General features: G+C 50.9%; 44 protein-coding genes (1 of these 44 cut by a window edge). 25 read left to right on the plus strand and 19 right to left on the minus strand.

Translation table 11 applies throughout. The features are described 5' to 3' along the window. A protein-coding gene (locus PSI9734_RS10035) for an SNF2-related protein (protein ID WP_173921009.1) crosses the window boundary here: on the plus strand, positions 1-1,783 show its 3' portion. 890 nt of this gene lie to the left of the window's left edge; 1,783 of the gene's 2,673 nt are visible here — the last part of the coding sequence; the start codon falls outside the window, past its left edge; it ends in the stop codon at positions 1,781-1,783. Between the two features lie 10 nt (positions 1,784-1,793). Next, positions 1,794-2,450: a pseudouridine synthase gene (locus tag PSI9734_RS10040; protein ID WP_173921010.1), complete on the plus strand. Its 657-nt coding sequence runs from the start codon at positions 1,794-1,796 to the stop codon at positions 2,448-2,450. Here the strand turns inward: PSI9734_RS10040 and djlA are convergent. Continuing rightward, complete coding sequence (gene djlA / locus PSI9734_RS10045) at positions 2,422-3,210, minus strand: co-chaperone DjlA (protein WP_173921011.1); 789 nt, start codon at positions 3,208-3,210, stop codon at positions 2,422-2,424. The genes PSI9734_RS10040 and djlA overlap by 29 nt on opposite strands. A gap of 15 nt (positions 3,211-3,225) precedes the next feature. Then, entirely contained in the window at positions 3,226-4,227 is a 1,002-nt protein-coding gene (locus tag PSI9734_RS10050) for an aminoglycoside phosphotransferase family protein (RefSeq protein WP_173921012.1), read from the minus strand. A gap of 90 nt (positions 4,228-4,317) precedes the next feature. Here PSI9734_RS10050 and PSI9734_RS10055 point away from each other — a divergent pair, with 90 nt between their 5' ends. The 6 genes from PSI9734_RS10055 to PSI9734_RS10080 are packed head-to-tail and all read left to right on the plus strand — an operon-like array spanning position 4,318 to position 10,924. Further along, on the plus strand, positions 4,318-6,597 hold the full coding sequence (locus PSI9734_RS10055; RefSeq protein ID WP_173921013.1) for an LPS-assembly protein LptD: 2,280 nt from the start codon (positions 4,318-4,320) through the stop codon (positions 6,595-6,597). A gap of 9 nt (positions 6,598-6,606) precedes the next feature. Continuing rightward, positions 6,607-7,899 carry a peptidylprolyl isomerase SurA gene (gene surA / locus PSI9734_RS10060; RefSeq protein ID WP_173921014.1) on the plus strand — a complete coding sequence of 431 codons (1,293 nt, stop codon included), beginning with the start codon at positions 6,607-6,609 and terminating at the stop codon, positions 7,897-7,899. After that, a complete protein-coding gene (pdxA, locus tag PSI9734_RS10065) occupies positions 7,896-8,888 on the plus strand; it encodes a 4-hydroxythreonine-4-phosphate dehydrogenase PdxA (protein WP_173921015.1) in 993 nt (330 codons plus the stop codon). Before surA ends, pdxA begins: the two co-directional genes overlap by 4 nt. After that, entirely contained in the window at positions 8,885-9,694 is an 810-nt protein-coding gene (gene rsmA, locus PSI9734_RS10070) for a 16S rRNA (adenine(1518)-N(6)/adenine(1519)-N(6))-dimethyltransferase RsmA (RefSeq protein ID WP_173921016.1), read from the plus strand. Before pdxA ends, rsmA begins: the two co-directional genes overlap by 4 nt. After that, positions 9,691-10,077, plus strand: a complete 387-nt coding sequence (gene apaG / locus PSI9734_RS10075; RefSeq protein WP_173921017.1) for a Co2+/Mg2+ efflux protein ApaG — start codon at positions 9,691-9,693, stop codon at positions 10,075-10,077. The genes rsmA and apaG overlap by 4 nt, the downstream gene beginning before the upstream one ends. Positions 10,078-10,090: 13 nt before the next feature. After that, a complete protein-coding gene (locus tag PSI9734_RS10080) occupies positions 10,091-10,924 on the plus strand; it encodes a symmetrical bis(5'-nucleosyl)-tetraphosphatase (RefSeq protein ID WP_173921018.1) in 834 nt (277 codons plus the stop codon). Here the strand turns inward: PSI9734_RS10080 and tyrS are convergent. Then, a complete protein-coding gene (gene tyrS / locus PSI9734_RS10085; protein ID WP_173921054.1) occupies positions 10,921-12,123 on the minus strand; it encodes a tyrosine--tRNA ligase in 1,203 nt (400 codons plus the stop codon). The two genes, PSI9734_RS10080 and tyrS, sit on opposite strands and share 4 nt — an antisense overlap. Before the next feature lie 190 nt (positions 12,124-12,313). On the opposite strand from tyrS, the gene PSI9734_RS10090 reads away from it, so the two are divergent. Continuing rightward, positions 12,314-13,708: a peptidoglycan DD-metalloendopeptidase family protein gene (locus PSI9734_RS10090; protein WP_246194902.1), complete on the plus strand. Its 1,395-nt coding sequence runs from the start codon at positions 12,314-12,316 to the stop codon at positions 13,706-13,708. Positions 13,709-13,710: 2 nt separating this feature from the next. After that, a complete protein-coding gene (locus PSI9734_RS10095) occupies positions 13,711-14,850 on the plus strand; it encodes an anhydro-N-acetylmuramic acid kinase (RefSeq protein WP_173921019.1) in 1,140 nt (379 codons plus the stop codon). On the opposite strand, the gene pepQ is transcribed toward PSI9734_RS10095, so the two are convergent. The 3 genes from pepQ to PSI9734_RS10110 all read right to left on the minus strand — a co-directional run bounded on the left by pepQ (position 14,847) and on the right by PSI9734_RS10110 (position 17,342). After that, positions 14,847-16,160: a Xaa-Pro dipeptidase gene (pepQ, locus tag PSI9734_RS10100; RefSeq protein WP_173921020.1), complete on the minus strand. Its 1,314-nt coding sequence runs from the start codon at positions 16,158-16,160 to the stop codon at positions 14,847-14,849. The two genes, PSI9734_RS10095 and pepQ, sit on opposite strands and share 4 nt — an antisense overlap. A gap of 92 nt (positions 16,161-16,252) precedes the next feature. Beyond that, positions 16,253-16,600 (minus strand): iron-sulfur cluster insertion protein ErpA, encoded by a 348-nt coding sequence (gene erpA, locus PSI9734_RS10105; protein ID WP_173921021.1) that lies wholly within the window; start codon positions 16,598-16,600, stop codon positions 16,253-16,255. Between the two features lie 73 nt (positions 16,601-16,673). After that, positions 16,674-17,342, minus strand: a complete 669-nt coding sequence (locus tag PSI9734_RS10110; protein WP_173921022.1) for a DUF6776 family protein — start codon at positions 17,340-17,342, stop codon at positions 16,674-16,676. 58 nt (positions 17,343-17,400) lie between these two features. On the opposite strand from PSI9734_RS10110, the gene hemJ reads away from it, so the two are divergent. The 3 genes from hemJ to hemL all read left to right on the plus strand — a co-directional run bounded on the left by hemJ (position 17,401) and on the right by hemL (position 20,261). After that, positions 17,401-17,832, plus strand: a complete 432-nt coding sequence (gene hemJ, locus PSI9734_RS10115) for a protoporphyrinogen oxidase HemJ (RefSeq protein WP_173921023.1) — start codon at positions 17,401-17,403, stop codon at positions 17,830-17,832. Positions 17,833-17,942: 110 nt separating this feature from the next. Then, positions 17,943-18,956 (plus strand): aspartate carbamoyltransferase, encoded by a 1,014-nt coding sequence (locus PSI9734_RS10120; RefSeq protein WP_173921024.1) that lies wholly within the window; start codon positions 17,943-17,945, stop codon positions 18,954-18,956. Positions 18,957-18,977: 21 nt separating this feature from the next. Next, positions 18,978-20,261: a glutamate-1-semialdehyde 2,1-aminomutase gene (gene hemL / locus PSI9734_RS10125; protein WP_173921025.1), complete on the plus strand. Its 1,284-nt coding sequence runs from the start codon at positions 18,978-18,980 to the stop codon at positions 20,259-20,261. Positions 20,262-20,284: 23 nt separating this feature from the next. Here hemL and mrcB read toward each other — a convergent pair whose 3' ends face one another. The 3 genes from mrcB to pepB form a co-directional block, all read right to left on the minus strand. Beyond that, a complete protein-coding gene (gene mrcB, locus PSI9734_RS10130) occupies positions 20,285-22,540 on the minus strand; it encodes a penicillin-binding protein 1B (protein ID WP_173921026.1) in 2,256 nt (751 codons plus the stop codon). A gap of 82 nt (positions 22,541-22,622) precedes the next feature. Beyond that, positions 22,623-25,064 carry an ATP-dependent helicase HrpB gene (gene hrpB / locus PSI9734_RS10135; protein WP_173921027.1) on the minus strand — a complete coding sequence of 814 codons (2,442 nt, stop codon included), beginning with the start codon at positions 25,062-25,064 and terminating at the stop codon, positions 22,623-22,625. Beyond that, the gene (gene pepB, locus PSI9734_RS10140) at positions 25,065-26,351 is read right to left on the minus strand and encodes an aminopeptidase PepB (RefSeq protein ID WP_173921028.1); all 1,287 of its coding nucleotides are present in this window, start codon (positions 26,349-26,351) and stop codon (positions 25,065-25,067) included. It abuts the gene before it with no gap. A 69-nt stretch (positions 26,352-26,420) separates the two neighbouring features. Between pepB and sfsA the strand changes: the two genes are divergently transcribed. The 7 genes from sfsA to panC all read left to right on the plus strand — a co-directional run bounded on the left by sfsA (position 26,421) and on the right by panC (position 32,158). Continuing rightward, the gene (gene sfsA, locus PSI9734_RS10145) at positions 26,421-27,143 is read left to right on the plus strand and encodes a DNA/RNA nuclease SfsA (protein ID WP_173921029.1); all 723 of its coding nucleotides are present in this window, start codon (positions 26,421-26,423) and stop codon (positions 27,141-27,143) included. Positions 27,144-27,216: 73 nt separating this feature from the next. After that, positions 27,217-27,669, plus strand: coding sequence for an RNA polymerase-binding protein DksA (gene dksA / locus PSI9734_RS10150; protein WP_173921030.1), 453 nt, complete (start codon positions 27,217-27,219; stop codon positions 27,667-27,669). A gap of 16 nt (positions 27,670-27,685) precedes the next feature. Next, a complete protein-coding gene (gene gluQRS, locus PSI9734_RS10155) occupies positions 27,686-28,522 on the plus strand; it encodes a tRNA glutamyl-Q(34) synthetase GluQRS (protein ID WP_173921056.1) in 837 nt (278 codons plus the stop codon). Between the two features lie 161 nt (positions 28,523-28,683). Then, positions 28,684-30,000: a polynucleotide adenylyltransferase PcnB gene (gene pcnB / locus PSI9734_RS10160; protein ID WP_173921057.1), complete on the plus strand. Its 1,317-nt coding sequence runs from the start codon at positions 28,684-28,686 to the stop codon at positions 29,998-30,000. After that, positions 29,997-30,476 carry a 2-amino-4-hydroxy-6-hydroxymethyldihydropteridine diphosphokinase gene (gene folK, locus PSI9734_RS10165; RefSeq protein WP_173921031.1) on the plus strand — a complete coding sequence of 160 codons (480 nt, stop codon included), beginning with the start codon at positions 29,997-29,999 and terminating at the stop codon, positions 30,474-30,476. Before pcnB ends, folK begins: the two co-directional genes overlap by 4 nt. 43 nt (positions 30,477-30,519) lie before the next feature. Continuing rightward, positions 30,520-31,317, plus strand: a complete 798-nt coding sequence (gene panB / locus PSI9734_RS10170) for a 3-methyl-2-oxobutanoate hydroxymethyltransferase (protein WP_173921032.1) — start codon at positions 30,520-30,522, stop codon at positions 31,315-31,317. Between the two features lie 7 nt (positions 31,318-31,324). Next, positions 31,325-32,158 (plus strand): pantoate--beta-alanine ligase, encoded by an 834-nt coding sequence (gene panC / locus PSI9734_RS10175; protein ID WP_173921033.1) that lies wholly within the window; start codon positions 31,325-31,327, stop codon positions 32,156-32,158. On the opposite strand, the gene panP is transcribed toward panC, so the two are convergent. Genes panP through mpl form a run of 6 tightly spaced genes read right to left on the minus strand, consistent with a single transcriptional unit; the run spans position 32,155 to position 38,276 of the window. After that, complete coding sequence (gene panP, locus PSI9734_RS10180; RefSeq protein WP_173921034.1) at positions 32,155-33,807, minus strand: pyridoxal-dependent aspartate 1-decarboxylase PanP; 1,653 nt, start codon at positions 33,805-33,807, stop codon at positions 32,155-32,157. The genes panC and panP overlap by 4 nt on opposite strands. Positions 33,808-33,839: 32 nt before the next feature. Further along, the gene (gene trmB, locus PSI9734_RS10185) at positions 33,840-34,538 is read right to left on the minus strand and encodes a tRNA (guanine(46)-N(7))-methyltransferase TrmB (RefSeq protein ID WP_173921058.1); all 699 of its coding nucleotides are present in this window, start codon (positions 34,536-34,538) and stop codon (positions 33,840-33,842) included. A gap of 5 nt (positions 34,539-34,543) precedes the next feature. Then, a complete protein-coding gene (locus PSI9734_RS10190; RefSeq protein WP_173921035.1) occupies positions 34,544-35,320 on the minus strand; it encodes an ABC transporter permease in 777 nt (258 codons plus the stop codon). Between the two features lies 1 nt (position 35,321). Further along, complete coding sequence (locus PSI9734_RS10195; RefSeq protein WP_173921036.1) at positions 35,322-36,266, minus strand: ABC transporter ATP-binding protein; 945 nt, start codon at positions 36,264-36,266, stop codon at positions 35,322-35,324. 6 nt (positions 36,267-36,272) lie between these two features. Then, positions 36,273-36,896, minus strand: a complete 624-nt coding sequence (locus tag PSI9734_RS10200; RefSeq protein ID WP_173921037.1) for a flavin prenyltransferase UbiX — start codon at positions 36,894-36,896, stop codon at positions 36,273-36,275. Positions 36,897-36,905: 9 nt separating this feature from the next. Then, positions 36,906-38,276 carry a UDP-N-acetylmuramate:L-alanyl-gamma-D-glutamyl-meso-diaminopimelate ligase gene (gene mpl, locus PSI9734_RS10205; protein ID WP_173921059.1) on the minus strand — a complete coding sequence of 457 codons (1,371 nt, stop codon included), beginning with the start codon at positions 38,274-38,276 and terminating at the stop codon, positions 36,906-36,908. A 155-nt stretch (positions 38,277-38,431) separates the two neighbouring features. On the opposite strand from mpl, the gene PSI9734_RS10210 reads away from it, so the two are divergent. The 5 genes from PSI9734_RS10210 to PSI9734_RS10230 are packed head-to-tail and all read left to right on the plus strand — an operon-like array spanning position 38,432 to position 42,442. After that, on the plus strand, positions 38,432-39,424 hold the full coding sequence (locus PSI9734_RS10210; protein ID WP_173921038.1) for a class 1 fructose-bisphosphatase: 993 nt from the start codon (positions 38,432-38,434) through the stop codon (positions 39,422-39,424). A 43-nt stretch (positions 39,425-39,467) separates the two neighbouring features. Next, positions 39,468-39,998 (plus strand): inorganic diphosphatase, encoded by a 531-nt coding sequence (gene ppa / locus PSI9734_RS10215; protein ID WP_173921039.1) that lies wholly within the window; start codon positions 39,468-39,470, stop codon positions 39,996-39,998. 5 nt (positions 39,999-40,003) lie between these two features. Continuing rightward, positions 40,004-40,705 (plus strand): ABC transporter ATP-binding protein, encoded by a 702-nt coding sequence (locus PSI9734_RS10220; protein ID WP_173921040.1) that lies wholly within the window; start codon positions 40,004-40,006, stop codon positions 40,703-40,705. Next, positions 40,698-41,954 carry an ABC transporter permease gene (locus PSI9734_RS10225; RefSeq protein ID WP_173921041.1) on the plus strand — a complete coding sequence of 419 codons (1,257 nt, stop codon included), beginning with the start codon at positions 40,698-40,700 and terminating at the stop codon, positions 41,952-41,954. Before PSI9734_RS10220 ends, PSI9734_RS10225 begins: the two co-directional genes overlap by 8 nt. Further along, positions 41,951-42,442, plus strand: a complete 492-nt coding sequence (locus PSI9734_RS10230; RefSeq protein ID WP_173921042.1) for a DUF3299 domain-containing protein — start codon at positions 41,951-41,953, stop codon at positions 42,440-42,442. Before PSI9734_RS10225 ends, PSI9734_RS10230 begins: the two co-directional genes overlap by 4 nt. A 2-nt stretch (positions 42,443-42,444) precedes the next feature. On the opposite strand, the gene PSI9734_RS10235 is transcribed toward PSI9734_RS10230, so the two are convergent. The 4 genes from PSI9734_RS10235 to PSI9734_RS10250 all read right to left on the minus strand — a co-directional run bounded on the left by PSI9734_RS10235 (position 42,445) and on the right by PSI9734_RS10250 (position 46,617). Next, positions 42,445-43,203 carry a TIGR04219 family outer membrane beta-barrel protein gene (locus PSI9734_RS10235; RefSeq protein WP_173921043.1) on the minus strand — a complete coding sequence of 253 codons (759 nt, stop codon included), beginning with the start codon at positions 43,201-43,203 and terminating at the stop codon, positions 42,445-42,447. A gap of 12 nt (positions 43,204-43,215) precedes the next feature. After that, entirely contained in the window at positions 43,216-43,680 is a 465-nt protein-coding gene (locus tag PSI9734_RS10240; RefSeq protein WP_173921044.1) for a copper chaperone PCu(A)C, read from the minus strand. A 37-nt stretch (positions 43,681-43,717) separates the two neighbouring features. After that, complete coding sequence (locus tag PSI9734_RS10245; protein WP_173921045.1) at positions 43,718-44,029, minus strand: hypothetical protein; 312 nt, start codon at positions 44,027-44,029, stop codon at positions 43,718-43,720. A 170-nt stretch (positions 44,030-44,199) separates the two neighbouring features. Beyond that, on the minus strand, positions 44,200-46,617 hold the full coding sequence (locus tag PSI9734_RS10250) for a TonB-dependent receptor plug domain-containing protein (protein ID WP_425500058.1): 2,418 nt from the start codon (positions 46,615-46,617) through the stop codon (positions 44,200-44,202). Positions 46,618-47,187 lie beyond the last annotated feature (570 nt).

Genomic DNA, 47,187 nt, shown 5'->3' on the forward strand with positions numbered 1-47,187 from the left:
TCAATTACAACAGCTATGTGCAGCAATACCTAGTGTGCTGCTGCTAACCGCTACACCCCAACAGGCAGGTCTTGACGGGCACTTTGCTCGACTGCAGTTGTTAGATCCCGATCGCTTCCATTCTTTTGAGGCCTTTGTTGAAGAACAACAAAGTTATCGCCAGTTAACGCCACTCGCCGAGGTGTTGGCTCGCGTTGGTGCCGATAAGCTGCTCGACCGCTTACTCGACCACTATGGTACCGGACGCTTGATGTACCGTAATAGCCGTGCTCATGTCGGTGGCTTTCCAGAGCGCCAATGCCACCCAGTAGAGCTAGATGAAGCCGCTGGCGACGATTTTTCCGCGAAGGCAACGTGGCTAAAAGACCTACTGCGGCAACATAAGCCCGAGAAGTTTATTCTTATCTGCCGCTCGGCAGCCACCGTACAGAAATTGTATGACTTTTTAAGAGTCCAGCATGGCGTTCATGCGGCGGTCTTCCATGAGGGTATGAGCCTTCTAGAGCGCGACCGCGCGGCGGAGTTTTTCGCTAGTCCAGAAGACGGTTGCCCAGTGCTGCTGTGCTCTGAAATAGGCAGCGAAGGACGTAACTTTCAGTTCGCTCATCATTTGGTGCTGTTTGATTTACCTGAACACCCGGACCTTCTTGAGCAACGAATTGGGCGCCTCGATCGGCTTGGACAAACGGACACCGTGCACATCCACGTTCCGTTTATGCCGGAAAGCCGTGACGCCTATTTGTTTGAATGGTATCAAGCAATGCAAGCATTCGCCGCACCGAATGCCGTTGGCGCGACCCTTTATGACGAATTTAGTGAGCAGCTACAACCCTATTTCACTGGCCAGTTTCACGATGAGTTCGGGTTTGCTGAGCTGATTGAGACGACCGCAGAACGTGCCGAGCAGCTTCGCGAACAAATCCGTGCTGGGCGTGATCGCTTACAAGAACTCAATGCCTACCGCCCGCAGCGCGCAAATGCCATTTTAGAGGCTATTGAAAAAGACGAGCGCAGTGCCGAGTTAGCCGCATTCATGCAAGACTTTTGGGCGCGGTTTGGGCTCGACTATGATGAGCTTAACGCCGAGAGCGGTTGGTTACGCCCCACCGAACATATGCGCACTCAGCTACCAGGGTTGCCCGATGAAGGCCTTACCGTAACCTTTTCGCGTGACTACGCGCTGGCCAATGAGCAAGTGGAATTCCTGAGCTGGGATCATCCGCAAGTTCAGCACGCCCTTGAACTGCTGACCACCGATAGTTATGGCAGTACCTGTGTCGCACTGATGCAAAACCGTGCTTTGCCAGCGGGGGCTTGGTTCGTCGAGCTAGGTTACAGTAGCCGTTTAACTGCACCGGCGGCATTGGTCGCACACGAGTTTTATCCGCAGCAAGGTATTCGTCTATTACTCGACAGCAAGGGCCGCGATTTAACCGCACGGGTGCAGGCAGGCGCCTTTGATAAACAACTCTCGTTTATCGATAAAAAACAAGCGCGAGCCATGTTGCAAGAGTTGCGACAAACCATTCAACAACATATTCAAAGTGCTTGGCGCGCTGCAGAAGTGCAACAACAGACCTTTATCGATGATGCTAAGCAGCGCCTCGAGCAAGAGATGGCAAGTGCACAACAGCGACTGCTTGAATTACAACAACGCAACCCTGCCGTACGGCAAAGCGAAGTTGATGCCCTTACTGAGCGCCAGCAGCAATTGAGTCTTGCCCTGAGCAAGCCAATGTTGCAACTCGATAGTGTTCGCATCGTCGTCAACTCACCCAAGTGAATAAACTAAAATGACGTTACTTGACTATCGACCACCCACCGACCCTTATCTCGATATTCTGTATCGCGATGAGGCCATCGTGGTGGTCAATAAGCCGGCGGGGTTGCTTAGTGTGCCAGGCAAAGACCCAGCCCATCGTGACTCGCTTTGGGCTCGGGTGCAGCGTGTGTTACCGGGGGCTCGCGTCGTGCACCGATTAGATATGGCAACCTCTGGTTTGCTTGTGCTGGCGTTGCATAAAACGGCACAGGCCTACCTACAACGGCAATTTGAACAGCGGAAGGTGCATAAATATTATCGTGCCCACGTTGCCGGACGGCTGCCTGCGGCGAACGGTGTGATCGATCTCGCCATGCGCTGCGATTGGCCAAACCGGCCACGGCAAATGGTAGATCTTATCGCCGGGCGCCAGGCACAAACGCGTTACCACGTGGTTCGCACCGAGGCCGACTTTAGTGAGGTCATGTTATTCCCGGTGACCGGCCGTTCACATCAGTTACGGGTGCATATGCAAGCACTTGAGACGCCTATATTAGGCGATAAATTTTATGCCGATGCAGCGGCTTTTGCCGCCGCAGATCGACTACTTTTACATGCTGAAGAAATTGGTTTTCTACACCCGCTAAGCGAGCAGCCGATTAATTTCCATTGCCCTGCTGACTTTTAATCACTTCATACGCGGCTTGAATTTCGCGCGCTTTTTCTTGTGCTGAGGCGCGCATCTCTTCAGGTAAACCTTGTGCTGCAAGTTTGTCTGGATGGTGCTTTGACATTAACTTGCGGTAAGCTTTTTTCACTTCGGCAAAGCTCGCCTTGCGATCCACCCCTAACACGGCATAAGCATCGTCTAACTGACTTGCCGCAGAAGCACCACTGGTGCCCGCTTGACCGCCTCTAAAGCGTTGCCCTGCCTGCGCCATTTGTAACCATAGGTCTAGTTGCGCGCGCCGGAAACCTAACGCCTCGGTAATGCGTAACAGTACATCGTATTCGGCCTGGTCTAACTGGCCATCGTGCAAGGCGACTATCAGTACTTGTTCTATAAAGAATTGTAAAATATCGCGCCGCCATGCAAGCTGGCGGCGAAATTCGCTGACCTTGGCGTCGAGTGGAAAGTCGGTGTTTTTACCTTCGCGGAAAGCTTTTTGCGCTTGTTCACGAGCCGTATCATTGAGCTTTAGGTGTTGCATCAACGCGTTTACATAATCGATGTCCTGCTCGGTCACTCGGCCTTTAGACTTCGCTAAGTGCCCCAGAACCGCAAACAACGTATCGGTAAATAACCGTTGATTGACAGCTCCCCCTTGGCGCATCGACTGCTGCAAGGCGCGATCAAACCAATGGCCAATGACCACTCCTAATAGTAGGCCTGGAAATCGCAAAAACAAATAACCAAAGAACCCTCCGAGCACTTTTCCCCAAAACATGCATACTCCTCGTGCTTAACTTGATGCCGCTAATGCGGGTAGAATACGGTTTTTTAATAATTCACGAAAATCGTCGAACTCCGGGTAAATCGACGCAATATCGTGGAGATATGCCACGTTTCTCGGAATATCTTGGATATAACCTGGGTTGCCGTCGCGTTGATAACGCCGTGCAAACAAGCCGCTCGCATAGGCATGGCGCTGTAACCCCATCAGATCAAACCAACGTTGCCAGGTGCTGTTATCGACCGCAAGATCGGCCCGTTGTTCACGTAAATAATCAAAACACTTGGTGGCGAGCTGCCGCACTTGGTCTTGCGGCCAGCGTACATAACAGTCACGTAGCAAGCTCACCACATCATAAGTGATGGGGCCTATTACTGCATCATGAAAGCCTGTGTAAGCCAATGAGTCATCGCCCTGTACCAACACGTTGCGCGCATGAAACTTACGATGTACCCCTACCTGTGGTTGCGCCTTCGCGTTTTCAATTAACTTGCGGCAAAAATCTTCCCAAACCTGTTTCTCGGCGCTGGTAAATTGAATACCGAGGTGCGCTTGCACCAACCATTCTCGCATGACATCGAGTTCCGCCTGTAGCTTATCAGCGCTGAATAACTCGAGCGGTCCATTTTGCGTCTCTTGAACGCTCATAATATCGGCTAAGTCGACGAACACTTTGCCATACCACTGCGTTAAAGTTGTTTCACTTAAATGGCTCAATAGCAGGCTTGAACCGAGATCCGTCATCAACATAAAGCCATGTTGCTCATTCACCGCAACCAACTCTGGTACGGCGACCGCGCGCTCGCTATAGGCGTCGGCAACTGCCAGGTAGTTGCTCAATGCGGTATCACTATTCATGGTGTCAACGGCGATTAAACTGCGCATACCGTCGTGGGTTCGATAATATCGCCACGGCCGCCCATCGCCGAAAACCGGTTGCAGATCTTGCTGGGGATAACCGGTTACGGCTTCACACCATGCCTGCAACTTTACTTCTCGCTTATTTTCCACGCTATTTCCTCGCTCACAAATGGCAGGCAACGTAAATTTGCTTTATCATACCTACCATAATGTTAAGGACAAAGTTGAGTCATCGCTAACATGCATTCATTCATTCGCGGCGCCTGCTGGGGTTTCAGCCTGTATCTATTCGGCACCACTGTAGCCGCCGCTCAGGCGTCGGACAATAGCCAATACCTCAGCCAGTGTCCGGTGCGGACTCCTTTATTTCCAATCGCTCAGCTAAAACCTATTGCTAACCTTAGCACTGATGCTATCGGTGTCCGAGCAGATCAAGCAGATATTGACTCGGAAACTTCAATCGCATCGTTCATTGGCAATGTTGAGGTGCAATTCAATGACCAATATTTGCTCACCGAACAAGCAACCGTCAACCAAGCATCTGGCAATATCAATGCAAGTGGCGCAACCCAATATACCGATGGTTATGTGCAAGTCGTTAGTGAAAACTTTCGCTTAAACTCAGGCGATAACCGAGCCTATTTGTCTGGCGCCGAATATCAATTAATCGACGCGGGCGCCCACGGTACCGCAACTATTTTGTCGATAGCTGAGCAGCAAGTACTGCTTGAAGGCTCAACGTTTACCACCTGTCCCACGGACGACCCAGCATGGCAATTGAGCGCCGACGAAATTAGTATTAGCGAAGACGAAGCCTGGGGCGAGGCTTGGCATGCAAAGTTTGAGTTATTTGGCGTACCCGTGCTGTACGTGCCCTATTTGAATTTCCCGATCAACGATCAGCGAAAAACCGGTTTCTTATTTCCAACGATTCGCTCATCTCAAAAGAACGGCTTTGAATTCGAGCTGCCGTACTACGTCAATATTGCGCCCAATCAGGACGCCACAATAACGCCTCGCTATATGGCCGAACGTGGGCTGCAAATGCAAGCCGAGTACCGAGTTCTTACCGAAGGTGGTTTCGGACAACTTAACCTCGCTTATTTAAACGATGATGACAGTCTTGAAAATGACGATGCTCGTTATTTGTGGCGCATTGAACATGCCCAAAACTGGAGTCAAAACTGGCGCTCATACATTAACGCTCTCGATATTAGCGATGATGACTACCTTAATGATTTTGGCAGCGACTTTGCTGGCCGTGCCGATGCACAGCTCTATCGCCATGCCCGCGTCGATTACGTCGATGACCACCTGCAAGTGATGTTGCGCGCTGAAGACTTTGAAGTGTTAGGTAACTTCCGCTCGCCCTATCGTACCGTGCCGCAAATTGTGACCACAGCGCAATGGGATGGTCCCTCACTTTTTTCCTATGAGGTGTTCTCTGAACTAACGCACTTTCGCAATCAGGCCAACAGCCAAGACTACGCCTCGCGCTTTCATCTAGAACCGCAAGTTAACCTCGCGTATGAGACGCCCGCGTACGACTGGCTCACTGAGTTGAGCTACAGCTATACCTACTACGACCAAGCTGGTTCACAGCAAGGGTTGGCTGATAACCCAACGCGTGGTTTACCGCAATTCCGCATGCGAGGTCGGCTTAATCTAGAGCGCCAGTTCAGTTGGAGCGATAGCGATTACCGTCAAACCTTACAGCCACAGATTCAGTATCTTTATGTGCCGTATCGCGACCAGTCCGAGATTGGCATTTATGACTCAACCTTAATGCAAGACGACTACCGTGGGCTGTTCCGTGCGCGTCGTTTTTCGGGGCTTGACCGTATTGCCGACGCCAATCAAGTCACCGTGGGTGCATCGACCAGCATTTATAGTGACAGTGCGCGTGAATTAATGCGCCTTAGTGTCGGTCAAATTTACTACTTCGATGATAGCCGCGTTAATTTATTCGATGAAGCTTCGCAAGTGTCTGACGACCGCTCGGATATTGCTGTTGATGCCCGTTTTCAACTTGGCCAACGCTGGTTTATTAACGGCGCGGTGCAATACGACTTAGAACAAGAAAGTACGCGCAAAAGCCAAACTGCGGTTGAGTATCGTGTCAATGAGAGTAATCTCGTGCAGCTTAGTCACCGACAGGTGACCAATATTCTTAACGATGACATCGAACAATTAGGCCTGCAGACGGTCTACCAAATGAACAACAAATGGCAATTTGCCAGTAACTGGTATTACGATCTGCAGCAGAAACGTACCAACGACGCACTTCTTGCGTTACAGTACAGCGACTGTTGTTGGGCGGTGCGTGTTAGCGCCTATCGCCGCATTAATCGCAATCTAGAATTACAACAATTTGATCCCTTACTTGGTGAACCTGAGTTCGATAATGGGGTCAGTATACAATTCATAATTAAGGGGCTGGGCTCTGACAATGGCAACTTGCTCGAACTGATCGAGCAGAGTCTGTTCGGATATCGTCACCCGTTTTATTTAAGCAACTAGGTAGTTTTCATGAACAAGATGTTGAAGTTAGTGAGCATTGCATGGCTAGCAATCGCAAGCAGTATGGTCTCAGTACAAGCCAATGAAGTGCTCGACCGAGTCGCGGTCATCGTCAATGATGGCGTGATCTTGCAAAGCGAAGTTGAAGCCATGTTGGCACAGATCAAGCGCAATGCCGCGGAACAAGATATGGAGTTACCCAGCGACGAAGTGTTACGTGTGCAAGCCGTCGATCGCTTAGTGTTGCAAGAGGTGCAATTGCAAGTTGCTCGGCGTGCGGGCGTCGAAGTAAGTGACGCGCAGCTTGAGCAAACTATTCAAGGTATCGCCCAAGAATCAAACTTAACCGTTGAACAACTGCGCAATGAAATTGAACGGCTAGGTAGTTCATGGTCGAGCTATCGCGAATCGGTTCGCAAAGAAATGATGCTCGGCGAAGTTCAACGCGGCGCTGTTCGTGAACGTGTCTATATATCGCCACAAGAAATTCAAAACCTCTCTGAAATGCTAGAAGAAGTTAACAGTCAGGAAGTTGAGTACCGTTTAAGTCATATTTTGGTTGGCCTGCGTGACAGCAGCGGTAGCGACGATGTGCAAGATGCCCGCGAGCGCGCTGATCAGTTATTAGGGATACTGCGTGATGGTGCAGACTTTGCCTCGACTGCAGTGTCTTCCTCTGCAGGCTCACGCGCACTTGAAGGCGGCGACCTAGGCTGGATGAATATCAATGCCATGCCAACACTATTTGCAGAAGCCGTGCGCGATAAGCGTAAAGGTGACTTAATCGGCCCGATTAAGAGCGGTGTTGGTTTTCATATTCTTAAGGTTACCGATACCCGAGGCTTAGAAACCGTCGAAATTGAAGAAGTAAACGCCCGTCATATTTTGCTGCAACCATCGGTGATTCTTTCGGACAAGCGTGCTGAAGAAAAACTGGCTGAGATTCGTCAACAAATCGTCTCTGGAGAAGCAACCTTTGAAGATATGGCTCGTGAGCACTCGTCTGATCCGGGCTCAGCCAGCCAAGGCGGCGATTTAGGCTGGTCTGAAACCGATGTTTACGACGCCACTTTTAAGCAGATCGTTGACAACGCAGAGATCGGCGTTATCAGTGAGCCATTCCGCTCACAATTCGGCTGGCACATTGTCGAAGTCCTGGACCGTCGGGTGCAAGACGCCACTGAGCGCAGTAAACAAAACCGCGCTTATCAATTGCTTTTCCGTCGTAAGTATCAAGAAGAGCTAGAAAACTGGCAACAAGAGATCCGTGACCAAGCCTACATTGAACAGGTTGTTGAATGAAGCTAAAGCGTATCGCCTACAGTTCAGGTGAACCGGCGGGGATTGGCCCTGATATTGCGCTCTACCTCGCCTTAGCACAGGCGTCGCAACCGTCGTCTGCAGAACTGGTGGTGTTAGGTAATAAACAACTCTTACAAGACCGAGCCCACCAGCTCGGTCTTGACGTTTCACTGGTCGAGTATGATGCCAGCCGCCCGCCTCAGCATTGGCCGTTGGGAACCTTATTGGTGGCCGAACATGCGTTGGCAGGAACCGTCACCGCGGGCGAGCTCAATCCAGCCAATAGTCGCTACGTATTAAACTTGTTGGATCATGCGTGTCGCGGATGTCTGCAAGGCGAATTCGATGCAGTTATGACTGGCCCTGTGCACAAAGGTGTTATCAACGACGCTGGGATTGCCTTTAGCGGACACACGGAGTTTTTTGCCGAACAAAGTCAAACACCACAAGTCGTCATGATGCTCGCTACGCCCGGTCTTCGCGTCGCGCTGGTAACCACTCACTTACCTTTGAGCCAGGTGCCTAGTGCTATTAACCAGCCGTTAGTTGAAAGTGTAACGGAGATTGTCGCCAGCGCACTGAAACAACAGTTCGCGTGCCCTCAGCCAAGAATTCTGATGTGCGGCCTCAACCCTCATGCGGGTGAACAGGGCCATCTCGGTGGTGAAGAAATTGAGCACATCGAACCGGCGATTCGCGACCTTAAGCAACGAGGGATAGACGTCAGTGGACCTTGGCCCGCCGATACCGTATTTCAGCCACACTATTTAGAAAATGCCGACGCTGTGATCGCGATGTATCACGATCAGGGCTTACCCGTGCTAAAATATCGAGGCTTCGGTAACGCTGTGAACATCACGCTCGGCTTACCTTTTGTTCGAACTTCGGTCGACCACGGCACGGCGCTTGATAAAGCCGGCACCGGCGCTATTGATATTGGCAGTGCAAGTTACGCCCTAGAGACCGCTTTAACCATGGTAACGGAATGACAAAAACCCATTTAGGACATCGCGCTCGTAAGCGCTTTGGACAAAACTTTTTACACGATACTTTTGTTATTGATGCCATCGTTGATGCTATCAATCCGCAAAACGACGAACAGTTAGTCGAGATTGGCCCTGGTTTAGCGGCACTCACTGAACCGGTCTGTGATCGCATTGAACAGCTTACCGTGGTCGAGCTCGACCGTGATCTGGCGGATCGGCTTGAGCAGCATCCATTTATGCAGCAAAAACTCACTGTTTATCGCGGTGATGCCCTTAAAACCGACTTTCATCAGTTCCAAAAGGATGAGCAAAAGCTCCGCGTGTTCGGTAATCTTCCGTACAACATTTCAACGCCAATTATTTTTCACTTACTTGACCAAATTGACGCTATTGGCGATATGCACTTTATGTTGCAAAAGGAAGTGGTCGATCGACTCGCTGCCCAGCCAGGCACCAAAGCCTATGGCCGTTTAACCGTTGCCGTACAGCAGGCCTGTGCAGTTGAGCCGGTATTACTGGTGCCACCAGGTGCCTTCACGCCGCCACCCAAAGTCGAGTCGGCCGTGGTTCGATTAACCCCTTATAGCGAGCCACCACATCCCGTGCATGATTTTAAAACCTTGCAAAAACTCTGCTTGGTGGCCTTCAATCAACGTCGCAAAACAATCCGTAATAACTTAAAAAAGCATATTGACGCAGAGCAGCTGGAAGCCCTTGGCATCAATCCAAACGATCGCCCAGAAACGCTTTCCGTAGAAGACTTTTGTCGCCTTGCAAATTGGTATTACGAACAACATGGTGCGTTATGACGAAGACAGTAAGCCCAAATTTAATTTCTATTGAAGTTAAAACACATTACTTAGAAGCACAGTCAGAGCCCGACAATGACCAATATGTGTTTGCCTACACTATCACGGTGACCAACACCAGCGAACAGCCCGTACAGCTACTCACTCGGGCATGGCGTATCACCGATGCCAACCATAAAATCACCCGCGTTGCTGGCGATGGCGTAGTCGGTGAACAGCCGCATATTGCCAGCGGCGAGTCGTTCAGTTACACCAGCGGAACCGTGCTGGCCACCCCAATCGGAACCATGCAAGGCCATTACGGCATGGTGACGACAGAAGGCGAAAAGTTCGAGGTGGAAATACCGTCGTTCCGACTCGCTGTGCCTAACATCCTCCACTAAAACGAGACATTTCATGGCGCGCTATTTTGTCGGTGACTTGCAAGGATGTGTTGAACAGCTCGACGAGCTACTCGCTAAAGTTTCATTCAATTCGCGTTTTGATGAGTTGTGGTGTGTCGGTGACATCGTCGCCCGCGGCCCCGACTCATTAGCCTGTTTAGAACGCCTGCGCGAATTAGGCGACGCAGCCAAGTGCGTGCTCGGCAACCATGATCTGAACTTATTGGCAGTTTTAACGGGTGCTAAAAAAGCCAAAGCTAAAGATCGCTTAGATAACATTCTTGCCCTGCCAGATGAGCAGCAGCATGAATGGATTGATTTTCTAGTGCAACAGCCATTGCTACGGCGCGCCGACGATGTGGTCATGACACATGCGGGCATTTATCCAAAGTGGTCGATTGATGAGGCTGAAAAACTCTCTGATGAGGTCAGTTTAAGCCTGCAGCGCGCTTGGCGACACCAGAAGCTGGCGCCGTGGTTGCTAAAAATGTATGGCGATGAACCTCGTCAGTGGTCCCCCGAACTTCAGGGCCCTGAGCGTATTCGCTTTATTATTAATGCACTCACGCGTATGCGTTTTTTAGATGCTCAGCAAGGTCTCAATTTGTCCGTTAAAGAAGGCCCGAGCACGGCCACCCAGGAACAGGGGCTGAGCCCTTGGTTTATACATTGGTCGCCACAGCCCACAACGCTGATATTTGGTCATTGGGCTGCGCTACAGGGGCAAACTAAACGTGATGACGTGATTGGTCTAGATACCGGTTGTGTCTGGGGTGAAACAATGACGCTTATGCGTTGGCCAGATGGCCAACGCTGGCAAGCTGAGAACCCGAACGCCGCGAGTTAAGCAACCGTGATGCGCGCAAACTTGCGCTTACCTACTTGGTATACTGCGACGCTTCCAGCGGCGACCATGTGTTTGGTATCTGTCACTTTCTCACCATCCACTTTAACCGCATTTTGTTTGATCATGCGCATGGCGTCAGACGTTGAGTTCACTAACTTCGCTTCTTTAAGCAAGTAGCAAATGCCGACTTCGCCTTCAGTGGTGGTTACGGTGACTTCTGGCATATCATCGGGAATCGCATTTTTGCTAAACCGCTGAATGAAGTCTTGCTCAGCTGCATCTGCTGCCGCCTCGTCATGAAAGCGTGTAATAATTTCTTTGGCTAATAGGACTTTATAGTCACGCGGGTTGGCCCCCTCTTGCACTGCTTGCTTGAACTGTTCGAGCTCTTCCAAAGGGCGGAAGCTTAACAGTTCGAAGTAACGCCACATTAGCTCGTCAGATACCGACATTAGCTTGCCAAACATATCGTTCGCCGGCTCGGTAATACCTACGTAGTTACCGAGTGACTTCGACATTTTTTGCACGCCATCTAAGCCTTCGAGCAGCGGTACCATAATCACTGTCTGGGGTGTCTGGCCTTCATCTTTTTGTAATTCGCGCCCCATCAACAGATTGAATCGTTGGTCGGTGCCGCCTAACTCAACATCAGATCGTAATGCCACCGAGTCCCAACCTTGCACCAGCGGGTATAAAAACTCATGAATGGCGATGGGTTGGCCTGTGGTATAACGTTTTTTAAAGTCGTCGCGCTCAAGCATGCGGGCGACGGTTTGCCGGGCCGCTAGTTTAATCATGCCCGCTGAACCTAAGTCGTTCATCCACTCAGAGTTGAAGCGGATCTGTGTTTTCGCCGGATCAAGGATCTTAAACACTTGCTCTTTATAGGTTTGCGCGTTGTTCATTACGTCTTCGCGAGTCAATGGCTTACGCGTAACGTTTTTCCCGGTGGGGTCACCAATCATGCCGGTGAAATCACCAATCAGGAACACAATGTCATGACCAAGGTCTTGAAATAAGCGCATTTTATTGATCAGCACCGTATGCCCAAGATGTAAGTCTGGGGCCGTTGGATCAAACCCGGCTTTGATGACCAACGGCTTACCTTTTGCGAGCTTATCCTTAAGTTCGTCTGCGAGCAGAATTTCTTCTGTCCCTCTAGCTATTTCTGCAAATGCATCCGCCGCTGATTTTGTCATCAATTTCATACTCCTGAGCTATTTAGCTTGACGCGAGAAAGTTCTTGAAACCACGCATTGTATGCTATTTAGCACGGTCTTTTAAGCGGAAATAAAGGTAAAGCGACTGGAAAAAGCTTGAACTTCGTATTATTCTGCTGAAAGAAGTAGGAGACATAAGTTTTTCCAGCGCGCTAACTTCAGGAAGTTTATGAAGGTACTTACTATAAGAATGGCAGGTTTGTTGAAGCAACTGCCACGACGTCACCAATTACTTTTGTCGGGTGTTTGCCTGGCAACACTTATGGTTATGTTGCTGCCCTCCGAGCCAGCGACAGCCTCACGTAATACCTCTGATCCAGAACTCGCCGATCGACAGTTGATCCTTGGCGAGCGCTTTGAGGTGCCAGTTAAATTAAAACCGCAAGTGACGACCACCGACGCGGCAGCACCTCAATTAAAGCCCGCGCTTGATTCAACTGCGGCAGCCGACACGGTCGCCGTGCAAGAGCCAGTCGAGCCTAGCGTCCACTGGAGCGGCTACGAAGTGAAACCTGGTGACAGCTTAGCTCGCATTTTTGATGTTATGGGCTTCTCGCCGCAACAATTATATCGGCTCACCCAAGACACTCGAGCCAATAAGTATCTGCGCAAAATTCATCCCGGCGACACCTTACGTTTCGCAAAAGATGCCGACGGCGAATTATTACAGGTCGCTTATCAAATTAGTCCTATTGATACTCTGATTGTCAGCCAAACCGAAAATGGTTATGTAAGCGAAATCGATACCAAAGAAGTGCAGGTACAAGAAGCGTTTGCCTACGCTGAAATAGAGTCGAGTTTTTGGAACGCAGGCATCAATGCTGGGCTTACCGATAACCAAATTATGAGTATCGCCAATATCTTCGGTTGGGACATCGATTTCGCACTCGATTTACGTAAAGGCGATGAGTTCTCGGTGATCTACGAAAAAGAATATGTTGATGGCGAATTTGCCGGTTATGGCCGTGTGCTTGCAGCCGAGTTCGTCAACCAAGATCGCAAGTTCCAAGCTATTTTACATAGCAACGGTGAATACTACGCGACAAATGGTAATGCTATGCGTAAGTCTTTTTTACGCTCGCCAGTTAAGTTCACGTATATCAGTTCGAGCTTCAACCCTCGTCGCTTGCACCCCGTGACCGGTCGTGTAAGGCCCCACAATGGCATCGACTACGCTGCTAATGTCGGCACCCCAGTGATGTCCTCTGGTAGCGGTAAAGTCATTGCTAGTGCCTATAATAACCTTAACGGCAATTATGTCTTTATTCAGCATGGCGAACGCTATGTCACCAAGTACCTGCACTTGAGCAAGCGCACTGTGAAGCGTGGTGATCGCGTAAAACAAGGCGACTTAATTGGCCGAGTCGGTGCTACAGGGCGAGTAACCGGTGCTCATCTTCATTATGAATTCTTGGTTGATGGCGTACACCGCAACCCTCGTACCGTGGAATTCCCAGAAGCTGAATCTTTAACTGCTAGCGAAATGCCAGAGTTCAATAAAATTGCTGAGCAACGACTAGCCATGCTGGCGGATAACCGACGCGTATTCTTGGCGATGCGCTAATTATGGAACGCAGTACTCAGCTCTACATTGGTTTAATGTCGGGCACGAGCATGGACGGCTTAGATGCCGTGCTCGTTGACTTCGCCAGCACTCAACCACGACTGCTCCGGCATTATTCGCACGCGCTACCCACTGATCTCAAGACCGAGCTGCAACGCTTATGCACGCCAGGCCATAACGAGTTACATCGACTGGCTACCAGCGATAGGTTATTTGCCGAGTATAGCGCCGAGGTGGTTATGAGCCTGCTGCAGCGCGCGCAAGTAGCGCCTGCCGATATTGCGGCAATAGGGAGTCATGGGCAAACCGTTCGACACATGCCCGATACCCTGACACCTTACAGTGTTCAATTGGGAGATCCTAACACTCTAGCGGCCTTGACGGGCATTCCAGTGGTCGCTGACTTTCGGCGTAAAGATATTGCGCTAGGTGGTCAAGGTGCCCCTTTGGTGCCCGCCTTCCATGACGCGCTCTTTCGCCACCAGTTACTTGCCGAAAACGACAGCGCGGCGGTGCTAAACCTAGGCGGTATTGCCAACATTACCCTACTCACCCAAGAAGCTGAGAACATCACTGGCTTCGATACGGGCCCAGCAAATACCCTGATGGATCTTTGGTATCAGTTGCAACACCCGGATAGCGGCCTCGAGTTCGATAAAAATGGTGACTATGCCGCACAAGGTACGCTAAACCACGACTTACTCGAGGCAATGTTAGCCGATCCATACATACAAGAAGCGCCACCGAAGAGTACCGGTCGTGAGTATTTTAATTACCGTTGGCTGTTGGGACACTTAGAGCATGCTGGGCAAGTTTCAGGGCCAGATGTGCAGGCAACTTTAGCAGAATTTACCGCAAGGTCGGTTGCTCTAGGATTGCGGCGTGCCAGTGCAGCTGACGTGACCAAGGTATTCGTGGCCGGCGGCGGGGCCTTTAATGATCATTTGATGCAGCGTTTAGCCACGCATTATCCCGCTGCGCAGTGGCAAAGTGTTGCAGTGTTGGGCGTTGATCCGCAGCATTTAGAGGCGATGGCGTTTGCCTGGCTGGCACGTCAATTTATGACGCGCCAACCGGGTAACCTGCCGGCAGTGACGGGCGCCAGCCGCGCCACTGTACTTGGTGGGCTTTACTTACCTTAACTTTCGAGCTTTCCAAATGCGTCACGTGTCAGATTCTCGTTGGCGCCATTGTCGCCCACAACAATACTGTCTTCGATACGTACGCCACCGTATGGACGTAACTCCGCGATGCGATCCCAGTTCATTTCTTTGGCCTCGGCATGCTCTTCCAGTAACTGGTCTACAACGTAGAGCCCTGGCTCAATAGTGAACACTTGGCCGGCTTCGACTGGACGCAGCAACCGCAAAAATGGGTGGCGTACATCACGATCAAAGCTGTCACCGCGATCGTTACGCAAGAAGCCGCCTACATCATGCACTTGTAATCCAATAAAGTGGCCTAAGCCATGTGGGAAGAAAGCACTGCTGAAGCCTTGCTCGTAAATACTTTCTGCCGAGCCTTTAACAAAGCCAAACTCACTGAGTAACTGCGACACTTTAAGGTGCATCGATACATGCAACTGATAGTAGTCGAGACCAGGCTTAATTTCACCTAACAATGCTTGCTGAGCCGCGTCCATAGCCGCCACTAAGTCGGCAAAAAAGCCGTCGTTTTTGGCATAGGTACGGGTGATATCCGCGCAGTAGCCGCGATAGGTTGCACCTGCATCAATCAAAAATGAGCGGCTTTCGGTGGGGGCTTGTGTCTCGTAAACGTCATAGTGCAAAATTGCGCCATGCTCATTCAAACCAACAATGCTGTTGTAGGGGAGCTCACTTTCACGAAAGTTAATGGCTGCCAGGTAGGCATGATGGATTTCCAGTTCACTTTTACCAGCCAGGAAGGCGTCGCGAGCCGCTAAGTGGGCTGTCACAGCGCGTTCGTTGGCAATGCGTAGGTTTTCTAGCTCCCACTCGGTTTTGATCGCCCGGTGAAAGTGTAGGTGGTCAATTAACGCCTGCGGATTTCGCGCTTTCATTTGCCAGCTTGCCACCGGCTCAGCGAAGTCCTCGCCAATGAAGGCACTCGCATAGAGTTTGTTGCCGAGTCGCTCGGTAAGCTGAGCTAAGTCGTCGATGACAACCAGCTCAAAATGTTGCTGCCATTCGGCTTCTTCAATGGTGACTGGGGCATGCCAGAAGTCGCGTGGTTGAAACAAGAAAAGAACTGGTTTCTGCCCGCGCTCATAATAGATCGCACTTTTGGGGCTATCGGTGATCGGCAGCCAGTACTTAAATAACGGATTCACTTTGAAGGGGGCCGCATTATCGTCAAGAAAAGCGACGCGCGGTTGACCCGCATATACTAATACTGAATCAAAATCTGTGGCTGCCAGTGCCGCATCAAAGCGTGCTTGCACTGTTGCTATATGGGCCGCATAAGAACTCATAAACTACCTCCCTTATAAGTGAAGGCGGTAGTTTACCGTAAAGCAGGTCGGAAGGCATCTCTAGCGTCGGCCCAAAGGCCAACGCCTAGCTGTTAAATGGCAAAGCTTGAACCACAACCACAGGTGGTAGTGGCATTTGGATTGTCGACGAAGAATCGTGCACCTTGCAAGCCCTCTTCATAGGCGACTGTTCCACCCGCCAAATATTGTAGGCTCATTGGGTCAACCACCAAGGTAACACCGTTCTTTTCAATTTCCATGTCGCCAGCATTTACTTTTTCGTCAAACGTAAAGCCATACTGAAACCCAGAACAACCGCCACCGGTAACGTACACACGCAGCTTCAACGCAGGGTTTTCTTCATCTGCGATCAGGGTTTTCACTTTATTGGCTGCCGTTTCCGTAAATTGAATTGGTATGGCTTGTGCTGCATCAGTCATTCGTTTACTACCTCCGATGATTAGACCGCTATTTTCGCTTACCTGAGTAAAAGGGTCAAGTATTGCCGGCGTTTTAACCGCTTAATTCGCTCCATAAGAAGGTCCGTTCTAACAGGGTATTGCCGCTGCCATCAACTTCGACACGTACTTCAATGCTTTCCGGTTCAACGCCTGAGGGTAAACGAAAGCTGCCGGTTTGCACTTTAAAGTAACGCATACTGAAGTTACGCTCAGTTGCTGGCAACTCTGCTAAATCAAACAGATCGAGAGCCACCTTGTCTGTTGCGGTACGACCATGGAGTTCAAGGTGAAGTGTGCCTTTAACACCGCCCCGCTGACGATCGGTTTGCACCACCGCGAGTCGGAACTGAAAGTGCCCAGGCTGGCGTAAAGAATAGAGCTCAAAGGCATCAATCACCACTCCTTGAGCTTCAAGTTCCGGAGCCATAATTTTTTGATAAAAACTAAGCTCACGTCGCAGCGCTAAAATTTCGTCTTGCCCCGCCGCCAAGTCAAGTTCTAACTGTTCACTCGCGGCCCGCTCAATGCCTAGTTCAACTTCCGCGATATGCTTCTGGTAATCGGCTGTTTCTGCCTGCTCATAGAGTAATTCGACCCGTTGTTCTAATTCATCGACGCGATCGCTTAAGTACCAATGGTGTCCGCCACCAATAAAGTAGCCCAGCAACAAAGCGCTCAGCGCAACGGCGGCGATTAAACCAAATTTTTGCTTCTCATTCATGGCTGCTCTTCTTATCATAGTCCGCACGTAATGCTACGCAGCTTAAAAGGAATAGACAATGACTTTACTTTGGGTGAAAGCTCTGCACATCATCTTTATGGTGGCTTGGTTTGCCGGTATTTTCTATTTACCAAGGTTATTCGTCTATCACGCGCAAACCGACTCGGCGGACGTCAGCGCACAACTTAAAGTGATGGAGCGCCGACTGCTGTTTTTTGTCACGCCCTTTGCCATTCTAACATTAGTGTTTGGGCTCTGGCTTATTATCGCTTACGGCAGTGCTTGGTTTGCCGCCAGTAGTTGGATGCACATTAAATTGCTGTTGGTGGTATTTCTTTACGGCTACCACGGTTACTGTTTTAAGTTGTTAGCGGACTTTAAACATGACCGCAATCGTCGCAGCCACAAGTTCTACCGCATTTTCAATGAAGTGCCGGTATTAACCCTATTTGCAATTGTCTTTCTGGCTATCTTGAAGCCACAGTTTTGAGCTTTGCGGGGTTGGGCGATTCTTTTTAACAGAGCTTTCTGCTAGAATAATCGTCCAGTGAATAAACGATTTTCCGCTTATCTTTGAGCAACTCACTGAGGCCGCAATACATGAACTTCACTGGCGCCAACATTCTTTCCGTTGACCAATTTAATCGTGACAGCATCGACGACGTTTTTGCCGTCGCTGACCGTATGTTGCCTTATGCGCGACGACAAAAACGTACCCGCGTACTCGACGGTGCGATACTCGGAAACCTGTTTTTTGAACCATCGACCCGAACGCGGGTAAGTTTTGGTACCGCATTTAACTTGCTCGGTGGCGAGGTTCGCGAAACCACAGGTATGGAAAGCTCGGCGTTAGCCAAAGGCGAGTCACTGTACGATACCGCACGTGTGCTTAGTAGTTATAGCGACGTGATCGCCATGCGCCATCCGAAGTCTGGCGCTGTCTCTGAATTTGCCAAAGGCAGCCGCGTACCCGTAATCAATGGCGGCGACGGCGCCAATGAACACCCGACCCAAGCGCTACTTGATCTTTACACCATAAAAAAAGAGCTCGCGTATCACGGCCATAATATCGATGGCATGCATATCTGTATGATGGGCGACCTTAAATTTGGTCGTACGGTACACTCCCTGTCTCGCCTACTAGCACTTTACAACAACGTCCGCTTCACGCTGATTTCCCCACGTGAATTGATGATGCCTGAAAGCGTCCTTGAGGTGCTGAGCAAAGCTGGCCACGAAGTCTATGTCACCGATCAAGTAAGCGGCAGCTCCGATGCCGATATTGTCTATCAAACACGCATTCAGCAAGAGCGTTTTACCTCGCCGCGCGAAGCCGATCAATATCGCGGTAAGTTCCGCTTGAATAGCGAGATTTACACCAAGCATTACAAACCTAACACCGTTATCATGCACCCGTTACCTCGCGACTCTCGGGCCGAAGCCAATGAACTTGATAACGATCTGAACCAAAACCCGAATTTAGCCATATTCCGTCAAGCAGACAATGGCGTACTCATACGAATGGCGTTGTTTGCGCTTACACTCGGCGTCGCCGACCAAGTTCAAAACCATGAATGTGAAGTCAATTGGTACACCGACAAACGCAACGTCTAACTCATAGAAAAGAGGATCACGATGTCTCGATCTGAAGATTTATTTGCTCAAGCTCAACTCGCTATTCCTGGCGGTGTGAATTCACCGGTACGCGCCTTCAATGGTGTCGGCGGCTCGCCGATTTTTATTGAGAAAGCCGACGGCGCTTATATGTACGACGCCGACGGTCAACGCTACATCGACTATGTCGGCTCATGGGGACCCATGGTGTTAGGTCATAATAATGCCGCCATTCGAGAAGCAACTCACGCAGCAGTGGACCGCGGCTTGAGCTTCGGCACCCCAACGTCTAGTGAAATCACCATGGCGGAAAAGATAAAATCTTTGGTTCCGTCCATCGAAAAAGTTCGCATGGTAAATTCTGGCACCGAAGCAACCATGACCGCTATCCGCTTGGCACGAGGCTACACCGGGCGCGACAAGATTCTTAAATTTGAAGGTTGTTACCATGGCCACGCTGACGCACTTCTGGTTAAAGCGGGTTCAGGGTTACTTACCCTCGGCGTACCTAATTCACCGGGTATCCCAGAAGACTTTGCCAAGCATACGTTAACTGTCACCTTCAACGATTTAGACTCCGTACGCCAGATTTTTGCCGAACATGGCGACGCTATCGCCACCATCATTGTCGAGCCAGTGGCCGGAAACATGAACTGTATTCCGCCGGCACCAGGTTTCCTCGAAGGCTTGCGCGAGATCTGTGACGAGTATGGCAGTGTGCTGATTTTTGATGAAGTCATGTCAGGCTTCCGTGTCGCCCGTGGTGGCGCACAAGAGTTTTATAATGTAACGCCTGACCTCACCACACTCGGTAAAGTTATCGGTGGTGGTATGCCGGTTGGGGCCTTTGGTGGCAAAGCCGAAATCATGGATTACATTGCACCAGTGGGGCCGGTTTACCAAGCCGGAACCCTGTCAGGAAACCCCGTTGCTATGGCAGCAGGTTTGGCGGCACTTAGCCAGCTCGATGACGCACAACTGTACCCGCAACTGACCGCCAAAGCAGAGCGCTTGGTCAAAGGCATGCAAGAGCGTGCGGATGCTGCCGGTATTCCATTTACCACCAACCAGGCCGGCTCAATGTTCGGTTTCTTTTTCAGCTCAGACGCCGAAGTCACCAGCTATGCGCAAGCGACGCAATGCAATATGGAACACTTCCGTAAGTTCTATCACAGCATGTTGCAACAAGGTGTTTATCTTGCACCTTCGGCATTTGAGGCCGGCTTTATGTCAGCGGCACACACCGATGCGGATATCGACGCCACATTAGAGGCAGCAAGTAAGGCCTTTGCCGAATTAAACTAAGCTATTCGCTCGTGGTGGCAGGCTCAGTCGAGCAGCTTTTCCCACCACGAGCGCTCATCCAATTCGCCAGCACAATTTACTTGTTCAGGTAAGTTTTGTGGATAGGCCGGAAAACGTCGTTTCTCAGCACAATCCAGCGGAATCGCCACGCCCGTTTCTGGGTGGAAGGCCGTTAGTTCTAAAGGCGCCGGTGGTTGCGTCGACAGAGGGCGGACCCCGAGTTGGCTGTACATTTCTGCCACCACTTTTAGAGCTCCAGAACTGCCCGTTAAGTTGACGGGTTGGTTGTCATCGCGCCCCAGCCAGACCGTCACTAGCTTATCTTCGTCATAAGCAACAAACCAACTGTCTCGATAGTCATTGGTGGTTCCGCTTTTACCGGCTAACGCATCATTACCAAAAAGCGGCACCAACGCTCTCCCCGTACCTTCATTCACCACGCCCCGCAAACCATAATTCACCAGCGCAGTGGTCACCTCATCAAAGACCTCTGCACCTGACGTTAGCCGTCGCTGGTAAAATGTAATGCCTTGGTGGTTGGTCAATGCTTGAATAGTACGGTAATGGCGAAACCGCCCCTGCTGCGCCCAAATACCGTAGATTTCACTGACTTGCAGTGGTGACAACTCAACGGACCCGAGTGCGAGCGACGGCACCTCTGGAATAGGTGTGTCGACGCCGGCAGCTCGAAGCTTGGCGACAATCGCGGGAACCCCGACGCTCATGCCCAAGCGCACCGCCGGGATATTGCGCGACTGCGCTAGCGCGTCATAAAGCATTAAACTGCCACGGAATTCACCATCATAATTCTCAGGGCGCCAAATTGTGCCATTCGCTTGCTCTAGCTCAATCGGCCGGTCTTCCACGATAGTACCAAGGTGGTAGCTGTTCTTTTGCTCAAGAGCGAGTCCATAAATCACCGGCTTCACTAAGGACCCGACTTGACGCATGGCACCAGATGCGCGATTAAAACCTAGATTTTGCGGCTGCCTATCCCCCACCACTGCCAGCAAACTGGCCTGACTGGGATCGGCAACCACCACCGCTGCTTGCAGTTCCTTTGATTCACTTAAACGCGGTAACTGATTCGCAACACTGGACTCCGCCGCTTGTTGCGCCAGCGGATCGAAGTAAGTGAACACTCGCAAACCTTGTTGCGCCCAGTTTTCAGGAACTTGCAGTTGTGCTAACTCCTGTTTTACCTGCGCTAAGTAATGCGGGGCCCATGTTTGCCCGGTGCGCGGTCCCTTTTCAGCGACTAGTTTGGCATCAAGCGCGGCCAAATAAGTCGGCTGAGAAATCAAATCCTGCGTAAACATCAGCTGCAGTATCATGTCACGGCGCTGTTGCACCCGCTCGGGATATCGATGAGGATTGTAATACGACGGTCCTTTGACAATGGCCACCAGCATCGCCATTTCTGCCGGTTGTAGTTCTTCCACTGGCTTACCAAAGTAATAACGACTGGCAAGCCCAATACCATGTATCGCGCGGCCACCATCTTGGCCAAAGTAGATCTCGTTAAAGTAGGTCTCGAGAATTTCATTCTTACTAAAACGAAAATCGATGACCAAGGCCATCAGCGCTTCATTTGCTTTGCGCCATAAGGTTTGGGCGCGGGTTAAGTACAGGTTTTTAACTAATTGCTGAGTTAAAGTACTACCACCTTGTACGGTTTCCATCGCGGCTAAATTGGCCAACGCCGCCCGCCCTATCGAGCTTAAGGACACACCCGCATGGTGATAAAAGTCACGATCTTCTATCAGTAAGAGTGTCTCTATCAGTAAGTTTGGCACCCGTTCAAGGCCAACTAACAAACGATCTTCACCATTACTGCCAGTAATTTGACCTAGTAACAGAGGGTCTAATTGAAAGCGATTGAGCGAACGCCCGTCGGGCAAACTCAGAATGTGGCGTACTCTGCCATTGGCAAAGCTAATGCGCACTCGTTCCGCCATAGCAGCGCCATTGGCAAAATCGAAGGGGCGGCGGTGAATTTCGAGTTGGTTTCCCTGCCGTGAATAGCTGCCACTGTCGGCTAGCTCGGCACTTTCGCGATAACGCAACTGCTGCAGCTCGGCAACAACCTGTGACATTCGTAACGGCGCCGTCGGCTGCAGCGTTAACGGGCGTGCATAGACCATCGCCGACGCTTCATAACGTTCACTAGCGAAGCGTTGCGTGAGCGAGCTATCAAGGTAAATAAGGTAAAAACTTAGCGTTACGAGGCCTGCCAGCGCAAGCTTAGCCAAGGTCACGAACAAAAACCGCATCGGCATCCAAATATCCTAAGTTAGAGAGCCAATAGGATACTTTGCTTTCAGCAAATTTGTACCCTTTTGCAGTTAATTTTCAAAAACTTTAAAGGAAACGTTTAGTCTTGCGCGTAGCCTGTGCCTGCAACGGGTCGTCGGGCCACGGATGCTTCGGATATCTGCCCTTCATTTCTTTTTTCACTTCTTGATAGGCATTTTGCCAAAAACTGGCAAGATCACTGGTGCGCTGCAAAGGTCGACCGGCCGGTGACAGCAACTCTAGTGTCAAGGTCACCGCGCCGCGACAAATTTGCGGCGACACCGGTGCGCCGAAGACTTCTTGCAGCTTTAGTGCGACATAAGGTGTCGCACTGCAATAATCGATGCGGTGTTGATGCTGACTCGGAGCTGTCCAATATTTAGGGCAAAGCTCATCAAGTTGTTGTTGCTGGGAATAAGACAGCCGCGCTAATAGCGCTGCGGTAGGTGACCACGCGCGTAATTCTTCTAAACTTTTCAGCCCTTGCCAAAAGGGTGCAGCCCATTGCTCAAGCTCACTCGCTAAGGCTGCATCGCTCGAATCAGGCCAGTCTTCTAACTCCGCGGCACTAAGATGTTGCTGCGCTAGGCGCAAGCGCGCCAGCAAAGGCTTGGCTTTTGCCCAATTAACAGCATCGGCAAAATGACGTCGCACGTAATCGACCAGTAGCTGCACTCGTTCGGCTTGGCTGGGCTGCTGTTGTGCTACGCGTTGTGCAACCAACAAGGCGCCTAAGCGCTGCACTTCCACCACGCTAAATCGCTGCTTGGGCCCAGTTAATTGCAGCTCACGTTGCCAGTTCAACGACAGCGCAGCATGATTAAAGTCCGTCAGCGATAGCGGTAAATAGCAGCCAATAATGGCATCGGCTTGTACATCACTAAAATTCATTGTTAGCACCACCAGCCACGGCTCACCTCGGCGGGCATCGGCATGATGAAACTGTGCACCGCCACCATAAGCTAAACGATAGGTCGCACCCTGTGCTTGGCGTTGCTGCGCAATACGATCAGCGAATCCCCACAGGGCAAGCTCTACGGCACTCTCGGTGGTTAACTGTCGCACCGTGCCATCGACCTTCAACTGCCGACACCAGTGCTGCCAGCGCTTTTTCGCCTCGCCCTTTAACTGTTCTGCGCTTAGAGGAAAATGTTCGGGCTGTCGCGGCGGGTGTTCTAACTGTGCCAGTAGCAGTGCCGCTTCACCGCGTTGGTGTTTATCTGCCGTTGCAACCGCCACTGCAATACGGGCCAGCCGCGGATCCGTACCATAGCCCGCCACGGCTTGACCGACGGGCGTTAATTGACCGCTACTGTCGGTGATCCCGAGTGTACGTAAATGCTGCTCGGCGACCTGCAAGTGCGCAGTGTTCACCGCTGACATAAAACTCAACTGCGCAAGCTCGGTTCCCCAGCGCTTGGCCTCGAGCACGACGCCGCTAAGGTCGTCGGTTTCCAACGCGGGAGCATCAAAAGCTCGTAGCCCTTGGTTTTCACCTTGCCCCCATAAACGGAAACAATGGCCCGGCCCTAAGCGGCCGGCGCGCCCCGCACGCTGCGTCGCTGCTGCTTGACTGATACGCTGTGTTTGCAATCGACTCACGCCGTGGCGAGGGAAAAATAGCGAACGTCGTTCACGGCCGCTGTCGACCACCACATCAATGCCAGGGATTGTCAGACTGGTTTCGGCAATATTGGTCGCCAACACCACTTTTTTGCTTCCCTTTGGCTGCTCACGAAGCGCCGCCTGCTGAGCTGCCAGCGGTAACTGCCGATGCAGCGGCAAAACCTCAGCGTTGAGCTGCAAGCGTTGTTGTAGAAACTGTATTTCGCGCCAGCCCGGAAGGAACACCAGCACGCCTTGAGAGGCGGTTTCTAGCGCTTCGGTAATTACCTGAACACTATGTAACAGCCACTCATGGCCAGCTTTAGGTGGTCGATAGTGCTCACGAATCGGATGCTGACGACCTTCGCTACAAAGCACTTTTGCGTCGTCGCCCAACCAGTTGCCAATGGTTTCTGCCGGCAGCGTCGCCGACATGATCAACACGTCGAGATCCGGTCGCAATGGCAAGGCTTCGAGTAACATCGCCAGCCCCAGATCACTCGCTAGATTACGCTCATGAAATTCATCAAAAAGCACCATTGCCACATCGCTCAGTTCTGGATCTTGCTGTAAGTACTGAACAAATAGACCCTCAGTGAGCACTACTAACTGAGTTTCGGGACCACTACGTTGCTCGCCGCGAACATGATAACCAACCCTTTGTCCGATCGACTCACCTAATTGTTGCGCAAGGTAGTGGGCAATGGTTACGGCCGCGATACGGCGCGGCTGCAATAGCAGGATACGTTGCTTCGCTGAGGCAGAGTGTTGCAGTAGTGTGAGCGGCAGGTACGTCGATTTACCGGCCCCTGGAGGGGCCTGGATAACTAATTTTGAACCGCCGAGCTGCGCCAGTATTTCAGGTACTAACGCAGCTATCGGCAAGTTGTTTGCGATCTTCACTCAGTCGTTAAGTATCGCAGCGATGGTGCGCATTCCTAGCGCGGTAGCACCGGTGGCCCACATCGCATTGCTACTATTATGATACGCCCCAGCGATATCAAAATGGAGCCAGCCCTTACCTTCATTTGGTGCAAAGCGCAGTAAGAAGCCTGCAGCATTACTGGCACCGCCGGCGCCACCACCTTTTTGTGGGCGGCTGTTGGCACAATCGGCAAACGCCGAAGGGGTATTCTCTTGGTGCCATGGTTGCAGTGGCAACCGCCACAGGTTTTCACGTTGTTCGGCCGCATAATCGAGCGCTTTGTTAGCCAGCGCGTCATCCACACTAAACAATGCGTTGTATTCATTGCCCACGGCCATTTGCGCAGCGCCGGTTAAGGTTGCGGCGTCCATCACCAGCTTGGCACCGACTTCGCCGGCATATTGCAGACCGTCGGCAAGCACTAACCGACCTTCAGCGTCGGTATTAACAACTTCTACGGTCGTGCCATTTTTGTAGGTGATCACGTCACCCAACTTGTAAGCACTGCCGTCAATGAGGTTTTCTGCACAGCAAAGCACCAGTTGCACACGTTTTTGTAAGCCTTGCTGAATAGCAAGCCCAAGCGCGCCCGCAACGGTCGCAGCACCGCCCATGTCGCACTTCATCGCCAGCATGCCTTCGCTCGATTTGATGCTGTACCCGCCTGAGTCAAAGGTAATACCTTTACCTACGAGTACCGCATCGACCGGCGCATCTGTTTGTTGACTTGGATTGTAGTCGACCACCAACATGCAAGGTTGGTGCTTACTAGCGCGCCCGACGGTATGAATCCCCATCCAGCCTTCTTCCAGTAATTCATCGCCAGCAATAACGCGGCTACTTACCAGTTCCGGTGAAATAGCTTCCAGCTTATCGGCCACCCGTTTGGCCAAAGACGCAGGATAGATATCAGCTGGTGGTAAGTTAGTTAACTCGCGCGACCAGTTGACCAGATCTCGCATGTTGGCAAGACGCTCGGCATCACCGGCAAATTCAATCGCATTGGTACTTAAAGTATTGGTGTAACCATTCGCAAAAGCCCATTGGCGTTCGAAGTCCCAGCCTTCGCCCGCTAGCTTGGTTTGTGCGACACCCATGGCGTCAAGCTGGCGCCCAGCCTTTTGAATTTTTCGTAAGTTCTCGGCTTCATCACGCCCCAGGTAAACGGTCGCGCCCTTGTCGCCCATAATCACCGGCGCGTTTTTTTTCCACGCCGTGTCAGAAAATTCTTGTTCAACAACAAATACAGCTAGTGCAGTAGACATGCTTTACAGCTCCCATTAAGGTTGCGAATGGATCTAAGTATATCGTATTTAAACAACATGAGGCTGACAATGCAGTTTGACAACCCTTTGCGCGAGGCTTTTTTGGTTCGTCGGTACAAGCGCTTTCTGGCTGATGTTTACCATCCCGACTGGCCGCAGCATAATTCAGCCGCATCACCTTTGACGGTGCACTGCCCTAATACCGGGGCGATGACAGGCTGCGCGGAACCTGGCATGCGGGTGTGGTTAAGTGACTCGGCAAACCCTAAACGCAAATATCGCTACACCTGGGAGCTTGCAGAAACGCCCCAGGGAGCGCGTCTTTGTGTGAATACCCAGCGCGCTAACACGGTGGTTGGCGAAGCATTGCAAGCAGAGATAATAAGCAGCCTAGGACCGCTGACCGCGTGCCGGGCCGAGCAACGCTATGGTTACGATAATCGCCGTATTGACTGGTTGGCGACCGACCGCCAGGGCAAGCAGCTGTTTATTGAGGTAAAGAGTGTCACCCTTGCCGAACAGCAGCAAGGCTTTTTCCCAGACACCGTAAGCAAGCGCGCGAGTGAGCACTTACATAGCTTGATGGACATGTGCCGCGACGGCCATCGTGCAGCCGTAGTTTATTGCGTGCTACACAGCGACGTTACCTCTGTGCGCGCCGCAGAACATTGTGATCCTGGCTATGCCCAACTTTCACAGCAAGCCCGCCAAGCCGGGGTTGAATTTTACGCCTTGGGTACCGATATCACAGCACAAGGAATTGAACCGGCGACCGAATTACCTTGCAAATAAAATTGCGCAGGGTGCGCCTTTCTGGTATATGTACCGACCTTTTGAAGAATCCATCTCAGATAGGAGATCCACAATGCCTCAAGGAACGCCGAAGAAAGCCCACGGCATTTTGGCACAAGCAGGCTTAGAACCTTATCAGGAAAAGCCGAACGAAGAGTATATGAACGAGCAGCAGCGTGCTCACTTCCGTAAAATTTTGGAAGTCTGGCGTAATCAGCTGCGTGAGGAAGTGGATCGCACCGTGCATCACATGAAAGATGAAGCGGCAAACTTTCCCGATCCAGTCGACCGTGCGGCACAGGAAGAAGAGTTCAGTATTGAACTGCGTACTCGAGACCGGGAACGCAAACTGATCAAGAAAATCGAGAAAACGCTGCAAAAGATTGAAGCTGATGACTTTGGCTTTTGTGACTCTTGCGGCATCGAGATCGGTATTCGTCGCCTCGAAGCTCGACCTACAGCCGACCAGTGTGTCGACTGCAAGACCCTCGCAGAAATCAAAGAGAAGCAAATGACCGGCGCCTAACATGGCGACATCTCGGTTGTATTGCGGACGATTTGCCCCGACCCCGTCGGGGCCTCTTCATTTTGGTTCTTTAGTTGCGGCAGTGGCGAGCTATATAGACGCCAAGGCGCATCAAGGGCGCTGGCTCGTGCGCATCGAGGACGTCGACAAGCCTCGAGCGGTCCCAGGCGCCAGCAACGTGATTCTACACCAGCTTGAGCAACACGGCCTTGGTTGGGACGGTGAAGTTTGGTATCAATCCCAGCGTGATCACGTTTATCGTGACGTTTTGGCGCAACTTCAGCACCAGCAAGCAACCTATTTTTGCACTTGTACCCGTAAACAAATCAAAGCGCGCGGTGCACACTATACTGGGTATTGTCGCCATCGACAGCGCAGTGCAGAAGGGAGCGCAGTACGCTTTTGTAATGACCATTCGCGCACCCATTTTAATGACCGCATTCAAGGGCAAGTCGAGTTAGCACCTGAGTTTGCGCACGAAGACTTTTTGCTGTTACGCCGCGATCAGCTCTATACGTACCAACTTGCAGTGGTGGTCGATGACATTGAACAAGGCGTCACCGATATCGTTCGCGGAGCGGATTTACTGACCGCCAGTAGTTGGCAGGTAACGCTCTGGCAGCGGCTTAGTCAGCAACAACCGCGACTTGCGCATGTCAACTTAGCGCTCGATGAAAATGGCCGTAAGCTCAGTAAACAAAACCATGCGCCAGCGCTGCAAGCGCAACAGGTACCGCAACAGCTCAGGGCGGCTTTTGAGTTTCTTGGTTTGACGATTACAGACCTCACAGACAACCCCCATTCGCTACTTGAACAAGCGACGGTTGCCTGGCGTACAAAGTATCTTTCCTGATGCTTAAGTTGCCGCTACAATACACTATACGAACACAGTAAAGGTTTGATTAGGGAGACAAAACGATTATCAAACGCATAAAAGCCCTCGCCAAAAAGGCGTTGCGGCACACCGAACCAAGTTCGGACTTACCTAAAAATATACTCGCAGAGCCTTTAGTGATAACCCGCGATCAGCATCCTATTTCGCGCAAAGACATCGCTGAACCTGCCTTGAAGGTGCTGTATCGACTGCATAACGCCGGTTACGAGGCCTACCTTGTTGGCGGTTGTGTCCGTGATCTATTGCTCGGTATTCAACCGAAAGATTTCGATGTTGCGACAAATGCCAAACCTGAACAAGTGCAAAAGCTGTTTCGCAACTGCCGCCTCGTCGGCCGCCGCTTTCGTTTGGCGCACATTATGTTTGGCCGCGAAATTATTGAAGTAGCGACCTTCCGCGGCCATCACACTGAAAGTAAAGAAAGCGAGCCGGCGCAAAAACACTCGAAGCAAGACCAAGAAGGTATGTTACTGCGTGACAATGTTTACGGTAGTATCGATGAAGATGCGCAGCGCCGTGACTTCACTGTGAATGCCTTGTATTACAATATCGCTGACTTTGCGATTTATGACTTTGCCAACGGTGTTGCAGATATTGAACAAGGCGTGTTGCGTATGATCGGTGATACCGAAACGCGCTATCGTGAAGACCCCGTGCGCATGTTACGAGCGATTCGCTTCGCCACCAAGCTGTCGATGCGGCTTGACTCAACTGTGGCTGAGCCGATTCACGAACATGCACAGCTGTTACAAAATATTCCACCGGCACGACTCTTTGAAGAAAGCCTCAAGCTATTTACGGCTGGGAAAGCGCTAGCAAACTTTGAAATGCTGTCGGACTACAATTTATTTCAGCAGCTCTTCCCGCAGCTTAAAAACTATCTTAAAGCGCCGAGCGAAGCGCCCTACCAATTTTTACGTCAGACCTTCACAGATACCGATACGCGTTTAGCCAAAGGCCTGAGCATCACTCCGGCGTATCTGTTTGCGGCGCTACTTTGGTGGCCGCTGCAAGCGCGCATGGAAGAGCTGATGTTTGAAAGTGGCTTGCCACCGGTGGACGCGATGAATATTGCTGCCGCTGATGTTATTGGGCGCCAAATGCAGAGCATCGCAGTGCCGAAGCGTTTCACCATACCCGCACGGGAAATTTGGCAGTTCCAACAACGCTTTGAGCGCGCCAAGGGGAAACGAGTTAAAACATTGCTGGGCCACCCGCGGTTTCGTGCCGCGTATGATTTCCTATTGCTGCGCAGCGCTACCGCAACACCGCTTGAACAAAAGAAATTGAGCGAACTGGCACAGTTTTGGACCAAGCAACAAGAACACGCTCCGGTTGCTACCGCGCGCGAAGACGAACGACCAGCGGCTAAACGCCGCGGGCGACGTGGTGGACGCCGGCGTAAAAAGCCTGACGCTGCAAATAAGCCCTCATGACTCACGTTTATATTGCTCTGGGTGCCAACCTTGGCGCTCCAGAGGAAACCTTAAAACGTTTACTTGACCATCTACAAAAAACGCCAGAGCTAGATGCCATTCGCTGCTCAAGCTTCTATCGCAGCAAGCCTATGGGCCCGCAAGACCAACCCGACTATGTCAATGCAGTGCTAACGGCCACAACAGACCTTGGACCGCTGGCACTGCTCGACTTTCTACAGCACTTGGAAACGCTGTTTGGTCGCGTTCGAGGCCGCCGCTGGGGAGCCCGCACCTTAGACCTTGATATTTTGCTGTATGGTTCGTTGACACTCAATCATGAGCGCCTGCTGATTCCTCACCCAGGCCTTGCCGAGCGCGACTTTGTCGTGCTTCCTCTCGCCGAGCTTGAGCCAACGTTAGAACTGCCTGATGGTCGTTCGATAGGTTCTTTAATCGAGCAAATCAACAGCCATGACCTGGTAAAAATTTACTGATACAATCGAAATCTCTTTTTCTGCTAGGCATAAAGGATTTTTCATGGCTGCGACCACCATTGCAAAATTAGCGAAGATGAAAGCCGAGGGCGAAAAAATTGCTTCGTTAACCGCATACGATGCTTCATTCGCAAGGCTCTTTGCCGAGCAAGGTATCGATTTCATGTTGGTCGGAGACTCTCTTGGGAATACCATTTTGGGGGCCTCAAGTACCCTGCCAGTGACCACCGAAAATATTGCCTATCATACTCAAGCTGTGCGCAACGGGGCTCCGCAAGCCTTCGTTATTGCCGACATGCCCTTTATGAGTTACGCCACCCCAACCCAGGCCTGTGAAGAAGCTGCTAAGCTCATGCGCGCCGGGGCAAATATGGTCAAGCTCGAAGGCGGTGATTGGTTGCTCGACACCATTCGTATGTTGGTCGAACGCAGTGTGCCGGTGTGTGCTCACCTAGGTCTGTTGCCGCAATCAGTGAATGTACTGGGCGGTTACAAAGTACAAGGAAAAGAAGCGAGCGCGGCCGACAACACGGTGCGCCAGGCCATGGCCTTGCAAGAAGCCGGCGCGCAGTTATTGGTACTAGAGTGTGTACCTACCTCACTTGCCCAACGAATTAGCGAGAAATTGACGATTCCTACCATTGGTATTGGTGCAGGCCCCGAATGCGACGGTCAAATTCTGGTGATGCACGATATGTTCGGACTCAACAGCGACTACCTTCCGAAGTTTGTAAAAAACTTTCTCGCGGAAGCGGGAGACTTAAGCACGGCGGTACAACAGTACGTGCAGCAAGTCAAAGAAGGGAGTTTCCCAGGTCCTGAACATAGCTTTAAAGGGTAAGTCACAGATGCAAGTACTGAAAAGCCTAGAAGAGCTGCGCGCATGGCGTCAATTGCAACAAGGTTCGCTCGCGTTAGTGCCGACCATGGGTAATTTACACGAGGGACATCTAAAGCTCACCGATCTCGCCCAGCAGCACGCCGATCAGGTCGTTACTAGTATCTTCGTTAATCCGCTGCAGTTTGGTGCCAACGAAGATCTAGACAGCTACCCACGAACACTAGAGGCTGACTGCCAAGCCCTTGCTGAGCGTGGCGTCGATGCCGTGTTTGCTCCGCAAGTGAAAGATGTATACCCACGCGGGCTGGAAGCACAAACCTTCATCGACGTTCCGAGCACCTCTGAGATCTTGTGTGGCGCCAGTCGCCCTGGGCACTTTCGGGGGGTTGCGACTGTTGTTGCTAAGCTCTTTAATATGGTGCAGCCGGACCTCGCGGTCTTTGGTAAAAAAGACTACCAACAATTGCAGGTTATACGCTTGATGGCGCAAGATCTCAGCTTTCCTATCGAGATACTTGGAATGCCAACGGAGCGGGCCGAGGATGGTTTAGCTTTGAGCTCACGTAATAACTATTTATCGAGCTCAGAACGACAGACTGCTCCGCGGCTCTATCAAGTGTTACAGCAAACTGCGGTGGCTATCTCGAACAATGGTACCGCCATTGAGCAAGCTTTAGCCGAGGCGCGCATCGCTCTGCAAGACAGTGGTTTTCGGCTAGATTACCTCGAGCTACGGCGCCAGGCCGATCTACAGCCCGCCAGCCAGGCGGATAGCGCGAAAGTACTGCTGGTTGCAGCCTACCTTGGCCGCACACGCTTGATTGACAACCTGACGTTTTAGCCCCGATGCAATAAGCCCAGTTCGCGCATCTCGGTATGCAATGCGCCGCGAAGTCCGAGGGCTTGTTCGGCAATTTCACGTTGTTCCTGTAAAACCTCGGCGAGCATGTTTTCTGTTGTCAGAGGATTGGCCAATACCACTCGAAAAACCACCGTTGGTTCGTAGAAGTAATGCGCCGGAGTAAGTTTGGTTCGCGATACAAAAGAGCGCCCTGTTTCCCGCTGACGTTTTTGAATAAAACGTGTCATGGCATTCAAATGGGGCGTTAAGCGACGTATTTGTTCAGCATTGGCCTGCGGCAAAATCGCTTTCACTTGCTTGGGTACAAAGCGGTACGTCAAAATACACAACTGCGGATCGGTAACCACTTCAAAGTCATCTTGTTGACGAATCAAAGCGGCAAATTGTTTCGCTTTTTCAATGCTCTTGTCGATTAACAGCTCGTAACCACGACGCCCCATGACATGCATGGCGGAGTACACCAGCATAGCCATGCCAGGACGAGAGCCTTCCATGGTGTGCGCACCTAAGTCTTTTGAGCCATGTCGAATGACATACTCTGCATGGTGCTCAATGGCACGCACCATACCCGGCTCTTTAAACAGTACCATGCCCGCCCCCATCGGAACGTACATCTGTTTATGCGCATCGATGGTCACACTGTCGGCTTGTTCAATGCCGGCGAGTAGTTGACGATGCTGATTCGACATCAGCGTTGCGCCACCCCAAGCGGCGTCCACATGAAAATGAGCTTCTATTTCGGCAGCGTACTCTGCGAGCTCGGCCAGTGGATCAATGTGCCCCGTTTCAGTGGTGCCAGCAACACCCACGATTGCCAGTACCTTACCGCCATCCGCGGCCACCTCAGCACAAGCTTCTTTAAGTTTATCAACACGAATTCGGTTGTGATCGTCGGTCGCCACACCAATCAAATTATTACGCCCGATGCCCAGTATATCGGCGGCCTTTGCCAGTGAATAATGCCCGCGTTCAGAAACCATCACCGTCAGCCGTTTGTAGCCATAATGCTGAAGCCCAGCAGCAACCCCTTCGGCAGCAATTCCAGCAAACCCCGGTGCTGCTTTCAGCAATAGGTTGCGTGCCACCCAAAGTGCGGTAATATTCGCCACCGTACCGCCCGAACACATCGCCCCTAGTGAGTGCTGCGCACTATGCATCCAGCGTTGATAAAAGCTACTTTCGCGGCGATACACCAGGTTATGCAACATGCCCAATAAGTTACGCTCAAGGGGCGTAAACGCTTTCGAGGTTTCGATTTTCACTAGGTTCTGGTTTAAGCCGACCATTAACTTAGCCAGCGGCAACAGAAAATAAGGTAACGCGGAGGTCATATGACCAATAAAGCGAGGCGAAGAGGTATGTACCGAATGAGCAACCAAGTTGTCGAGTAGAAACTCGGTATGATCAGAGACATAACGCGGCTGCTCTGGCACCTCGCTGGCGGCAAAGTTGGTTTCAATTTCATGCAGAGGTTTTTCTCGCGCTACTATATGCTCACCGAGAAACCCCATCAGGTTTTCTGACAAATCCTTTTCGATTCGACCTAAGGTTGAATCGGGAGCTTCCGGCAGCGTAAATATCTTAAGCAGCGCTTCTTCGCTCACTTCAGCAAAAACTTGATCACTCAAAAGCAGTTACCTTTTTGGTTACGAGCAGGCGCTTATTCTGCCTCGATTGCAGAAAAATAGCGACCATCCTCTGGTAGCCTAGCAGTTAATTCCCACAGTTGCTGACCACTGCGCTGGTACTTGCGCTCAAATGGTGTAATCGGCTCATGTTTGGCTAACAAGGGCTGCAAACTGGCGGTGCAATTCACTAACGCCAAGCTACTTGCCACCTCAGTTAAGTAGGTGACCCAATTAGAGCGCATGACTAAGTCACCGCCGAGGGCTAGCACATAAGGCCACACTGGACTGCCATGCCAGCGGCGGCTTAAATGGGAGGCTTTGGGCCATGGGTTAGGGTACAAGATATAATGCTTATGCAGTTGCCAATTCGCCTCTACTGCCAGTCGCCAGAAATCTTGTAAATCAGCACGGACCATAAGGTACCGCTGCCCTTGTTCCGCAGTTTGGTAATTGGCATGCCGTTGCAGTCGATGGGCCGATTTATCAACGCCAATAACGAGCGCATCAGGATGCTGCTCGGCTAACCAGGCAGTGCTTTCACCAACGCCACAGCAGGAGTCCAAGACCACCGGGCCTTGCCACTCGCTTACGGCCTGTGCCGCCTGCTCAAAAGCCTCGCGATTATGCTCTTGAATGGGCTTTTGAAAAGGCGAACGCAAGTGACGCATCACTACCTGCGTTAAGTCTTCGTGATTGCCATGCTGATTGGTCGTGACCGGCCGCGACTCCATAGCACTCACGAACGAATACCTACACCACGCTGTAACAGCGTGTAAGCGGTAATAAAGAACACTAAGTTAAAGGCAATAATTACCGTCAGAGCCGAACTTATCGCAACATCGGAAACCCCAAGGAATCCGTACCGGAAGGCATTCACCATATACAACACTGGGTTCGCGCGGGCGACTGTTTCCCAAATACCCGGTAGCAGGCTGACGCTAAAGAACACGCCACCTAAGTAGGTCAATGGGGTAAGAATAAACGTCGGCACAATGGATATATCGTCAAATGTTTTGGCATAAATCGCGTTAATCAAACCAGCTAAAGAAAATAGCGTCGAGGTTAAGACAACGGTAAGCACCAAAATTCCAGCATGATTAATACTGACGTTTTCCACAAAAGTAAACGACACTAACGTCACAATGACGGCGACAATCAACGCACGCACTAGCCCACCACCGACGTACCCAGCAATAATCACCGGCGTCGACACAGGTGCCACCAACATTTCTTCAATGTTATGTTGAAACTTAGCGCTAAAGAACGATGATGCGACGTTTGAATACGAGTTGGTAATCACTGACATCATAATCAAGCCAGGCACAATGAACTCCATGTACGGGCGACCACTCATGTCACCGATACGTTCGCCCACGATGCTGCCAAAAATGACAAAGTATAAAGTCATAGTGATAGCGGGCGGCACCAAGGTTTGTATCCAAATACGCAAAAAACGGGTGCACTCTTTAATCCAAATCGTTTTTAATGCAGTGAAATTATATGAACTTGTCATGTTAAGCCCCCGCTGCCGCTTTCGCTGAACGGCCACGCTCGACCAAATCGACAAATAACTCTTCTAAGCGGTTGGCTTTGTTCCGCATCGACAGCACCTTAATGTTTTGTGCACTAAGTTGATCAAACACTTTGTTTAGCCCTTGGGATTTTTCAACATCTACCTCAATGGTATGGTCATCCATTTGGCGTACTGTGAAGCCGTCAATACTTGGCTCTATCGGCTGCTCATCGTCGCGGCTTAGGTCCAATACGAAGGTTTCTCTGTTTAAGGTGGTCAGCAAGCGTTTAATCGACGTATTCTCGACAATTGTGCCTTGGTCAATAATCGCAATATTACGGCACAGGGTTTCTGCTTCTTCTAAATAATGAGTCGTCAGAATAATGGTAATACCCTGTTTATTAATCTCTTCAAGGTAGTCCCACATACTTCTGCGAAGCTCAATGTCGACACCAGCAGTGGGTTCATCGAGGATCAGCAAGCGCGGCTCGTGGAGGAGCGCGCGGGCGATCATCAAACGCCGCTTCATACCGCCAGACAGCATACGCGCGGGGTTATCGCGTTTATCCCATAGCCCCAGTTGCTTTAGGTAATGCTCTGAACGTTCGCGCGCCACTTGGCGCGGAACACCATAATAGCCGGCTTGATTCACCACGATTTGACGTACAGTTTCAAATTGATTGAAATTAAACTCTTGCGGTACCAGGCCAATCTGACGTTTGAGCTCAACAAGCTGAGTGTCGAGATCATAACCAAAGACGCTGACACGCCCCTCGGTTTTATTCACCAGCGATGAAATAATACCGATGGTCGTTGATTTACCTGCACCATTAGGCCCCAACAACGCAAAGAAGTCCCCTTCTTCAACATCAAGGTCGATGCCTTTGAGGGCTTCAAAGCCGCCTTTGTATGTCTTTCTCAAATTATCGATAGATAAAGCTTTCATGTCGAATTACGACTCCTCTCCGTAGCCCCACCGGGGCTGCAAAGTTTGTTCTAAACCGAGGTGATCAAGTATCCGCGCGACCACAAAGTCGACGAGATCATCAATGCTCTTAGGCTGATGATAAAAGCCTGGTGCCGCCGGCATCATGGTAACGCCCAGCCGCGCCAGCTTTAACATGTTTTCTAGATGAATGGCCGATAATGGCATTTCTCGTGGTACCAAAACGAGCTGCCCGCGCTCTTTCAGTACCACATCGGCGGCACGCTCAATCAGCGTATCACTGGCACCGTTTGCTATCGCTGACAAAGTTCCCGTTGAACAGGGGCAAACGACCATTTGCTTAGGTGCTGCCGAACCTGATGCAACTGGCGAAAACCATTGGTCTTTGCCATACACTTGCAACTGCGAGGTCGTCACCTTGAAATGCGAGCGTAAGGTGTCACCAAGCGCTTTAGGCGCTGCTGGCAACTGCCATTCGAGCTCCGTTGCAAAAACCACACGCGCCGCACTTGAAAGCAGTAAGTGAACCTGTTGCTGCTGTTGCAATAGACATTGTAACAAACGCATGGCGTAAGGTGCACCTGAAGCGCCGGTAATCGCTAGGGTTATAGCTGAGTTGGAAACCTTCATACACCCTCTTTAATCGTTCGTTGCGGCAATTTCATTCAGTAACCGCTGATGTAAACCGCCAAACCCACCATTGCTCATAATTAGTACTTGGTCACCAGCTTGCAATGTACGCATTAGTTGCTCTACAAGTTCATCGACTGAGTGGCTAATGGTCGCGGCGGGTACATACTCAGCGATAGACCATTGTAACCCATCAGGTTCAAGCATAAAGCATGTATCTGCGACCGTAAGTGCTGCATCGAGTTGCTCCGCGTGAATACCTTGCTTCATCGTATTCGAGCGCGGCTCAAGCACTGCAACAATTCGCGCACTACCGACTTTCGCCCGTAGGGCTTTTAAGGTCGTTGCAATGGCGGTCGGGTGATGCGCAAAATCATCATAAACGGCGATGCCATTAGGCGTACCTAATAACTCCAGACGGCGTTTGGTATTTTTAAACTCAGCTAATGCTGTTGCAGAAACGTCGATAGGCACCCCAACATGATGTGCAGCCGCCATCGCCATCACCGCATTCGAGGCATTGTGCTCACCAACTAAATCCCACTGTACAGTTACTTTTTCGCTACCATTTTCACCGCGACGTTCCACACTAAAGCGACTGGCGTCTGCAGTCATCAACTCAAATTGCCAATCGGCCGGTAAAGTTCCGGCGACTGCCAAGGTGCTCCGCTCACTCCAGCAACCACGTTTGAGCACTTCTTCAATGGCGGTATCCGCCGCCGGAGAGATAATTTTGCCATAGCCCGGCACAATACGTACCAAATGATGAAATTGCGTTTGAATCGCCGCTAAATCGGGAAAAATATCGGCGTGATCAAATTCCAAATTATTAAGGATCAGTGTCGACGGCTGATAATGCACGAACTTCGATCGTTTATCGAAAAATGCCGTGTCATATTCATCTGCCTCAATTACGAAAAAGTCGCTGGCGCCTAATTGTGCCGAGCAGCCAAAATTCGCCAACACGCCCCCAACTAGGAATCCTGGTTGATAACCAGCTTGCGCTAAAATCCATGCCAGCATACTTGCGGTGGTGGTTTTGCCATGGGTCCCGGCAACGGCTAATACCCACTTGTCTTGCAGCAACGCGTCATGCAGCCACTGCGCGCCAGAGCGAAAGGGAATGCGCTGGTTGAGTACCGCTTCAACCGCTGGGTTGCCGCGACTTAAAACATTGCCAATAATCACTAGGTCCGGCTGTGGCTCGAGTTGCGCTGGATCGTAGCCTTGATAAACCTCAATACCCAACGCCGCAAGCTGGTCACTCATCGGCGGGTAAACCGCGGCGTCACTGCCGGTTACGTGGTGTCCCATGGCTTTCGCCAAGGCGGCAATTCCGCCCATAAAGGTGCCGCAGACACCAAGAATATGAATGTGCATAATTTTGTCCAGTACGTCGCAGGTCGTGATTTGCATGATAAAAACCGAACTAGTGTAGCATGCAGGCACAAATTCCAAAGATTCTTGCAGGCAATTTACCTGTTTTTGCGGTAAACTTAGCCGCGATTTTGAGCACCACACCACAAGAGGACGCTATGCAACGCCTAATTCCAACTCTACGCCGCGATGGAGTCGATGAAGGACTTATCTCTGTCATAAATACCCTGCAAATTTGCGCCAAGGAGATATCATTCCGCATCCACCAAGGCGAACTAGCTGGTGTGTTGGGGTCGACACTGGATGAAAACATCCAAGGCGAAACCCAAAAAATGCTCGATGTTTTATCGAACCAACTACTTAAAGATATCCTGTTGGAGAGTCCTCATGTTCGCGCGGTCGCGTCTGAGGAAGAAGAAGGCATCGTTGATGGCCACACTGACGGTGGCTACCTGGTAGCTTTTGACCCGCTGGACGGTAGCTCTAACATTGATATCAACAGCCTGGTGGGTACCATCTTCTCGGTACTGCCAACACCGCAAGACAGCCGTTCAGGGCCTGATATGTTTTTGCAGCCGGGCACCGAGCAAGTTGCGGCTGGCTACGTGCTTTACGGCCCATCGACCATGCTGGTGTTCACCACCGGCAATGGCGTACGGGTTTTCACGTTAGATCAAAAAGTTGGGGAGTTCTTGCTCACCGACACCGATATTCAGATACCCCGCGAGACCAGCGAATTTGCCATTAATATGTCTAACTACCGCCATTGGCAGCCGGCGATGCGTCAATACATTGATGACTTATTGCAAGGCAGCAATGGCCCGCGTAACAAAAATTTCAATATGCGCTGGGTGGCAGCCATGGTTGCAGATGTGCATCGTGTGTTGTGCCGCGGCGGCTTATTCTCTTATCCAGCCGACAGTCGCAAACCAAACAAGCCATTTAAATTGCGGTTGATGTATGAAGGCAACCCGATGGCGATGCTGGTTGAACAAGCAGGTGGTATTGCCCATACCGGTGAGCAACGTATTTTGAACGTTCAACCCGAACATATTCATCAGCGTATTGGCGTCATTTTAGGTTCCGCAGAAGAAGTACAAACCTGCTTGCAGTACCTTCAAGGTTCGCAATCGGCGCCAACAGACGTATAATAAGAGCCCAAATTTCATCTTAACTTAGCAAACAGGAACGATCATGAGTTTGAGTGATGTAAGTGCAGGTAAGAACTTGCCAGAAGAAGTTAATGTCATTATCGAAATTCCAGCGAACGCTGACCCAATCAAATATGAAGTCGACAAAGACACAGGAACCTTGTGGGTTGACCGTTTTATGTCAACGCCAATGTTCTACCCGTGCAACTACGGCTTCGTCAATGACACTTTGTCACTCGACGGCGACCCAGTCGACGTATTGGTGCCGACACCTTACCCACTGCAAGCAGGATCTGTCATTAAATGCCGCCCCGTTGGTGTCTTAAAAATGACCGATGAAGCTGGTGAAGACGCAAAAGTTGTTGCCGTACCAGTGAGCAAGCTGAGTAAAGAATATGACCACATCAAGGATGTTGGCGATTTACCAGAGCTTCTCAAAGCACAGATCACACACTTCTTTGAGCGCTACAAAGAACTCGAAAGTGGTAAGTGGGTTAAAGTTGAAGGCTGGGGCGACGTTAAAGAAGCAAAAGACGAGATCTTAACGTCTTTCGAACGTGCCCAATCTAAGTAAGTAGAATGAGCACCTGTGTTGAGCTAAAACACCTCACGTTTAGCTGGCCGGGTGCTCAGTCGCCGTTACTGAGCATCCCTCATTTGAAGCTTACACGTGGTGAGCGAGTGCTGCTGCGTGGTGCAAGTGGTAGCGGTAAGTCGACCTTGCTAAGCCTTATCGCGGGTATTCATACCTCACAAGCAGGACAAGTTCAGGTGCTCAGCCATGATCTTGCGACCCTCAACCAACACCAACGCGATCGCCTGCGAGCGAACGAGATCGGTTATATTTTTCAACAGTTTAATTTACTGCCCTATTTATCCGCACTAACCAATGTCACCCTTGCCTGTCAATTCGCACCGGCGCGACGTCAGCGGCTTGCAGGGCAGTCGCTCGTGGCAGCAGCAACAACCTTGCTCGACCGACTTGGTTTAAGTCGCAGCCAACAGCAACAACCAGCTCATCAACTTAGCGTGGGACAACAGCAACGCGTCGCGGCAGCACGCGCTTTACTTGGCAGCCCCGCTCTTATTATTGCTGATGAGCCAACCTCGGCACTTGATCAGGCGCACCGTGATGATTTTATTCAGCTGTTGTTCGAAGCGTGCGAAGAGCAGCAAACAACGCTGCTTTTTGTCACCCACGACGCGACGCTGGCACCTCATTTCCCGCGCACTTTAGAGCTTCAAGAGCTCAACCAAGTGGAGCCTAACAACAATGTTTAAGCTCGCCTTAGCCAGTTTGTGGAGTCGTCGCGGCAGTGTTTGGCTCACGGTTCTTGCAATTGCGGTAAGCACGCTATTACTGCTGGGTGTGGAACGTATTCGGGTGCAAACTCAAGAGAATTTTGCCACCACGATTTCCGGCACCGATTTGATTGTCGGAGCCCGTACTGGCTCCACCGAACTGCTCTTAAGTAGTGTCTTTCATATTGGCAACTTATCGAACACCCTTAGTTGGGACAGCTATCAATACCTGCAACAATTGCCAAGTGTGACATGGCATATTCCTATGGCGATGGGGGATAGTGTTCAAGGCTTACCCGTTATCGCCACCAGCGATGCTTTATTCGAGCATTTTAAATATGGCGCAAAGCAGTCGCTGGAGTTTGCCAATGGCGCGAACTTCTCAAGCCGTGCGACACCTACCGTCGCAGTACTAGGCGCCGATGCCGCTGCTGAACTGCAGCTTAAAGTTGATGACCCGCTGACGATTGCCCATGGTACCGGCGACATCAGCTTTAGCCAGCATGACAGCCACCCGTTTACCGTAAGCGGGGTGCTTGCGCGCACGGGTACACCTATCGATCGCGGCGTATTTATTCCTCTTGCCGGTCAAGGCCTAGTGCACGGGGACTATTTACCAAGCGATAGCAATCATGATGACCACGACCACGCTTCGGAGCACGCTGAACCGCCGGTTTACACCTTAAGCGCGGTGTTGCTTGGGCTGGAAAATCGGGCGTTTGCACTGCGTTTACAGCGTGTGATTAACACCTACGACGACGAAGCCCTTTCAGCGATTATGCCCGGGCTAGCGCTGCAGAATTTCTGGCGTACGCTCAACCTTTTTGAGCGTGCCCTGATGACCATTTCGGTACTTGTGGTGATTACCGGGTTGTTAGGTATGCTGACCACCTTACTTGCAAGTTTACGCGAACGGCGGCGGGAAATGGCGGTCTTACGATCTATTGGTGCCGGCCCGCTGACGATTCTAGGTTTACTCGTCTGCGAAGCTGCAGCAGTTACCTTGGCGGGAGTCACCTTAGGTACTGCGACCTTGTATGCGGTGTTACTCTTTGGTGCGGATGTACTACAAGATACCTTAGGCATTCACGTCACAGCGAGTCTTTTAACGCTGCGTGAGGTCTACCTACTAGCGGCCATTGTTGGCGCCGCTATCTTATTAAGTTTTTACCCTGCGTGGCGAGCCTATCGCAACGCTTTGGCAGACGGACTAACGGTGAAAGTATGATTAAAAATTGGTTGCTAGGCCTCACAGCTCTAACCTTGCTGTCGATAAGCGCCGCCAGCGCTGCAGATTACCGTGAGGTAGAATGGAAAAGCTTGATTCCGGAAGGTTACAAGCCACCCGTTGTGCGCAGTCAGGCGTATTACGACATGAACCCAGAAGCGATGGGACAACCAGAGTTGAATGCCCCCGTGGTAGAGGCGTTAGACGGGCAAAAGATCCGTATTCCTGGCTTTGTTGTTCAACTGCAGGCCGAAGACAGCAAAGTGACTGAGTTCTTACTCGTGCCTTATGAGGGGGCCTGTATTCATGTGCCGCCTCCGCCGCCTAATCAGGTACTTTTGGTGCGCTACCCCGAGGGCTATCCGATGCGTCAGGCATTCAACCCAGTATGGGTCGAGGGTACCGTGACTGTTGAGCGTGCCGACGGCGAACTGGCAGTGGTAGGTTACCAGCTCGACGCAGCAACTGTGACGCCCTACGGCGGCTAAACTTAGAAGTGGATCTCTAAACCTAAATAAGGTCCTCGATACTCAAGATCACTATAAACATCGTCAAGATCATCGAGTTCGATATTAAAAACGCGATAACCTAGTTGCAGATTTACATCGACAGCTAGGTTTTCTACCATTCGGTATTCAAGCCCTGCTTCGTAATCTTCAACCTTTGAGTCGTCCACACTGACCGCATTCGCAATACCGTAGACAGTAAACGGCGTGGCCGGAATACCGACGCGTAACTGACTGTACAAAGTAGGAATCCAGCCATCGGTGGCTTGTGTGGTGAAGAAGTCTTGGTTACGCACCTCAATATTGCCTTCAACACGTTTAGCCGTGGCACCAACATCAAACGTTAGCAGATCATTGTCGAATAACTCATAGTAAAACGTATAGTCGGTATGGCTAAAATCGCTTTGGTACATAAGCGGTTGGGTAGTGCTAAAAGTGCTACCAAAGAATTCATAGTCTTGGCTAAGCGTATGCTCACCAGAGCCTTTCAGCTCGTTATGACGCACTTTTAGGTTTGGGAACAAAGGTACTGGGTGTTCGAGCGCGAGATAATAACTACCTTGAGACTCATCACCAAAGCTGAATTCTGGATTATTGCGCTCACTACCGAAGCTACCGCTTGTATCGGTGCGCCAAATTTGACCACCGGCATAAACACCAAACACGGTGTCCGCAGCGACAGGAGCAGAAAGCACACAGCATGCGAGTGCGGCTGTGAGCGTTAGAGTATTGCGATTAACCATAGAACGACATCCTTACGATTCTTGATTGAAGGGCTCGACAAGTTGACGTACTTCCGCCTCAACTTGCACCGCGTCAGCATCCTCGAACAGCACCTCAAAATCAACCGTGTCACCGACTTTAAACGGATTTTTTACACCAAAAAACATGACGTGGTAACCGCCTGGCTCAAAAGTCACGGTTTCATCAGCGGCAATCACTAACTTTGGCACCCTCGTCATCCGCATCATGCCATCCTCAGTCATAATGTGGCGATGCACCTCGGCCGCCCGCGCCGCGTCGGTTCGAATGCCGATAACGGTTACCGCCAGCTCACCAGTGTTATGCACAGTCATATAGCCAGCACCATTTTCGGTGCCAGGTATGGTCGGCTTGACCCATGCTTCGGTCACTTCGACCTGCGCCGCAGATGCAGGTGCAGGTGCAGATAAGCTAACCAATAGCGGCAATAGCGTAAGTGCGGTTATTACTCTCTTCATAACAGGGCCCTACTTTGGCTTGAAGTTTGCCTATAGTCTACACAGCTTTGGGGCGTTTTCGAACCAATAAGTAAATGATTCCAAACAACAGCAGGTAGGGCCACAACCAACTGAATAACACTGCTACCAGTGCGACTGCTGCGACGATCATAGCCGCGGCAATACTACCACCGACCATAACGACCAATGCAAAGGCGCCAATCACAACCGCTAGCATTACTAAACCGGTAATGCCGATACTCACAATCAGTCCAATAATTGCGCCAAGCACACCTAAAATTGCATCGCCAAACAGGGCAAAAGCAAGAATGGCTGCAATCACCCAAAGCCAGGTTGATTTGTTACGCATGTTGTTCTCCATTAATAATTAGTACTTAAAAACGTTGTAGCACTAGTTAATACAAGATTCATGCCAAGGACGTAGACTGCTGTTTTAGTGAGATTTTTTGTTTTTCTGTCGGCTCAGGTATAAAAAAACCGCTACAAAGTAGCGGTTTTTACTAATTGCTTCCTAAGTGGCTAGAAGCGATAGGTCAACTCTGCATAGTAGTATCCACCGTTGAAACCAAACGGGGCATTGGTCAGCGGATACATAAAAATACCGTTAAACTGACTGCCCTCTGGCTGCTTATCTGGGTACTCATCAAACAAGTTTTGTACGCCGGCACTGACAGATAGCTGGGGGCTAAAACGATACTTTGCCGACAAATCTGTAATCCATTTAGCACCATACTCGGTTCTCACACCTTGGCTATTTTCCAACACATAGTCACCAAAATAGTTGAAGGCCAAGCGAGTTTCCAACGCACTTAAGGTGTGAGTAAAGGCTATACTGCCACTATTTTGCGGCACAGAGCGTGTCATTCGGGTACGTTCGACGCCATCAAACAAGCTGTCTTCAAGCCCATCCAGCAACGCTGGTAAATTGACATCGTCTATCTCAGTTTTGTTATACCCGTAAGCCATTTGCGTACGCAGCTCTCCTAGCTCGGCCAGCTGGAAGGTTTTGGCTGCCACAACGTCGATACCACGCGAGGTGGTATCCACTGCGTTCACAAAGAATCGCGCATTATCGGCGCCACTTGCGGCCAACGCGTCAGCCACGGCGGCTGAGTCTTGCGGGCTAACATCTCCCGAGAGAATAATGCGGTCCTCTATTTCAATTTGAAACGCGTCAATGGTTAAGGTGAAGCCTTCGTAGCCATTATAAACGATACCGCCACTAAAGCTCCGTGATTGTTCTGGCTCAAGTCCGTTAATACCAAGCTCACGTGCGACAGTGCTTATATTGTTAAAGGTGCCACTTTGTTCAGGTTGTAAACCATTGCCCCGATCAATGAACAACGTCGAGATATTCGAGAAATACAACTGCTGTACACTTGGCGCACGGAACCCGGTATTCGCCGTGGCGCGAAGTGCCCACTCATCGGTCAGGTCATAGCGCCCCGAGAGCTTCCAACTGGTGTGGCTGCCAAAGTCAGAGTAGTCTTCATAGCGCACCGCAGCGCCCCATTGAAAGTTAGCGGTCAGCATATTTTCAACTTCAACGTACACGCCCGTATTGTCGCGTGATTCATCCACTTCCGAGGCGGGCTTAAAGCCCGTAAAGCCCTGACTACCTGCAGGTCGGTCGGCATAACCACCATCGCGGTAAGAAGCTTGTTCACCAGCGCGGATCTGATAACTATTTTCACGATAGCTAACCCCGAAAGCGACTGACAAATCAGAATTGTTAACGAACGGAACAAACCGCGAAACATCGACCGTCGCATTCAATTCATCAGTGATGAGCGTGCCGGCATCAAACTGCGTTTGAGAACTTGGCCCTATGGATGCATTAATGGAGTTTTCCACACGATAGTGAAATTCACTCTCGCCATAGCCGGTGCTCGCATCAACCCGCCACTGACCGATATCAAATTTATAGCCGACATACGCTGAGGTATCACGTGTGTCAGGCGTCAGTAATGGCAAAAAGCCGTCTGGATACACTTCGAGGATATTGCGCGAGTCGAGTGCACGGCGATAAAAGGCCCCGGACTGCGACGTCCGATCACTTACCCCGCCAAAGGCATACAGTTCACCTTCACCTAGACCGACGCTAGCGTTTGCAAACAACGCTTTATTCTCGAATTCTGCAGCACCAACATGATGATTGAAGCGATCAAAGGTCGCTTCACGAGGATCCGGTTCGCCATCGACCAGCGGGTATTGTTGACGCGGATCAGGCCCTGCGCGATTGGTCTTATTCTTATGGTGATACTCAGCAGAAAGCGTTAGGTGCCCGTCGTCGCCGAGTTCCAGCCCTACATTACCGTGAACCTTATACTGTTCGCCATCGCCTTCATAGGTTTGCCCACTGTTAACCGTGACACTGCCGCCTTCAGACTGATCCTTAAGGACGATATTGATCACGCCTGCGATAGCATCTGATCCATACAGCGCCGCGGCACCGTCACGCAGTACTTCAATTCGTTTAATTGACGAGATCGGAATAGCGTTAAGATCAACGTTCGAACTTCCACGACCGGTAGTTCCACTTAAATGTACCAAGGCACTCATATGACGGCGCTTGCCGTTAACTAGAACCAAGGTATGATCCGGTGAAAGCCCACGTAGCGATGCAGGTCGAACTGCATCCGAGCCGTCAGTGACCGACGATGAAGGAAAATTGAAACTCGGCACAGCATATTGCAATGCTCGCGCAGTCTCGGTGATACCACTCGCAGTGAGGTCTTCACCGGTAATAATATCAACCGGAGCAGTACCATCGGTCGCAGTACGCATCGATAACCGGGAGCCAATCACCTGGATCCGCTCTTGCGCTTCCACCGTTGAAGTTGACTGCTCTTGTGCAACAACAGTCGTACTAAAGCCAGCGACACTGGTCGCCACGCCAGCACTCATCATTGCCACTAATGATTTTTTAAGGTGCATAAGGATATCTCCTACAAAATAATGCTTAATGTGGCGTAAGGATATCAGGGGTAAGGGATTTCGTTCAGTCGCGTTAGTTCTAAGGTATAGCTAAAAGCGAAGAGCGTACGCTGCGCTGTTCGTACGTTCGGCTGCGCCTCTCTGTTCGTTGGTCGTACGCGCTTCGCGCTGCTCGCAAAGGCGAAAAGCGCTGTTTGATATTAGCTGTTAGATGTTCGTTAGGGCCAAACACGAAAGCGATGTTCGATGTTTGATGTTTGATGTTCGTGAAGGCAAAGACTGAAAGCGATGTTTGTTTTATCTTTTTCAAACAGCGAACAGCAAACAGCAAACATCGCCTTTCGCTCTTGCTCTTTTTGTCTTTTTCAAACGACGAGCAGTGAGGCGCGAGCCGAACGTACGACCAACGAATAGTGAGGCGCAGCCGAACGCACGACCAACGCTCTTTTGTTTCCACAAAAAAAAAGCCCCCAGCGTTAGCTGAGGGCCTCTTCTAAATTAAAGCCTGGCGGTGTCCTACTCTCACATGGGGAAGCCCCACACTACCATCGGCGCTGAAGCGTTTCACTA

This window comes from Pseudidiomarina piscicola, assembly GCF_902806985.1.
GTDB lineage: Bacteria > Pseudomonadota > Gammaproteobacteria > Enterobacterales > Alteromonadaceae > Pseudidiomarina > Pseudidiomarina piscicola.

Bases quoted from the DNA above. Each gene is read 5' to 3' on its own strand.
- hemJ (WP_173921023.1), top strand. From the start codon at position 17,401: ATGACTTTACTTTGGGTGAAAGCTCTGCACATCATCTTTATGGTGGCT.
- mrcB (WP_173921026.1), bottom strand. From the start codon at position 22,540: ATGCCGATGCGGTTTTTGTTCGTGACCTTGGCTAAGCTTGCGCTGGCA.
- dksA (WP_173921030.1), top strand. From the start codon at position 27,217: ATGCCTCAAGGAACGCCGAAGAAAGCCCACGGCATTTTGGCACAAGCA.
- apaG (WP_173921017.1), top strand. From the start codon at position 9,691: ATGACGAAGACAGTAAGCCCAAATTTAATTTCTATTGAAGTTAAAACA.
- folK (WP_173921031.1), top strand. From the start codon at position 29,997: ATGACTCACGTTTATATTGCTCTGGGTGCCAACCTTGGCGCTCCAGAG.
- PSI9734_RS10090 (WP_246194902.1), top strand. From the start codon at position 12,314: ATGAAGGTACTTACTATAAGAATGGCAGGTTTGTTGAAGCAACTGCCA.
- PSI9734_RS10230 (WP_173921042.1), top strand. From the start codon at position 41,951: ATGATTAAAAATTGGTTGCTAGGCCTCACAGCTCTAACCTTGCTGTCG.
- PSI9734_RS10240 (WP_173921044.1), bottom strand. From the start codon at position 43,680: ATGAAGAGAGTAATAACCGCACTTACGCTATTGCCGCTATTGGTTAGC.
- pdxA (WP_173921015.1), top strand. From the start codon at position 7,896: ATGAAGCTAAAGCGTATCGCCTACAGTTCAGGTGAACCGGCGGGGATT.
- erpA (WP_173921021.1), bottom strand. From the start codon at position 16,600: ATGACTGATGCAGCACAAGCCATACCAATTCAATTTACGGAAACGGCA.
- sfsA (WP_173921029.1), top strand. From the start codon at position 26,421: ATGCAGTTTGACAACCCTTTGCGCGAGGCTTTTTTGGTTCGTCGGTAC.
- PSI9734_RS10055 (WP_173921013.1), top strand. From the start codon at position 4,318: ATGCATTCATTCATTCGCGGCGCCTGCTGGGGTTTCAGCCTGTATCTA.
- PSI9734_RS10040 (WP_173921010.1), top strand. From the start codon at position 1,794: ATGACGTTACTTGACTATCGACCACCCACCGACCCTTATCTCGATATT.
- ppa (WP_173921039.1), top strand. From the start codon at position 39,468: ATGAGTTTGAGTGATGTAAGTGCAGGTAAGAACTTGCCAGAAGAAGTT.
- PSI9734_RS10120 (WP_173921024.1), top strand. From the start codon at position 17,943: ATGAACTTCACTGGCGCCAACATTCTTTCCGTTGACCAATTTAATCGT.
- PSI9734_RS10190 (WP_173921035.1), bottom strand. From the start codon at position 35,320: ATGACAAGTTCATATAATTTCACTGCATTAAAAACGATTTGGATTAAA.
- PSI9734_RS10195 (WP_173921036.1), bottom strand. From the start codon at position 36,266: ATGAAAGCTTTATCTATCGATAATTTGAGAAAGACATACAAAGGCGGC.
- PSI9734_RS10235 (WP_173921043.1), bottom strand. From the start codon at position 43,203: ATGGTTAATCGCAATACTCTAACGCTCACAGCCGCACTCGCATGCTGT.
- PSI9734_RS10245 (WP_173921045.1), bottom strand. From the start codon at position 44,029: ATGCGTAACAAATCAACCTGGCTTTGGGTGATTGCAGCCATTCTTGCT.
- pepB (WP_173921028.1), bottom strand. From the start codon at position 26,351: ATGTCTACTGCACTAGCTGTATTTGTTGTTGAACAAGAATTTTCTGAC.
- mpl (WP_173921059.1), bottom strand. From the start codon at position 38,276: ATGCACATTCATATTCTTGGTGTCTGCGGCACCTTTATGGGCGGAATT.
- panC (WP_173921033.1), top strand. From the start codon at position 31,325: ATGCAAGTACTGAAAAGCCTAGAAGAGCTGCGCGCATGGCGTCAATTG.
- hemL (WP_173921025.1), top strand. From the start codon at position 18,978: ATGTCTCGATCTGAAGATTTATTTGCTCAAGCTCAACTCGCTATTCCT.
- PSI9734_RS10080 (WP_173921018.1), top strand. From the start codon at position 10,091: ATGGCGCGCTATTTTGTCGGTGACTTGCAAGGATGTGTTGAACAGCTC.
- PSI9734_RS10210 (WP_173921038.1), top strand. From the start codon at position 38,432: ATGCAACGCCTAATTCCAACTCTACGCCGCGATGGAGTCGATGAAGGA.
- surA (WP_173921014.1), top strand. From the start codon at position 6,607: ATGAACAAGATGTTGAAGTTAGTGAGCATTGCATGGCTAGCAATCGCA.
- PSI9734_RS10095 (WP_173921019.1), top strand. From the start codon at position 13,711: ATGGAACGCAGTACTCAGCTCTACATTGGTTTAATGTCGGGCACGAGC.
- PSI9734_RS10110 (WP_173921022.1), bottom strand. From the start codon at position 17,342: ATGAATGAGAAGCAAAAATTTGGTTTAATCGCCGCCGTTGCGCTGAGC.
- PSI9734_RS10200 (WP_173921037.1), bottom strand. From the start codon at position 36,896: ATGAAGGTTTCCAACTCAGCTATAACCCTAGCGATTACCGGCGCTTCA.
- pepQ (WP_173921020.1), bottom strand. From the start codon at position 16,160: ATGAGTTCTTATGCGGCCCATATAGCAACAGTGCAAGCACGCTTTGAT.
- tyrS (WP_173921054.1), bottom strand. From the start codon at position 12,123: ATGACAAAATCAGCGGCGGATGCATTTGCAGAAATAGCTAGAGGGACA.
- PSI9734_RS10225 (WP_173921041.1), top strand. From the start codon at position 40,698: ATGTTTAAGCTCGCCTTAGCCAGTTTGTGGAGTCGTCGCGGCAGTGTT.
- PSI9734_RS10220 (WP_173921040.1), top strand. From the start codon at position 40,004: ATGAGCACCTGTGTTGAGCTAAAACACCTCACGTTTAGCTGGCCGGGT.
- rsmA (WP_173921016.1), top strand. From the start codon at position 8,885: ATGACAAAAACCCATTTAGGACATCGCGCTCGTAAGCGCTTTGGACAA.
- trmB (WP_173921058.1), bottom strand. From the start codon at position 34,538: ATGGAGTCGCGGCCGGTCACGACCAATCAGCATGGCAATCACGAAGAC.
- djlA (WP_173921011.1), bottom strand. From the start codon at position 3,210: ATGTTTTGGGGAAAAGTGCTCGGAGGGTTCTTTGGTTATTTGTTTTTG.
- PSI9734_RS10250 (WP_425500058.1), bottom strand. From the start codon at position 46,617: ATGCACCTTAAAAAATCATTAGTGGCAATGATGAGTGCTGGCGTGGCG.
- panB (WP_173921032.1), top strand. From the start codon at position 30,520: ATGGCTGCGACCACCATTGCAAAATTAGCGAAGATGAAAGCCGAGGGC.